Below are 55,407 nucleotides of genomic sequence, written 5' to 3' on the forward strand. Positions count from 1 at the left end.
CGGCTCTGGAAGGGGACCGGGTTGCCACCCTGGCCACGCCTTTGAACGACACCCTGGCCGGGTCCGGTTACCTGCTGACTGGCGATGCCGGTGTGGTACAGCTGGACGTGCGGGTGTTCTACAAGGTCAGCGATCCCTACGCCTATGTGCTCCAGGCTGACCACGTGCTGCCGGCCCTGGATCGGCTGGTGACCCGCAGTGCCGTGGCCCTGACCGCCGCCCGTGACCTGGACACCATCCTGGTGGCGCGCCCGGAACTGATCGGCAGCGACAACCAGGCCGCCGAGCGTCGTGAGCGGCTGCGGGGCGATCTGCTGCAAAGCATCAACCAGCGCCTGGCGCAGTTGACCACCAGCGGCCAGGGCATTGGCGTCGAGGCAACGCGGGTGGATGTGCAATCGAGCCTGCCCGGCCCGGCGGTCAGCGCCTTCAACGCGGTGCTCACTGCCAGTCAGCAAGCCGACAAGGCGGTCGCCAACGCCCGCACCGAAGCGGAAAAACTGACCCAGGGCGCCAACCAGCAGGCGGACCGCAGCTTGCAAGTGGCCCATGCCCAGGCCAGCGAACGGCTGGCCCTGGCCCGGGCCCAGACTGCCACGGTGCAGAGCCTGGCCCAGGCGCAGCGCAACGGCACCGACCCGGAAATGCTGCTGCGTATCTACCGTGAACGCCTGCCGAAGATTCTCGGGCAGGCCGGTTCGGTGACCACGGTCAATCCCCAAGACGATTCACGCCTGATCATTCAGGGAGCCGAACAATGACTGCCACCACCCATGCCGCGCCCCCCGCCAGCATGCTGACCTCGGCCGAGCAACGCAGCGCCGCCCGCCAGCTGACCCTGGCTATGCTCGCCCTGGGGCTTCTGGCCCTTGGCCTGGTCTGGCGCTGGCTGGCCCCAGGCCAGGTGGGCGTCAGCCAGTTGCTGTTGGGTGTCGCCTCGCTGCTGGTGGCGGTGCCGGTGATGCGCTCGGCCTGGTTCAGCCTGCGTTACCCGAGCCTGCACGGCATTACCGACCAACTGATCGCCCTGGCGATGCTCGGCGCCTGGGCCACTGGCGACCTGCTGACCGCGGCCCTGTTGCCGATCATCATGATCTTCGGCCACGTACTGGAAGAGCGCAGCGTGATCGGCTCCCAGGAAGCCATCGACGCCCTGGGCCGCTTGACCCGCAGCCTGGCGCGACAGGTACGGGCCGATGGCAGCGTCGTGGAAGTGGACAACGCCAGCCTCAAGGCCGGCGACCTGGTGGAAGTACGCGCTGGCGATCGGGTGCCCGCCGATGGTCTGGTGGTGTCCGGCCAGGCGAGCCTGGATACCGCGCCGATCACTGGCGAATCGGTCCCCCTGGAAGCGGTTCAGGGCATGCAGATATTTGGCGGCGCAATCAATCTCGATGGGCTGTTGCGTGTGCAGGTCACCCGTACCGGCGAGGAGTCGACCTTGGGCAAGGTGATTGCCCTGATGCAAAGCGCCGAGCGCGCCAAGCCGCCCATCACCCGTTTGCTGGAGCGCTATGCCGGCAGTTACATGGTGCTGGTGTTGCTGTTGGCGGCGGTGACCTGGTTCATCACCAACGATGCCCAAGCCATGCTCGCGGTGCTGGTGGCGGCCTGTCCCTGTGCGTTGGTGCTGTCGGCGCCGGCCACCGCCATCGCCGGGATCGCTGTGGCCGCGCGCCACGGCATCCTGATTCGCAGTTCGGCCTTTCTCGAGGAGCTGGCGGACCTGACCTCCCTGGTCGTGGACAAGACCGGCACCCTGACGTACGGCACCTTGCGTTTGCAGGCCATCGACAGCCCCCGGGAAGACCAGCGAAGCCTGCTCACTCTGGCCGCCAGCCTCGGCTCGGCCAGCAGCCACCCGGTCAGCCGGGCCCTGGCAGGGCTGGTGCCCCAGGAAGAGCAATGGCCACTGGGGGACATTCATGAACGCCAGGGCCTGGGGGTGGTGGCCCGTACCGAGGAGGGCGAAGCGGCCCTTGGCCGCCCGGAGCTGTTCCGCCAGTTGGGTATCGACACCAGCCCGGTGCCGGGGCACGACGGGCCGATTGCCGGCCTGGCGCTTGATGGCGAATTTCTCGGTTGGCTGTTGCTGGCCGACAGCGTCAAACCCGAGGCCCGGCATGCCCTGGGCGAGTTGCGCGAACTGGGGTTGGGCCGGCAGTTGCTGCTCACCGGTGACCGCCAGAGTGTGGCCGACAGCCTAGCGCTGGAAGTGGGAATCGCCGACGTCGAGGCCCAGGCCCTGCCGCAAGACAAGCTTGAGCGGGTACTGGAGGAGATCGACAAGGGCTTCCGGCCGATGGTGGTCGGCGACGGCATCAACGACTCCCTGGCTCTCAAGGCCGGGGTGGTGGGGGTGGCCATGGGCGCCGGTGGTGCGGACATCGCCCTGGCTTCGGCGGATGTGGTGCTGATCGGCAGCGACCTGCGACGCCTGGGCACCTGCGTGCGCCTGAGCCGTGAATGCCGGCGGACCTTGCAGGTCAACGTGATCATCGGCCTGGGCTGGACCCTGGCCATCGTCGCCTTTGCCGCGTTCGGCTGGCTGGGGGCGGCGGGGGCGATGATCGCTGCGGTGCTGCACAACCTGAGCACCTTGCTGGTGCTGGGCAATGCCGGTCGCCTGCTGCGTTTCCAGGAGCCGCTGTTGAAGCTGTAGACGCCGCCGCGCAGTTTTTTTCATCCCGGCTGTAACGCCGGGATGCTTCCTCTCTCTAGTGCTATGACGGGATTGCACAAGCACCCGCCGATCCCCTGCGACTATTGAGGAAACAAAAATGAACATGAAGAAAACCGCCGCCGGCGCTGCCCTGGCCTTTGCTGCCGCCACTCTGTTTGCCGGTGTCGTGACTCAAGCGTCTGCTGCCGATGCCCAGGTGCACTGCTACGGCGTCAACGCCTGCAAAGGGCAGAACGACTGCAAGACCAAGGACTACGCCTGCAAGGGCATGGGCGCCTGCAAAGGCCAGGGCTTCAAGGCCATGACCCAGGCCGCGTGTGACAAAGCAGGCGGCAAAGTCGGCGAGTAAGCGGCGTTCGAGTGCTGCCGCAGTGGGGTTGGCAACCACTGCGGCCACTTGGCAAGGAGTTGGCGATGTCTGAATTTTCTTCCAGCCTGGGCTATGGCCTGGGTTTGCGCAGTGCCTACTACCAGCAGATTCTCGACGAGGCGCCCAACGTCGACTGGTTTGAAGTGGTGTCCGAGAACTTCATGGTGCAGGGCGGCAAGGCGCTGTATTACCTGGATGCGATTGCCGAGCGCTACCCCATCGTGATGCACGGGGTGTCGCTGTCCATCGGCGGCCCCCATGCCCTGGACCGGGATTACCTGCTGCGGCTCAGGCAACTGGCCAGCCGGGCAAAACCGGCGTGGATCTCCGATCACCTGTGCTGGAGCCGGGGCAACGCCCATCAACTGCACGACCTGCTGCCGCTGCCCTACACCGAGGAGAGCCTGCACTACGTGGCAGGGCGAGTGCGTCAGGTGCAGGACATTCTGGAGCGCCCCCTGGTGCTGGAGAACGTCTCCAGTTATGTGCGGGCGGCGGCCGACGAGTTCAGCGAGTGGGAGTTTCTCGCCGCCTTGAGCCAGCTCAGCGGCTGCGAACTGCTGCTGGATGTGAACAACGTCTACGTCAGTTCGCGCAACCATGGTTTCGATCCCTGGCACTTCATCCAGGCGCTGCCGGCGCAGCGCGTGCGGCAACTGCATCTGGCCGGGCATCAGGATTATGGCGACTACGTGATCGACACCCACGACCACCCGGTCTGCGATCCCGTGTGGGCGCTGTATCAACGCACCCTTGAACACCTGGGGCCGGTGGCCACCTTGCTGGAGCGCGACGATCATTTTCCGCCCCTGGAAGAGCTGCTCAGCGAACTGCACAAGGCCCGAGATCTCGGGCAACAGACCCTGGCCGGGAGGCAGCAATGCGCCTGAACGACTGGCAACTGGCTTTTGAAGCCTATCTGTTGGGTGAACAGGCCCAGGCCCGCGCCGTCCTGCAAGACAGCCTGATCGGTGGCCCGACCCTGGATGTCGAGACCGGCCTGGCGATCTATCACAACGCCTACATGGCCCGGTTGCAGGAGGTCATGGGCAGCGACTTCCCGGCCATCCGGCACTGGTTGGGGGATGCAGAATTCCAGGCCCTGACGCAGGCCTATATTCGCCAGTGCCCGTCCCGGCATTTCAGCCTGCGCTGGCTGGGGCAGGGCTTTGCCGAATTCATCCTGGGCCATCTGGTGCCGGAGCAGGGCGCCCCCCTGGCGGAACTGGCGCGTCTGGAGTGGGCCTTCACCCTGGCCTTCGACGCAGCCGAAGCCCAAGTGCTGACGGTGGCCGCCATGGCCGGGCTGGATGTCGAGCAATGGCCGCAGCTGCAACTGCGCCTGGCGCCCTATGTGCAATGGCTCGACTGCCGCTACAACAGCGTGGCCCAGTGGCGTGCGGTCAAGGAGCAGGCGGATTTCCCCCGCAGTGCTTTACTCGATCAGCAGCAGCTGTGCCTGGTCTGGCGAGCGGACCGGGTCTGCCGTTATCGCAGCCTGCCAGCCGAAGAGGCCACAGCGCTGCGGGGCATGATCGAGCAACGGTGGAATTTTGCGGAACTCTGCGCCGGGCTGGCCGTCACTTATGCCGAGGGGGCCCCGCTGCAGGCGGTTACCTGGTTGAAACAGTGGGTCGAAGATGGCCTGGTGATGCGCAGCGAATCATAGAAAACCACTATCAAATCGATAGCCTGCTATTTTCTAGGATGGTCTACCCTCATTTCAGACGTCTGAAACAAGGGGGGATTTTCCATGCTCGCGCAACTTCCACCGGCCTTACAGAATCTGCATTTGCCTTTACGCCTGCGGCTCTGGGACGGCCATGAATTCAATCTGGGGCCGGAGCCCAACGTCACGATCGTGGTCAAGGACCCGCAATTGGTGGCGCAGCTGACTCACCCTAGCCTGGACGCCTTGGGGGGCGCCTTTGTCGAGGGCAAACTGGAACTGGAAGGTTCCATCAGCGAAGTCATCCGGGTCTGCGACGAACTGAGCCAGGCCTTGCTCGACGATGACGACGGCAACCAGCCGGTGCGCTCGCTGCACGACAAGGCGACCGACGCTGCCGCGATTTCCTATCACTACGACCTTTCCAACGCCTTCTACCAACTGTGGCTCGACAGCGACATGGCCTATTCCTGCGCCTATTTCGAGACCGGAAGCGAGTCTCTGGAACAGGCCCAGCAAGCCAAATTCCGCCACCTGTGCCGCAAGCTGCGCCTGCAACCGGGGGACTACCTGCTGGATGTCGGGTGCGGCTGGGGCGGGCTGGCCCGCTACGCCGCCCGTGAGTTCGGCGCCAAGGTGTTCGGCATCACCTTGAGCAAGGAACAGCTGGCCCTGGCCCGCGAGCGAGTGACCGCCGAAGGCCTGGACGACCTGGTGGACCTGCAACTGCTGGATTACCGCGACCTGCCCCAGGATGGCCGCTTCGACAAGGTGGTCAGTGTCGGCATGTTCGAGCACGTCGGCCACGCCAACTTGCCGGAGTACTGCCAGACCCTGTTCAGGGCCGTGCGCGAGGGCGGGTTGGTGATGAACCACGGCATCACCGCCAAGCACACCGACGGCCGCCCGGTGGGCCGCGGGGCCGGGGACTTCATCGAGCGCTATGTGTTTCCCAATGGCGAGCTGCCGCACCTGGCAATGATCTCGGCGTTCATCAGCGAGGCGGGGCTGGAAATTGTCGATGTCGAGAGCCTGCGCATGCATTACGCGCGGACACTGGATCACTGGAGCGAACGCCTGGAAGACAATCTGGAAGCCGCCGCCAGGCAGGTTCCGGAGCAGGCGCTACGGATCTGGCGGCTGTACCTGGCGGGCTGCGCCTATGCCTTTGCCAAGGGCTGGATCAACCTGCACCAGATCCTTGCGGTCAAGCCCCATGCCGATGGCAGCCATGAACTGCCCTGGACCCGGGATGACCTCTACCATCCATAAGCCTGGCCCTTAAAGGATCGGAGAAATCAGCCGCGCGACCCGCATGCCCAGTTGTTGCAGGCGGTGGGTCTGGCGGCTTTCTTCCTTGGCGATTTCCCGGGCCTTGGCGAAGTCGGCTTCCAGCATGTGTTCCACTTCGGTGGCGAAGTCGTCGTCCACCGTCAGCAGCATCACTTCGAAATTCAGGCGGAACGAACGGTTGTCCAGGTTGGCGCTGCCAATGGCGCTGATTTCGTTGTCGATCAGCACCACCTTCTGGTGCAGGAAGCCCGGCTGATAGCGGAATACCCGCACCCCGGCGCGCACCGCTTCGAAGGCGTACAGGCTGGAGGCGGCATAGACGATGCGGTGGTCCGGGCGGGCGGGCAGCAGGATGCGCACATCCACGTCCCGCAGCACCGCCAGGCGCAGGGCAGCGAACACCGCCTCATCGGGAATGAAGTACGGGCTGGTGATCCACACCCGCTCGGTGGCCGCGTGGATGGCCTCGACAAAGAACAGCGAGCAGGTTTCGTAGGCATCGGCCGGGCCGCTGGCCAGCAGTTGGCAGAGCACGCCGTCGTCCGGGTAGGTGTCCGGGAGGATCAGCGGCGGCAGTTCCCGGGCGGCCCAGAACCAGTCTTCGGCAAAGGACTCCTGCAGGCAGGCCACCACCGGGCCGCTGACCTGCACGTGGGTATCACGCCAGGGCGCCAGGGGCGGCTTCTTGCCCAGGTATTCGTCGCCGACGTTATGCCCGCCGACGAATCCCAGCATGCCGTCCACCACCACGATCTTGCGGTGATTGCGGAAGTTCACCTGGAAGCGGTTGAGCCAGCCACTGCGGGTGGCGAAGGCGTGCACCTGGACCCCGGCGTCGCGCAGGGTCTGTACGTAGCTGGCGGGCAGGGAGTGGCTGCCGATGCGGTCGTAGAGCAGGTGGATCGACACGCCCTCGGCGGCCTTTTCCAGCAGCAGGCGTTGCAGGCGCCGGCCCAGGTCATCGTCGTGGATGATGAAGAACTGGATCAGCACCGCCTTGTGGGAGCGGCGGATGGCGTTGAAGATCGCTTCGAAGGTGGCGTCGCCGTTGACCAGCAGGCGCACCTGATTGTTGGCCAGGCACGGCATGCGCCCCAGCTTGGGCATGGCCCGCAGCGAGGCGTAGGCCTTGGAGGCGCGGGCGGTGAGGGCTTCTTCCACCCAGGGACGCCAGTTCAGCTCATTGATGGCCTTGTGCATTTCCACGTTGGCCTGACGCCGGGCCTGGATGTAGGCGTCGAAGGTACTGCGACCAAACACCAGGTAGGGAATCAGGGTCAGGTAGGGCATGAACAGCAGCGACAGGGCCCAGGCGATGGCGCCCTGGGCGGTCCTGACGGTGAGTACCGCGTGGATCGCGGCGATCAACCCGAGAAAATGCAGCAGTGCGATGAGATAGCCGAAGATGTGCGGGCCAAAATAATCCATGGGGCAGCCTTGCTCCTGAAGATTCAATGCCTAACAGACCATGTTCCACGGTGAATGTCGCTATTTTATTCTGCATGCAACACCGTGCCCCGGCTGAAGTCTAACGGCCACTATTGTCTAGGAGTCATTCGATGAAACTTCGTTTACTGGGTTGGGCCTTGGCGGCGGGGTTGGCGCTTCCGGTGGTGGCGCAGGCGCAGATGCTGCAGCCGGGGTTGTGGGAGCTGACCAGCAGCAACATGAAGATCGACGACCAGAACATGCCGGACCTGTCGCTGATTCTCGGCCAGTTGCAGCAGCAGATGACCCCGCAACAGCGGGCGATGCTGGAGAAACAGGGTGTGACCATGGGCGGCAAGGGGATTCGGGTGTGCCTGACACCGGCCCAGGTGCAGTCGGACACCATCCCGCTGCAGGACCCGCAGTCGGGTTGCCAGCAGCAGGTGACCGAACGCAGTGGCAATCAATGGAAGTTCCGCTTCAGTTGCCCCAAGACCCAGGGCAATGGAGTGGCCACGTTCATCAGCGATCGTGAGTTCACCACCAACGTGGCCGGCACCTTCAACGCCACCGGCCTGCAGCAGAAGGGCAGCATGGACACCCGCGCCGTGTGGCTGGGCCAGGACTGCGGCACGGTCAAACCCCGCGCCTCCTGACTTTTGGCTGACGCTGACGCTGCCCGTGCCCCGGGCAGCGCCTAGCGTATCCGGGCCAGGGCCTGCTCCAGGCTCAGGCGGCCCAGGTCTTCGCCATTTCGGCTGCGCAGGCTGACGTAGCCCCCGTCCTTTTCCTTTTCCCCGACCACCAGCAGGTAAGGCACTTTCTGCAGGCTGTGTTCGCGAATCTTGTAGCCGATCTTTTCGTTGCGCAGGTCGGCGCTGGCCCGCAGCCCGTGACGGCGCAAGCTGTCGCTGATGGCCCGGGCGTAGTCGGCCTGGGCTTCGCTGATGTTCAGCACCACCGCTTGTTGCGGTGCCAGCCACAGGGGCAGGGCGCCGCCATGGTGTTCCAGGAGAATGCCGATAAAGCGTTCCAGGGAACCAAACAGCGCCCGGTGCAGCATCACCGGCTGGCAGCGTTCGCCGCGCTCGTCGATGTAGCTGATGGCGAAGCGCTCGGGCAGGTTGAGGTCCACCTGCAGGGTGCCGCACTGCCAGTCGCGACCGATGGCGTCGCGCAGCACGAACTCCAGCTTGGGGCCGTAGAAGGCACCTTCCCCGGGGTTGATCCGGTAGTCGATGTGCATGCTCTGCAAGGCACCGACCAGGGCCTCTTCCAGCTGGTCCCAGACCTCATCGCTGCCGATGCGGTGGTCGGGGCGGGTCGAGAGCTTCACCGCCACCTGGTCGAAACCGAACTCCTTGTAGATGTCGAATACCAGGGCAATGGTGGCGGCGCATTCGCTTTGCATCTGTTGCGGGGTGCAGAAGATGTGGGCGTCGTCCTGGGTGAAATGGCGCACTCGCAACAGGCCGTGCAGGGCCCCTGAAGGTTCGTAGCGGTGGACTTTGCCGAACTCGGCGATGCGCAGTGGCAGGTCGCGGTAACTCTTGCGGCCATGACCGAAGATCGCCACCGCGCCGGGGCAGTTCATCGGCTTGAGGGCGAAGGTGCGCTGGTCTTGCGTGGTGGTGGTGAACATGTGGTCGCGGTAGTTCTGCCAGTGCCCGGAGGTCTCCCAGAGGCTGCGGTCCATCACGTCGGGGGTGTTCACTTCCTGGTAGCCGGCCTGTTCCTGGCGCCTGCGCATGTAGCCGATCAGTTCCTGGAACAGGGTCCAGCCCTTGGCGTGCCAGAACACCGAGCCCGGCGCGCAGTCGTCGAAATGGAACAGATCCAGCTGCTGGCCGAGCTTGCGGTGGTCGCGCTGTTGCGCCTGTTCCAGGCGCAACAGGTAGGCCTCCAGTTCCGGGCGGGTGCCCCAGCAGGTGCCGTAGATCCGCTGCAGCGGTGCGTTGCGGGCGTCGCCACGCCAGTAGGCACCGGCCACCTTGGTCAGCTTGAAGGCGCGCAGTTGGCCAGTGGAACGCAGGTGTGGCCCACGGCACAAATCTTCGAAATCCCCCTGACGGTACAGCGAAAGCACGGCATCTGGCGGCAAGTCGCGGATCAGCTCGACCTTGTAGTGCTCGCCCTGGTCGGCGAAATGCTGCAGGGCCTGCTCCCGGGACAATTCCCGGCGGCGCACCGAATGATTGGTGGCGGCCAGGCTATGCATGCGCGCCTCGATCAGTTCCAGGTCCTCTGTGGTGAAGGGTCGCTCGTGGGCGAAGTCGTAGAAGAAGCCATCCTCGATCACCGGGCCGATGGCCGCCTGCGCCGAGGGGAACAGCTGTTTCACCGCCATCGCCAGCAGGTGCGCGCAGGAGTGGCGCAGTACTTCCAGGCCCTCGGGGTCGCGGGCGGTGACGATGCTCAAGCGGGCGTCGCTGTGCAACAGGTAGTCACAGTCCACCAGTTGGCCGTTCACTCGCCCGGCCACGGCGGCCTTGGCCAGGCCGCTGCCGATGCTGGCGGCCACCTCGAAAACGGACAACGGCTGGTCGTACTCACGGCACGCGCCATCAGGCAGGGTGATGCGGATCATCTTCGGTGGTCCTTGGTGTCGGGCTATTAACGGGTGAAGCGCAGGGGCAGGCCCTGACAGTCGTGGTACAGGCGGCCCTGGTGCCAGGCGAGCTGGCCCGACACCAGGGTGCTGCTGACGCTGTGGCGAAAGCGCTGGCCGGCAAAGGGCGTCCAGCCGCAGTGGGCGAGGATCGGCTGGCTGTCCACGGCCAGGCCTGTGGGCTCGGCGCGGACCAGCACCAGGTCGGCCCAGTAGCCTTCGCGCAGATAGCCGCGATCGGGAATGGCGAACAGGTCGGCGACTCGGTGGCTGGTTTTTTCCACCAGGGTGGCCAGGGGCAGCACCCGGTCGGCCACCAGTTCCAGCAGCGCTGGCAATGCATGCTGCACCAGCGGCAGGCCGGAGGGCGCGCGGCTGTAAGGCAGCTGTTTCTGCTCCCAGGTATGGGGCGCGTGGTCGGTGCCGATGACATCCAGGCGCTGGCTGTTCAGGGCCTGGCGCAGGGCATCGCGATCGGCCTGGGTCTTGATCGCCGGGTTGCATTTGATCAGGTGGCCGAGGCGCGGGTAGTCGCGGTCATCGAACAGCAGGTGATGCACGCAGACCTCGGCGGTGATGCGCTTTTGCGCCAGGGGCCGGTCCTCGAACAGCGCCAGCTCCCGGGCGCTGGTCAGGTGCAGTACGTGCAGGCGAGTGCCGTGTTTCTTCGCCAGTTCCACCGCCAGGGATGAGGAGCGAAAGCAGGCCTCGGCATCGCGGATGTGCGGGTGGGCGGCGGCGGGAATCTGCTCGCCATAGAGTTGCAGCCAGCGCTGTTGCCGGGCCTGGATGCTGGGGGTGTGTTCGCAGTGGGCCAGGAGCAGGGTCGGCACCTGGCGGAACAGCCGGTCCAGCACCTCGGGATCGTCCACCAGCATGTTGCCGGTGGAGGCCCCCATGAACACCTTGACCCCGGCCACCTCCGTGGGGTCCAGGGCGGCGACGAGGTCGAGGTTGTCGTTGCTGACCCCGAAGTGAAAGCCATAGTTGGCGACCGAAACGCTCGCTGCGCGGCGCTTCTTGTCGTTCAGGGCGGCAAGATCCAGGGTCGCCGGCGAGGTGTTGGGCATGTCCATGAAGCTGGTGATGCCACCGGCCACCGCGGCCCGCGACTCGCTGTACAGGCTGCCCTTGTCCGGCGCGCCGGGGTCGCGAAAGTGCACCTGGTCGTCGATCATGCCCGGCAGCAGCCACTGGCCGCGGGCGTCGATTTCGATCTCGGCGCTGAGGTGGTCCAGGCTGCCGATGGTGTCGATGCGCCCGTGCGCCACCAGCACGTCGGCGTCGAATTCGCGCCCTTCGTTCACCAGGCGGGCGTTGCGGATGAGGATTCGGCTCATGCTCAAAACTCGTTCTGCAGGGCCTTGTAGCCACGCACCAGGTCGACGTTGGTGCGCGCCACGTCTTCGGAAAACTCCGAAGCGCTGACACTCACGGGAGGGAACTGCGCCAGGTCGGTCTTGGGCCCGATGCGGGTGGTGGAGGGCACGTAGAAACCCGGCGGCAGGTCGCGGCCATCCACCACGGAGTTGTGTCGAACCACGCTGCCGTCGCCCACTTCGCAGTTGAACAGCACGCTGTTGAAACCGATGAACACTCGGTCGCCGACCACGCAGGGGCCATGGACGATGGAGCGGTGGGCGATGGAAGTGTGCTGGCCGATGGTCACCGCCGCGCCGGATTTGGAGTGGATCACCACGCCATCCTGGATGTTCGAGTTGGCGCCGATAGTGATGGCTTGCATCTGGCCGCTGGCGTCCACTTCGTCGGCGCGGATCACCGCGTAGGGGCCGACGAAGACGTTGTCGCCGATCACCACCTTGCCGCAGATGATGGCCGTCTTGTCGACGTAGGCGGATTCGGCGATCACGGGCAGATCGCCGGAGGGGTTTTTACGAATCATGGCGCGAGTCCTTCAAGGGGGAACTGATGACTTCCACCGCGCCATCGCGAATGGCGTTGTAGAAACAGTTGGGGCGCCCGGTGTGGCAGGCCGGTCCTTGCTGATCCACTAGCAGCAGCACGGCATCGCCGTCGCAGTCCAGGCGCGCTTCGATCAGGCGCTGGCGATGCCCGGAGCTTTCGCCCTTGCGCCACAGGCACCGACGCGAGCGCGACCAGTAGCAGGCCTGGCCGCTGGCCAGGGTTTCGCCCAGGGCCTGGCGGTTCATCCAGGCCAGCATCAGCACCTCGCCGCTGTCGTGCTGCTGGGCAATGGCGGCGATCAGGCCGTCGCTGTTCCAGGGCAGGGCGTCGAGTACCGCGGTCAAGGCCCAGCGGCTGCCCTGGGGCGCGGCTTCCAGATCCAGCAGCGACAGCGGTGGGCGGCGGATCATGGTCGGCTCAGGGCCTGGTACAGGGTGTCGAGGTTGTATTCGAACAGGCCGGTGAAGGTACTGGCCGGACCGCTGGCCGAGAGCGCATCGGAGTACAGGGTGCCGCCGATATGGGCGCCGCTTTCGTCGGCGATCTGCTTGAGCAGGCGGGCGTCCTTGATGTTCTCCATGAACACTGCCTTGACCTTGGCGTTGCGGATCTGGGTAATCAGTGCAGCCACTTCGGCGGCTGAAGGTTCACGCTCGGTGGACAGGCCCTGGGGCGCCATGAAGTCGATACCGTAGGCCTGGCCCAGGTAGCCGAAGGCGTCGTGGGAGGTGACGATCTTGCGGTTGCCCGGGGGCAGGGAACCGAGCTTGGCCTTGGCCTCGGCCAGCAGGCGATAGATCTGTTTCAGGTAGGCCTGGCTGTTGCGCTGGTAGTCGGCCTGGTGGGCCGGGTCGGCAGCGATCAGCGCCTTGGTGATGTTGCTCACATAGAGCTCGCTGTTGGCCAGGTTGTGCCAGGCATGAGGGTCGGGAACGCTTTCGCCGTCTTCCTCCAGGGTGCGTGGAATAACCCCGCGGCTGGCAGTGACGACCTGCGCCTGGGTGGCGGTGCTGGCCACCAGGCGGTCCAGCCAGGGTTCGAAACCCAGGCCATTCTTGATGATCAGCCGGGCCTTGAGCAGGGCCTTGGCGTCATCCGGGCTCGGCTCGTAGGTGTGGGCATCCTCGTCGGCACCCACCAGGTTGGTGATGTGCACATGCTCACCGCCGACCTGGCGGGTCATGTCGGCGAGGATGCTGAAGCTGGTGACCACCGCCAGCTTGTCCGCCGCCTGGGCAGTAGGCAGCGACAAGGGCAACAGCAGGCTGAACAGCACGAGTAGAGCGCGCATCGGGAAACACCTCATGGGGATGTGAGCAAAGGTGGGCGGTGCAGCAAGCCGTGCACCGGGCCGAACACCACGGACAGCAGGTACAGGCCGCCGGCCACCAGCACGATGGCCGGGCCGCTGGGCAGCGAGTAGTGGAACGACAGCAGCAGGCCGAGCCACACCGAGAGGCAGCCAAACAGCGCGGCGATGCCGATCAGGGCGGGCAGGCGTCGGCTCCAGAAACGCGAGGCGGCGGCGGGCAGCATCATCAGGCCCACCACCATCAGCGCGCCGATGGCCTGGAAACCTATCACCAGGTTGAGCACCACCAGGGTCAGGAACAGGCCGTGGGCCAGGGGGCCGAGGCGGCTGACGCTGTGCAGGAACAGCGGGTCGAGGGTGTCCAGCAGCAGGGCTTTGTAGATCAGCGCCATGGCCAGCAGGCTGAAGAGCGAGACCAGCAGCATGCCGTTCAGGGTCGGGCCATCCACCGCCAGGGCCGAGCCGAACAGCAGGTGCAAGAGGTCCAGGCGCTTGCCCGCCAGCCCGAGGATCAGCACGCCGCTGGCCAGGGAAATGGGGTAGATGGCGGCGATGCTGGCGTCTTCCCGCAGGCCGGTGCGCCGGGTGATCCAGGCGGCCAGCCCGGCCATGCCCAACCCGGCACCGAGGCCGCCCAGGGTCAGCGCCGGCAGGCTGAGCCCGGCGAACCAGAAGCCCAGGGCGGCGCCCGGGAGAATGCCGTGGGCCACGGCGTCACCGATCAGGCTCATGCGCCGCAAGATCAGGAACACCCCCAGGGGCGCGGTGCTGCAGGCCAGCAGCAGGCCGCCGAGCAGGGCCCGGCGCATGAACAGGAATTCGCTGAACGGCTGCCAGAAATGTGCGGCGAAGTGCATCAAGCCACCTGCGCGCAGGATTGTGGGGCGATCAGCTCCAGGCTGGGGCCGAATACGCAGCCACTGCTTTTTACCAGCAGGGTCTGGGGGATGTGCTGGCGCACGGCGGCCAGGTCATGGCAGACCACCACCAGGGTCCGGCCCTGAGCGTGCCAGTTGTACAAGTGACGCCAGAGCAAGGCCTGGCCGGTTTCGTCGAGGGCGGCGTGGGGCTCGTCCAACAGCAGCAAGGGGGCTTCGGTCAGGCTCAATCGGGCGAGCAGGGCGCGTTGCAATTCACCACCGGAAAGGGCCATCAACGGGCGCTTTTCCAGGCCGCTCAGGCACCAGTCTTCGAGGACCGTGCGCAGCTTTTCTGCCCTGACCCTGGCCGGTTCACGCTTGCCCCAGAAGCCGCCGGCCACCAGTTCTTCCAGGCTGATGGGGAACTGTCGATCCAGGTGTTGCTGCTGCGGCAAGAAGGACAAGCCGCCTCGGGCAGTGCCGAGGTGGATCTTGCCCGCGAGTGGTTTCTGCAGCCCGGCGATGACTTTCAACAAGCTGCTCTTGCCCGACCCGTTGGCGCCAATGATCGCGCTCAGGCTGGCCCTGGGCAGGTGCAGATCCAGGGCTGGAGTCAGGGGTTGCCCCGGAGCGCCCCAACGCAGGTGTTCGCAGCGGATCATCAGGCCTCCCAGTTCCAGCGGCTTTCGGCCACGGCGTCATGGGCATGCAGGCTTTCGGCGTGCACGACCCGCAATTGAAAGGCGTTGATTCCGGGGGAACGGCGCAGGGCTAGGTTCAGGCGGCGGGCGGCGTCTTCGCAGAACATCAGGTTCTGCCCGTTGGCCAGGGCGAAGGCCTGCTCGTCGGCACGCTTGACCGCGGTTTGCACGGCGGTGCCCAGGGCGTTTTCCGCATCGTTGATCAGGGCAATCAACGGCAGTTCGTCGATGAAGTCATCCAGGCGCAGATGCAATGCCGCGTTGCTGCGCTGGCTATGGGGCGTCGCGACGATGCCTTGGGGCGAGCCCAGCCAGGCCAGGACGTCGGCGTGTTGCAACGGCCGGTTGGCAAAATCTTCGATGAACTGCTGCTGGATCAACTGCCGCGCCAGCGCCGCCGAACAGGGGCAAGTGGAGGAATAAGGCACGTCGATTTTTAGTTCCACGTGGAACATCGCGTTTTTCAGCCGCGCTTCGATACTCAGCGGGTAGCTTTTCCAGCCGGCCAACGGGCTGACCAAGGCCGGGCGTTTCAACAGCAGATCCAACTGAATGCGCAGGTAGGCGCTGTGGGCCAGGCCTTCATGGCTATCGAGAAAACGCTGCAAGATCCGCCGGAGCAGAGCGGGGGTGAGGTTCTCCTGTTCCAGCATTTCCAGGGCCAGATACAGGCGTGACATGTGAATGCCCCGGGCCTCGCCATCGTCGAGGCTGACACCGGCATCGGCCTTGGCTGCGCTTGGCTGGTTGTTGATCACTACAGGTAAGGCAATGCCGCACATGCCCACCCATTCCAGGGGCAAGGCTTGGCGTGAGGCCTGCGCGGCGATATCCGGCAGAGTCAGCGCGTTCATGAACAGGTCCGTCGTGGGAAGTGATTTCACATGTTATATTATAACAATACGTTCGATGGGAAATTTTTCCTCGACGGTTGTTCATCTTGTCTTGTGAGTAGGGACGCTCCTTTTTTCGCGGTATTTGCCATGCACAGACGTCAATTGCTCAACCTGCTGTTGGCCGGTACGGCCCTGATGTTTCCCTGGAGTGTCCGCGCCGCGCAGATCCGCAACGCACGATTGTGGAAGGACGCAGAAAAGTTGCGGCTGGTGCTCGATCTGAGCGGCCCGGTGCAATACAAGACCTTCAGCTTGAGTGCCCCGGAGCGCTTGATCATCGACTTGAACGGCGCGCGCCTGAGCGGTGATTTCAGCCAGCTGGCCCTGGCCAACACGGTGATCCGCGCCATTCGTTCCGGGCACTTCGGCCAAGGCGATACGCGGATCGTCCTCGACCTGCGCGAGCCGGTGCAGCTCCACAGTTTTCTCCTGCCGCCCCAGGATGGCCAGGGCCATCGGCTGGTGCTGGATCTGTCCAAGGCAACCAGGCCGCCCCTGCCGATCGCTGCGGCCGCCGCGCCGCTGGCCAAGCCCGAGGCCACGACAGGCAAGCCCCATCCCAAGCGCGACATCATCGTGGTAGTAGACCCCGGCCATGGCGGCAAGGACCCGGGTGCCGTGGGGGCCAGGGGGGAACGGGAGAAGGATGTGGTGCTGGCCATCGCCCGCCTGCTGGCCAAGCGGCTCAAGCGCGAGAAGGGTTTCGACGTGAAGCTGGTGCGCAACGATGATTTCTTCGTGCCGCTGCGCAAACGCGTGGAGATTGCCCGCAAGCACCAGGCCGACATGTTCATCTCGGTACATGCCGATGCCGCGCCGCGGCTGACCGCATCCGGCGCATCGGTGTACGCCCTGTCCGAAGGTGGCGCCACCTCGGCCACCGCGCGCTTGATGGCCCAGCGGGAAAACGGCGCCGACCTGCTGGGGGCGACGACGCTGCTCAACCTCAAGGACAAGGATCCGATGCTGGCGGGGGTGATTGTCGACATGTCGATGAACGCCACCATCGCCGCCAGCCTGCAATTGGGCGGGACTGTGCTGCAGAGCCTGTCGGGCATTACCACCCTGCATCAGAAGCGTGTGGAACAGGCCGGTTTTGCGGTGCTCAAGTCACCGGACGTGCCGTCGATCCTGGTGGAAACCGGCTTCATCTCCAACAGCCGTGACAGCCAGCGCCTGGTCACCGCGCGCCACCAGCAGGCGATTGCCGATGGCCTGTTCAACGGCCTGCAGCGCTACTTCGAGAAAAACCCACCGGTTAACAGCTACATGGCCTGGCTCCAGGAAACCAAGAACAACCGCCCCGCCTGAACGCCGACCTGCAGGAGCCGGCTTGCCGGCGAAGAGGCCGGTGAGTGTTGTGGCTGAGGATGTCTTCGCTGGCAAGCCAGCTCCTACGCAGGCGGTACGGGAAAGGGAGCTAGCAGCCGCTGATGCGGCTGCAGGTGAACTGCCCGCGGCTGCCGCCGGAGCTGGAAAAGCGGTTGCGTGTGGTCCAGCCCACGCGCTGGCTGTAGCCCACCCAGGCCTCGCCGTCGGAGGCCAGGCCGGTGAAGAACGTCAGCTGCCCGTAGCGGCTGTTGGTCTGCGCCCAATAGCGCTTGCCGATCACCTCGAAGCCGCGCAGGTAGGTGGTGCTGCCGGCCGTGGCGACGCTGTAGGCGTTGCCCAGCGGGTCGACGCAGGCCAGCAGGGTGGCGCTGCGGGTGCAGGTGGCCAGGGTACTGGGCACCGCCGCGCTGGCGTGACCAGCCAGCAGCAACAGGCCTGAAAGCAGGGTGGGCAGGACAGGGCGCATGGCGATTCTCATGACGACAGGGGCGCAGCATCGCGCCCTTCGTCGTGGGCGGCAAGGGAAGGTTGGCTAATTTGTGTTGTTATAATATAACATTAAAACACAGCCTGACCCGTGACTCGCCATGACTGAACAAGACCTTCTCGCCCAACCCGAGACGCACTACATGAACGAAGCCCAGCAGGGCTTCTTTCGCCAGCTGCTACTGGCCCAGCGCAGTGATCTGCAGGAGCGCATTGCCGGCGAGTTCGACCAGCTGCGCGAGCAGGAACCCCACAGCGACCCCGCCGACATCGGCAGTGCCGAAGAGCAGCGCCAGTGGCAACTGCGCCTGCTGGAGCGGGAAAAGAAGCTCCTGGACAAGATCGACGAAGCCCTGGAGCGCCTGGCCCGTGGCGAATACGGCTGGTGCCGCGACACCGGCGAGCCCATCGGCCTCAAGCGCCTGCTGCTGCGGCCCACCGCCACCCTGTGTATCGAAGCCAAAGAACGCCAAGAGCTGCGCGAACGCCATCAACGGGCGCTTTGACCCAGCCGCGATCCTGATGAGGAACAACCCATGACCGACCGTCTCCCCGTTACCGTGCTGTCCGGCTTTCTCGGCGCCGGCAAAAGCACCTTGCTCAATCACATCCTGCGCAACCGCGACCACCTGCGGGTGGCGGTGATCGTCAACGACATGAGCGAAATCAACATCGATGGCAGCGAAGTGCAGCGCGATGTCAGCCTCAATCGCGCCGAAGAAAAACTGGTGGAAATGAGCAACGGCTGCATCTGCTGCACCCTGCGCGAAGACCTGCTGGAGGAAGTGGGCAAGCTGGCCCGCGACGGGCGCTTCGACTACCTGCTGATCGAATCCACCGGGATTTCCGAGCCGCTGCCGGTGGCGGAAACCTTCACCTTTCGCGATGAATCCGGCCAGAGCCTGGCGGATATCGCCCGGCTCGACACCATGGTCACGGTGGTCGACGGCATGAATTTCCTGCTGGACTACCAGGCCGCGCACAGCCTGGCTTCCCGGGGCGAAACCCTGGGCGAAGACGATGAACGTTCCATCAGCGACCTGCTGATCGAACAGGTGGAGTTCGCCGACGTGATCCTGGTCAGCAAGATCGACCTGATCAGCAGCGACCAGCGCCAGGAACTGCTGGCCATCCTCAAGAGCCTCAATGCCCAGGCCGAGATCGTGCCCATGGTCATGGGCCAGGTACCGCTGGCGAAGATCCTCAACACCGGGCGCTTCGATTTCGAGCGCGCGGCCCAGGCTCCGGGCTGGCTGCGGGAGTTGCGCGGCGAGCATGTGCCGGAAACCGAGGAGTACGGCATCGCTTCCACCGCCTACCGGGCGCGGCGGCCGTTTCATCCCCAGCGCTTCTTCGACTTCATCAACCGGCCCTGGGTCAACGGCAAGCTGCTGCGCTCCAAGGGCTTCTTCTGGCTGGCCAGCAAGTATCAGGAAGCCGGCAGCTGGTCCCAGGCCGGTGGCCTGATGCGCCATGGCTTTGCCGGGCGCTGGTGGCGCTTCGTGCCCAAGCAGCACTGGCCCCAGGACGAAGAAGGCACCGCGGCGATCATGCACAGCTGGACCGCGGCCACCGGCGATTGCCGCCAGGAACTGGTGTTCATCGGCCAGAACATCGACTTCACCCGGCTTTGCGCGGAGCTCGACCTGTGCCTGCTGGATGACGATGAAATGGCCCTCGGCGTCGAGGGCTGGAGCCTGCTGAACGATCCCTTTGGCCCCTGGCATGACGAGGAAGCGGCCTGATGCTGACCCTGAACTTGCCGGTGACTCCACTGGCCAATCCGCCCAGATGGCTGCTGCTGCCGAGCGTGACCGCGCTGGTCTCTCGCCGCCAGGCCATCGGCAGCACCCCGGCGGTGCTCGCCCAGGTGCTGGAGGATGAGGTCAACCTCGGCCTCTGGCAGCGCCAGTTGCCGGCCCACATCGCCGATTTCGCCGAGTTGCTGCTGTCCCTGGACCAGCCGCTGGCCGAATCCCTGTCCCTGGAGCTGCCCGACGAAGACGCGCAACCCAATCTGCGCGGCCTGGCTTCGGGGTTCAGTGATCTGCAGGGTTATGAAGGCTTTATCGCCGATGTTGCCTGGCTGGTCAGCGCTTTTGCCTGCCTGCTCGGGGCCAGGCGCGTCGGGCTGCGCCTGCGGGTCCTGGACAAGGCCATGTGCCCGCGGTTTCACGTGGACCATGTACCGGTGCGGCTGATTACCACCTACGCCGGAGCCGGCAGCCAATGGCTGCGCGAAGGCGCCATGGACCGCAGGAAACTGGGGCAGGCCGAGGGCGAACCACGGGATCCGGCACAGATCCAGCAGATCGCCAGCGGCGACGTGGCGCTGTTCAAGGGCGAGAAATGGCACGGCAACGAAGGCTTTGGCCTGATCCACCGCTCGCCGCAGCCAGCGCCAGGGGCACGCCGGCTGATCCTCACCCTCGATTGGCTGGGCTGACCTAGGCCCGTGCAGCCGCTTGCCGAGCCTGGGCGAAGCTCCGCAGGACCTTCAGCGCTCCCAAGAGCGGCGTCGAATCAAGCGGATTTTCGCCCAGGGCGGGAAGGGCGTAGCATCACCTCACAGGTTTCCCGGACCCCTTTCCATGCTGCAGAACATCCCCACCCACGTGATCGCCGGCCCCCTGGGCGCCGGCAAGACCAGCCTGATTCGCCATCTGCTGAGCCAGCGCCCGGCCGCTGAGCGCTGGGCAGTGCTGATCAACGAGTTTGGCCAGATCGGCCTGGACGCGGCCTTGCTGACCCGCGACGAAGATGGCATCGCCCTGGGCGAAGTGGCCGGCGGCTGCCTGTGCTGCGTCAACGGTGCACCGTTCCAGGTGGGCCTGGGCCGCCTGTTGCGCAAGGCCCGGCCGGACCGCCTGCTTATCGAGCCCTCGGGCCTCGGCCACCCGGCGCAATTGCTCAAGCAGTTGAATGAGGCGCCCTGGAAGGGCGTGCTGGCGGTGCAACCCTGCGTGCTGGTGCTGGATGCCCAGGCGCTGGCCGCTGGCAAGCCGTTGCCTCGGGCACAGCAGGATGCGCTGTCCAGCGCCGGCCTGCTGGTACTGAACAAGGACGAACTGCTCAGCGACAGCGACAGGTTGCGGGTGTTGGAGCAATTGCCGGACCTTCCCTTGTTCTGGACCCGCCATGCCGCCTTGCCCCTGGCCGAGCTGCCGGGCCTGGGAGCCAGCGCCGAAGCGGCCCTGGAGCAGTCGGACATTCCCCAGGGCCTGGCCCAGTTGCCGGCCGTGTGGAGCGATCCGGCGCTGCCGATCTGCCTCAGCCAGTCCCAGGAGGATGGCTGGAGCATCGGCTGGCGCTGGCACCCCAGCCAACAGTTCGATCTGGTCCGGGTCGAGCACTGGCTGCAGAACCTCGACTGGCGCCGGGCCAAGCTGGTGCTCCACAGTGATCAAGGCTGGCGGTCGGGCAACGGGCTGGATAATTCACCGCTGAACTGGCTGCCCAGCGAATGGCGCCGGGATTCGCGCCTGGAACTGATCTTCAGTAGCCCTCAGGACATTGCCGTCCTGCAGGCCAGTCTCGATGCCTGTCGCCTGTAGGAAACGGCGTGCACGCCACTCTTACGGCTTGAACTTGCGATGTTCCTCGCGCCACTGGCTCAGCTCGATCACCTCGGCACTGGGCAGGGGCTCCTTGGCTTCGAACGGGTAGGGCGCCAGCTCGATATGGGCGCTGTGGGCGCCGAACTGGGTGATGGTCCCGGCATGACGGGTTTCCCCGGTCACGGTGAACTCGAAGTTGTAGACCCGCGCCAGGCGCCGCCGGCCATTGCCATCCTTGACGAAACCGATGCGCTTGAGCGCCACGTTACCGTCCAGCAACTCGATGTCGAGCCGCGCGCAGTGCTGCTTGACCCGCTCCAGGGCCCGTTCGCGCAGGCCGTGGTTGTGCCACAGCCAGGCAGCAGCGGTTGCCAGCAGCATCAGCACAAAGATGTTTCCAAGGGTCAGCATGAAGGTTTGCTCCAACGAGGTGGCGTCAGCTTAACTGCGACTCCGGTCTGTCGTACAGGCTGCGTTTAGTCGCATACTGCGCGGCTTGAATTCCACCGGTTTTATGGAAAATCCTGCATGAAACGTACGCCCCACCTGCTTGCGATCCAGTCCCATGTGGTTTTCGGCCACGCCGGCAACAGTGCCGCGGTATTCCCCATGCAGCGGGTCGGGGTGAATGTCTGGCCGCTGAATACGGTGCAGTTCTCCAACCACACTCAGTATGGTCAGTGGGCCGGGGAAGTGCTGGCGCCACAGCAGATTCCCGAGCTGGTGGAAGGCATTGCCGCCATCGGCGAGCTGGGCAACTGCGACGCGGTGCTGTCCGGCTACCTGGGCAGCGCGGCCCAGGGCCGGGCGATCCTTAGCGGTGTGGCGCGGATCAAGGCAGTCAATCCCAAGGCCCTGTACCTGTGTGACCCGGTGATGGGCCACCCGGAGAAGGGCTGCAGCGTGCCGGCTGAAGTCAGCGACTTCCTGCTGGACGAGGCCGTGGCCATGGCGGATTTTCTCTGCCCCAACCAGCTGGAACTGGACAGCTTCTGCGGGCGCAAGCCGCAATCGCTGTTCGACTGCCTGGGCATGGCCCGGTCGCTGCTGGACAAGGGCCCCAGGGCGGTGCTGGTCAAGCACCTGGACTACCCGGGCAAGCTGGCGGACGGTTTCGAGATGCTGCTGGTGACCGCTGATGGCAGCTGGCACCTGCGCCGTCCATTACTGGCGTTCCCGCGCCAGCCGGTGGGGGTGGGCGACTTGACCTCAGGCCTGTTCCTGGCCCGGGTATTGTTGGGGGACAGCCTGGTGGCGGCCTTCGAATTCACCGCCGCGGCGGTGCATGAAGTACTGCTGGAAACCCAGGCCTGCGCCAGTTACGAGCTGGAGCTGGTGCGCGCCCAGGACCGCATCGCCCACCCACGGGTGCGCTTCGAGGCCACGCCGATCGGCTTCTGAGGCGGGCTCAGGCCTGCTCGGAAAACTGCACGGTCGGCGCGGGCTGGCGAAAGCCCCGGGTGTGTATGCCCAGGTACAGCAGGCCCAGGGCGAACCAGGCCAGGCCGATGCCCAGGGTCAGGGCCGAAAGGCTGGTCCACAGCCAGGCGATCAGGGCAAAGCCGATCAACGGCAGTAGGCCGTACTGCAACAGCCGTGCGGTGCTGCGCGGCTGGCCCTGGCCCAGGTGACTCTTGATCACCGCCAGGTTGACCACCGAGAACGCCACCAGTGCACCGAAGCTGATCATCGACGCCAGGGTGGTGAGGTCGATGACCACCGCCAGCAATGACACCAGCGACACCAGGACAATGGCCACCACCGGGGTCTTGTAGCGCTCGGACAGGGTGCCGAACACCCGACGTGGCAGGATGCCGTCACGGCCCATGCTGAACAGAATGCGCGATACCGAGGCCTGGGATGCCAGGGCCGAACCGGCGGCGCCGGCGACATAGGTGGCGGTGAAGAACATCTCCAGGAAGCGTCCGCCGGCGTGCAGCATGACCTCGCTGGCCGCCGAGTCGGCGTCCTTGAAACTGCTGCCGGGGAACGCCAGCTGGCTGGTCATGGCCAGCAGGATGAACAGCAGGCCGGCGCCCAGGGTGGTGATGACGATTGCCCGGGGGATGTCCCGGCGCGGGTCGCGGGTTTCCTCGGCCAGGGTCGACACCGCGTCAAAGCCCAGGAACGACAGGCACAGCACCGCGGCCCCGGCCATCAGCGGCAACAGCCCATCCTGGCTGCCATCGCCGGCCCAGGGTGCGCTCAGGTCCAGGCTCTCGGCCCCTGCCAACTGGCGGACCACCAGGGCCACGAACACCACCACGAAGACCATCTGCGCGCAGACGATCAGGTTGCTCATGCTCGATACCGAGCCGATGCCGCGGATGTTCAGCAGCGTCACCAGGCTGATGGTCGCCACCACGAAGACCCAGGCCGGCACGGCGGGGAAGGCCAGGTTGAGGAACAGGCCGATCACCAGGTAATTGATCATCGGCAGGAACAGGTAATCCAGCAGCAGCGACCAGCCGGCAAGGAAGCCGATGCCCGGGCCGAAACTGAGGCTGGCGTAGGAATAGGCTGAGCCGGCAATGGGGTATTTCTTGACCATTACGCTGTAGGAAAGGGCGGTGAAGATCATCGCCAGCAGGGTGATCACATAGGCTGCGGCGGTGCGCCCGCCGGTGAGTTGGGTGACCACGCCGTAGGTGGTGAAGACGGTCAGCGGGACCATGTACACCAGGCCGAAGAACACCAGGGCCGGCAGGCCGAGAATGCGCCGCAGCGAGGTGCCCTGGGCACTGTGGGTGAAGCCGCCATCGAGGCTGGCGTTATGGGCGGACGCAGGGGGGCTGCTGGAGAGAGCATTGGCGCTGGGCATTTTTATTGTTCTCACGCGTTCGTTGGCTCGAAGGCTCCCCGGGCGGGGAGTGCGTTTGTGCCTTGCCCTTCGATTCTGGCAGCGGTGCCCTGGGGGCATAACTCTCGATGTGGTCAAAAAGGGATGGATCTGGCCATTCGGGATGACCGCAGAAGCCTGCTGGCGGGTGTTGGAGTGTGGCGGCGGAGCGCTGGAAGCTCTGGAGGGGGGAGGACCGTCCGTGGCCCTGCTGAATCAGCGGTGCAGCTTGAGCATCAAGGGCCGTCGGCCTTGATTTCCCGGTAGCGCTGTTCCAGTTCCTGGCGGATCTGCCGGCGCTGCCGGGCCTGGATAAAGCGTCGCTTGCCGTCGGCGGTTTCCGGCTGCAGCGGCGGCACCTGGGCCGGCTTGCGCTGGTCGTCCACCGCCACCATGGTGAAGAAGCAGCTGTTGGTGTGGCGCACCGAACGCTCGCGGATATTCTCGGTGACCACCTTGATGCCCACCTCCATGGAGGTGTTGCCGGTGTAGTTGACCGAGGCCAGGAAGGTCACCAGCTCGCCGACATGGATCGGCTCGCGGAAGATCACCTGGTCCACCGACAGGGTCACCACGTAGCGGCCGGCGTAACGGCTGGCGCAGGCATAGGCGACTTCATCGAGGTACTTGAGCAAGGTGCCGCCGTGGACATTGCCAGAGAAATTGGCCATGTCAGGGGTCATCAATACCGTCATCGACAGTTGGGCGTTTCCGGGTTCCATAGCACGCTCACGGTTCTGGGCAGGGGTTGCTGGAGCACCTCTGCGGGTGCTGGCTCCAAAGGGTTTTCAAACCATCGATAACGGGACGCCGGGCCGGGCCACGTCGTCACGCCCTGGTGGATCTGTTTCCTAATATTGCACCGCCTTCCTGCCGGAAGTCGCGGTGTTAACCTGCAAAACACCCGTTCCAGGGCATTTTCCGCTTCTTTTTTGGATATTTCCTTCTACTGATCAGAACATTCTTTTTAGGCGATCACCCCCGCCCAGCATTCCAAGGAGAGCCCCGGCCATGCATGCCATCAGCTTCATTCAGGACCTGGCCGTGATCATGCTGGTCGCAGGCGTGGTGACCATCCTCTTCCATCGCCTCAAGCAGCCTGTCGTGCTGGGCTACATAGTCGCCGGCTTCATCATCGGCCCTCACACTCCGCCTTTCGGGCTGATCCACGACGAACAGACCATCAAGACCCTGGCCGAGCTGGGGGTGATTTTCCTGATGTTCTGCCTGGGGCTGGAATTCAGCCTGCGCAAGCTGTTCAAGGTCGGGGCCACGGCCTTTATCGCGGCGTTCCTGGAAATCGTCCTGATGATCTGGATCGGCTACGAGATCGGCCGCTGGTTCGGCTGGAGCACCATGGATTCGCTGTTCCTCGGGGCGATCCTGGCCATTTCCTCCACCACCATCATCGTCAAGGCGCTCAATGACCTGAAGATGAAGAACGAGCGCTTCGCCCAGCTGATCTTCGGCGTACTGATCGTCGAGGACATCCTCGGCATCGGCATCATCGCCTTGCTGTCGAGCATCGCGGTCAGCGGTACGGTGAGTTCCGGCGAGGTGTTCTCCACCGTCGGCAAGCTTTCGCTGTTCATGATCGTGGCGCTGGTGATCGGGATCCTGCTGGTGCCGCGCCTGCTGGCCTACGTGGCCAGGTTCGACAGCAACGAGATGCTGCTGATCACCGTGCTGGGGCTGTGTTTCGGCTTCTGCCTGCTGGTGGTCAAACTGGAGTACAGCATGGTCCTGGGGGCCTTCCTGATCGGTGCGATCATGGCCGAGTCCCGCCAGTTGTTGAAGATCGAGCGGTTGATCGAACCGGTTCGCGACCTGTTCAGCGCAATCTTCTTCGTCGCCATCGGCCTGATGATCGACCCGCAGATCCTCCTGCAATACGCCTGGCCGATTGCCGTGATCACGGTGGCGGTGGTGCTGGGCAAGATGCTGTCCTGCGGCATGGGGGCCTTTATCGCCGGCAATGATGGACGCACCTCACTGCGGGTAGGCATGGGCCTGTCACAGATTGGCGAATTTTCCTTCATCATCGCCGCACTGGGCATGACCCTGCAGGTCACCAGCGACTTCCTCTACCCGGTAGCGGTGGCGGTGTCCGCCATCACCACCTTGCTCACGCCCTACCTGATCCGTGCCGCGGACCCGCTATCGCTGAAGCTGGCAGGGGTCCTGCCCAAGCGCCTGAGCCGGGTACTGGGCATGTATGGCGAGTGGTTGCGCAGCATCCAGCCCCAGGGCGAGGGTGCGCTGCTGGCGACGATGATCCGCAAGATCCTGCTGCAAGTGGGGGTGAACCTGGCGCTGGTGGTGGCGATCTTCTTTTCCGGTGGCTATTTCGCCAAGCGCATTGGCACCTACCTGGAAGATTGGGTCAGTGAGCCGAGCTGGCAGAAAGCCTTGATCTGGGGCGGGGCGCTGCTGCTTTCGCTGCCGTTCCTGATTGCTGCCTATCGCAAGCTCAAGGCACTGTCGATGTTGCTGGCGGAGATGGGGGTCAAGCCGGAAATGGCCGGGCGCCATACCCAACGAGTGCGTCGGGTGATCGCCGAGGTGATCCCGATCCTGTCGCTGCTGGTGATTTTCCTGCTGCTGGCGGCGCTCTCGTCGAGCATCCTGCCGACCCTGGAACTGCTGGTGTTGATCGCCGTAGTGGCGGCGGCGGTGGCCGCGGTCCTGTGGCGCTGGTTCATCCGTGTGCATACGCGGATGCAGGTGGCGCTGATCGAAACCTTCGACCACAGCAAGGACAACAGTGGGCATTGACCTTGCCGCTCGCCGGCAGGGCGCCGGCGAGCTGTTTCAGTCGCCGCGATGCACGCAGCCGCGGCGGCGTCTCAGCTTTCCAGCCAGACGTCCCGCGCCCAGTGCCACACCGATTCCCAGGATTCTTCGGTGATCAGCTCTTCCTCGCCGGACCACAGCACCACGGTGCCGTCTTCCTCGACGCAGTAGTAATCGTCGCCGTCCTGGCAGATCGGGATCAGCTCGCGCGGCACGCCCATGTCCCAGGCGGTCGCAGCCACTTCCGGCAGGTAGGTGTGGGATTGCGGATCGGTGACGGTCACAGGTTCCAGGCTGCCGTAAACCACGTCGCTGACCGTCAACAGGAACTCCTTGAAGACGAACGGGATATTGATGAACAGCTGTTCTTCAATTTCCACCAGTTGGTCTTCGTCCGGCAGTTCCAGGGGGACGGGTACCGGTTCGTTGGCTTCCCGGAGTTGTTCGATGACTTCTTCCACGGCCTGGGTCCTCTTAGCTCTATGGCGCGGTTGTTTGACGGCGGTTTATACAGTAGCTCGCTATAAGTGCAATCGTGAAATGCAAAACCCCGACCTGAGTCGGGGTTTTGCCTTACAGCTGTGACAGCAGAATGAATCAGCCGTTCTGGCGGATACCTGCTACCAGCCATGGCTGGTTGTCGCCCTGGGCGCGTTCCATGTTCCAGCTTTCGCTGAACACTTCGCCCTGGTCGAAGCGCGAGGTCTTCGACACACCGCTGAAGGTCAGGGTGGCGATGGTCTTGTCGGCACGGTCATCCACACCTTCGAGCTGCACTTGCAGGTTGTCGATGTAGGTCGACTGGAAGCCGTCGCCCAGATCGGCACGTTCCTGTTTCAGGAACTGCAGCATCTGTGGGGTCACGAACTCGGCGATCTTGTCCATTTCGTTGGCGTCCCAGTGTTGCTGCAGGGACTGGAAGTGGCTGCGCGCCGCTTCAATGAAGCGCTCTTCATTGAACCAGGCCGGTGCGTTGATTACCGGACGCGCGGCAGGCGCTGGCGAACCACCGAAGATCGAACCGCCGGCAGGCTGCTGGGGCTCGAAGGCTTCGCGCTGCATCGGCGCGTGGCCGGCTGGAGCGTATTGCTCCTGCTGCTTGCGGCGACGAGCGGCGATGAAGCGGAAGATCACGAAGGCGATGACCGCCATGATCAGGATGTCGAAGATCTGCATGCCCTGGAAGCCGCCGCCCATGAACATGGAGGCCAGCAGGCCACCGGCAGCGATGCCGGCCAGAGGGCCGAGCCAGCGCGAAGCACCGCCGGCCTTGGCAGCAGCGCCCGCGGCACCGGCTGCGCCCGCAGTGGCTGCAGCGGCGGGAGCGCCCGGAGCGGTTGGCGCCGCCTGGCGGGTTTGGTGGGTCGGGGCAGCGCCGACGCTTTTGCCGCCACCAAAGCGCTTGGCGTTGGCGTCGAGGCTCATCGTCAGGCCGATGCACAGCGCCATGGCGATGCTAAGAAAACGTTTCATAAAGGGGGTTCCCATTTGTGGATGGCACGCGCGCCATATTGCACAGGTGAAGTGTCAGTGGCGAGCGGCATAATGTTTCGGGCTTTTGCCTGACAGCCTCGGTTCAGCTTCGCCAGGCGTCATGCTCGCCGATAGGTTTTTGGTCCCCGCAGACCTGGCTCTGGTTCAACCCGAAAGCCGTTAGCGGCGCAGTGCCAGTAGCACCACACCTGCGGTGATCAAGCCGATTCCGCTCCACTGCCGCAGGTCGAGCTTCTCTCCCAGCAGGCACACGCCGATGATCGCGACGAACACCACGCTGAGCTTGTCCACCGGTGCCACCAATGAAGCGGGGCCGAGTTTCAAGGCGCGGAAATAGCACAGCCAGGATGCGCCCGTGGCCAGCCCGGACAGCAGCAGGAACAGGTAGCTCTTGGGGGAAATTGATCCCAGGGACTGATATTGGCCCGTTGCGTACAAAATCAAGGCCAGGCTGACAAGAACCACCACGGTGCGCAGCAGGGTGGCGAAGTCTGAATTGACGTTTTCTATCCCCACTTTGGCGAAGATCGCCGTCAAGGCAGCGAAAATTGCCGACAACAGGGCCCAGAATGTCCACGAGGAAAAAAAGCCTGTGCCCATGTTCGCGCTGCCTTTTCTGCACCGACCTGTAGGAGCCGGCTTGCCGGCGAAGCGGTGCTTTGCCAGTGAGATTCGCCGGCACGCCGGCTCCTACGGTCGGGTGGGGTTAGATGGCTTCCAGCTTGGCATAGCCGAGCATCAGCCACTTGCTGCCTTCGCTGAAGTTGACCTGGACCCGGGCCTGGGCGCCGGCGCCCTCGAAATTGAGGATCACCCCGTCGCCGAACACCGAGTGCCGTACCGCCTGGCCGAGGCTCAGGCCGGTGTCCGGGATTTCGCTGCCGCCGAACAGGCTGCTGGTACTTTGTGACTGGCCGCCGCCGAAAGGCCGGCTGACGCTGTTGGACAGCCGCACTTCCTGAATCAGCCCCTTGGGCACCTCGCGCACGAAACGCGACACCTTGTTGTAGGTTTCGCTGCCGTACAGGCGTCGGGTTTCCGCGTAGGTCATTACCAGGTTCTGCATGGCCCGGGTAATGCCCACATACGCCAGCCGGCGTTCTTCCTCAAGGCGGCCGGGTTCTTCCAGGCTCATCTTGTGGGGGAACAGGCCTTCTTCCATGCCCACCAGGAACACGTAGGGGAACTCCAGACCCTTGGCGCTGTGCAGGGTCATCAGTTGCACGCTGTCTTCATGCTCGTCGGCCTGGGTATCGCCGGCTTCCAGGGAAGCGTGGCCGAGGAATGCCGCCAGGGGCGTCAGGTCTTCGTCCTCTTCGGTGTTCTCGAAGTTGCGCGCGGCGCTCACCAGTTCCTCGAGGTTTTCCACCCGGGCCTGGCCTTTTTCGCCTTTTTCCGCTTCGTGGTAGGCAATCAGCCCCGACTGCTCGATGACGGTCTGGGTCATCAGGTGCAGGGGCATTTCCAGGGTCTTGGCGGCGAGGTTTTCGATCAGTTCGATAAAGGCCCCCAGCGCACCTGCAGCGCGCCCGGTCAGGCCTTTATTGGCCACCAGCTGGCGCATGGCTTCCCACATCGATACATCGCTGTGGCGCGCATGCTCGCGGATGGCTTCGACGGTCTTCTCGCCGATGCCCCGGGCTGGCACGTTGATCACCCGCTCCAGGGCTGCGTCGTTGCCACGGCCTTCCAGGAGGCGCAGGTAAGCCATGGCGTTCTTGATTTCCGCCCGCTCGAAGAAGCGCTGGCCGCCATAGATGCGGTACGGAATGCGTTCGCGCAGCAAGGCTTCTTCCAGCACCCGGGACTGGGCGTTGGAGCGGTAGAGAATGGCGATGTCGCTGCGGGCCAGGCCGGTCTTCAGCGCGCTCTCGATGGTTTCCACTACATAGCGGGCTTCATCGTGCTCGTTGAAGGCGGCATACAGGTTGATGGCTTCACCGTCGCCGCCGTCGGTCCACAGCTCCTTGCCCAGGCGCCCGGTGTTGTTGGCGATCAGGGCGTTGGCAGCCTTGAGGATGCCGGCAGTAGAGCGGTAGTTCTGCTCCAGGCGGATGACTTCGGTGTCCGGGAAGTCGGCGGAGTACTGGTGGATGTTCTCGATTTTCGCCCCGCGCCAGCCATAGATCGACTGGTCGTCGTCGCCCACCACCATCAGGCTGTCGCCACCCTGGGCCAGCAACCGCAGCCAGGCGTATTGCACGGCGTTGGTGTCCTGGAACTCGTCCACCAGCACGTGGCGGAAACGCTTCTGGTAGTGCGCCAGCAAACCCGGGTGGTCGCGCCACAGGTCCAGGGCGCGCAGCAGCAGTTCGGAGAAGTCGATGACCCCGGCACGCTGGCAAGCGGCCTCGTAGGCCTCATAGATGCCGCGCATGGTGGCCAGGAACAGGTCGCCGCTGGCCTGGATATGTTGCGGGCGCAGGCCTTCGTCCTTCTGCCCGTTGATGAACCACTGGGCCTGGCGGGCCGGCCAGCGCTGTTCGTCCAGGCCCAGCTCGCGGATCACCCGCTTGACCAGGCGTTGCTGGTCGTCGCTGTCGAGGATCTGGAAGGTCTGGCTCAGCCCCGCTTCCTGCCAGTGGGCCCGCAGCAGGCGGTGGGCCAGGCCGTGGAAGGTGCCGACCCACATGCCTGCCGGGTTGATGCCCAGCAGTTGTTCGATGCGGTGGCGCATCTCGGCTGCGGCCTTGTTGGTGAAGGTCACCGACAGGATCGAGTGGGGTGAGGCGTTCTCGACCTGGATCAACCAGGCGATACGGTGCACCAGCACACGGGTTTTGCCGGAGCCAGCACCGGCCAGGACCAACTGACGACCCACGGAGGCGGCTACGGCCTGGCGTTGGGCGTCGTTGAGGGAGTTCAACAGGAGGGAGAGATCATCGCGCATCGGGGCATTCTAGGGGGCGGCGCCACCCCGGGCAAACCCGGCTTTGCATTAGCCGATAAAACAGCCGCCGATGACGACCGGTTGGTCACAGGCCCCAGCCATTGGCGCTTCTCGCCCGGACGCTTTCAGGGTGCAAGCCGGGCCATCCGGTTTTATCGATTTTATGACCTGGAGCAGTTTGGCTCGGGGCTTTGCTTGTGTATGCTCCGGCGACGTTTCGGGCTCAACCATTATAAGAACACTGCCTATGACACTTAACCCCGACCTGTCCGGGCCCTTTGTGGAGCCCCGGGTCATCCGCCAGCACTACGCCGTGGAGATGGCAGTGGAGCGTACGCGCCTGCTGTACCAGGGCTCGTTGCTGCCTACCTTGTTCATGTTGCTCAACGGCCTGGTGTGCACCTGGCTGCTATGGAGCCCGGCGCGCTATCTGTTGCTCAGTGTGTGGATGGTCTGGCTGCTGGCCCTGGTGGCCTTGCGGGTGATCCAGGTGGCGGCCTTCGATTCGGCGATTCCCAGCCGCCAGGCACAGCCGGTGTGGCAACGCATGTTTCTCCTGGGCTCGGCGGTCAGTGGCCTGACCCTGGCCTGCGCCGGCATCGCCCTGGTGCCCACCGACAATTTCCTGCAGCAGGCCTGGGTCTTCGGCCTCATCGGTGCGGCCATCCTGTCGGCCAGCGTGGCCTACGCGGTGAGCCTGCAGGCCTTCCTTTCATTCACCTTGCCGTGTCTGTTACCGGCCATCGCCTACCTGTTCTGGGGCGGCGACGACCAGCAGCGTGGCTGGGGCTGGCTCGGGCTGATCCTGCTGGTGTCGCTGAGTGTGGTGGCCTGGCAGGTCAACCGCCTGATGCAGCGCGGCCTGCTGCGGCGCTTTCAGAACCAGGCCCTGATCGAGCACCTGCAGAATGCCCAGGGCCGCAGCGATCAGCTCAACCGCGAGCTGGCCCGGGAAGTGGAGCAGCGCCGCCGTGCCGAGGAGCAACTGCGCGAAGCCCAGACCGGGCTGGAACAGCGAGTGGCCCAGCGCAGCCTGGAGCTGGACGCCGCCAACCAGGCCCTGAGCAAGAGCGAGGCGCGCCTGGCCCTGGCCCTGAACGCCAGCGAGCTGGGGCTGTGGGACTGGAACCTGCAGACCGACGAGGTCCATCACACCCAGATCAAGGAGCTGTTCGGCCTGGAGCCGGAAGATGTCACGGCCATGCTCAGCCATCTCAAGCCACGCCTGCATCCGGAGGACCTGCCCCTGCTCAAGCGCGCCCTGGTGGAGCACCTCAAGGGCCGCAGCGACGATTACCAGGTGGAGTACCGGGTACGCCACGGCGCCGGCCACTGGGTGTGGATCGAGGACCGTGGCCGGGCCGTGGAGCGCAGCCCCAGTGGCCGGGTGCTGCGCATGGCCGGCACCCGTCGCGACATCAGTGCCGACAAGGAGCTGGAGGTCCAGCGCAACCTGGCGGCCACGGTGTTCGAGGCGGCCAGCGAAGGCATCGTCATCCTCGACCCCGATTACGCCTTGATCGCCGCCAATCAGGCCTTCAGCCAGGTCACCGGCTACCAGATCGAAGACATGCTCGGGCGCAATGTAGTGGAGCTGTCGTGCAGCCGCGATGCGCGCCGGCACTACCCGTTGATCCACCAGGCCCTGGAACAGTACGGCAGCTGGCAGGGCGAGTTGGTGGAGACACGCAAGAACGGCGAGCTCTACCCACAATGGCTGCAATTGAATGTAGTGCGTGATAAACGAGGAAAAGTCCGGCATATCGTGGGCTTCTTCGCCGATCTTTCGGCACGGCGCGAATCCGAGGAGCGCATGCGCTACCTCACCCATTACGACGAACTCACGGGGCTGGCCAACCGTTCGCTGTTCCGCGAGCGCCTGCGCGAGGCCCATCAGCGGGTGCGCCAGGGCGGCCGCAGCCTAGCCTTGCTGCACATCAACCTGGACCGTTTCAAGCTGCTCAACGACAGCCTTGGCCATGAAGTGGCCGACCAGTTGCTGCAAAAGATGGCCCGGCGGCTGGTCAATGCCTTGCCGGAAGCCGACACCATCGCCCGGCTTTCCGGGGACGAATTCGCCGTGCTGTTCGACGCTTACGGCAGCCTGTCGAGCCTGACCCGGGTCGCTACCCGGCTGCTGAGCAAGCTGCGCCTGCCGATCACCGTCGAGGGCCATGAACTGGTAGTCAGCGCTTCCATGGGCATCAGTATGCTGCCCGACAGCGCCCGGGAGATCGCAGCCCTGATCAGCCAGGCGAACATGGCCATGGCCCATGCCAAGCACCTGGGCGGCAACAATTTCCAGTTCTATACCGAGAGCCTGCAAGCCAGCACCCTGGAGCGCCTGCAGCTGGAAAACCAGCTGCGCAAGGCCATTGAGGAGGGCCAGTTGACGGTCTTCTACCAACCCAAGCTGTGCCTGGCCAGCGGCCGTCTGAATGCCGCCGAGGCCCTGGTGCGCTGGGATCACCCCGTCATGGGCCGGGTGCCCCCGGGAGATTTCATCGGCCTGGCGGAAGAGACCGGATTGATCGGCCCCATTGGCGAGTTCGTGTTGCGCCAGGCGTGCCGCCAAGCCTGCGAATGGCAACGCCAGGGCCTGGAGCCGATTCGCGTGTCGGTCAACCTGTCGGTGTATCAGTTGCGCCAGGGCAAGCTGGTGAGCCTGGTGCGCCAGGTGCTGGAAGAAACAGGCCTGGAGCCGCATTTTCTCGAACTGGAACTGACCGAAAGCCAACTGCTGGACAGCGTCGAGCACATCATCGCGACCTTCCAGCAACTGCGGGGCCTGGGGGTCAAGCTGGCCATCGACGACTTCGGCACTGGCTATTCGTCCCTGAGTTACCTGAAACGGATCCCGGTGGATTACGTGAAGATCGACCAGGCCTTCATTCGCGGCCTGGCCGAGGGCGGTGAGGACGCGGCGATCACCCGGGCGATCATCGCCATGGCTCATGGGCTGTCGTTGAAAGTGGTGGCCGAAGGGGTGGAAGACCCGGCGCAACTGGCCTTCCTCAAGGCGGAACACTGCGACGAGGTGCAGGGCTACCTGATCAGCCGCCCGGTGGACGCCGAAGGCCTCGCGCTGCTGTTGCAGGCCCAGAGCCGGTAGCCGCCAGGGCTGCCTGCCACAACGGCTACATAAGTCGTACCCGGCTGAAAATGGGGGGCAGGCAGGCAACTTCGTGATGCATTGGGCGGGCAAAAAGCCGATTCCTGTAGTATAACTACAAGCTTGCTACATCCCCGGCGTCAGCCAATAACAATGAGTCAGCCCTTTGAACCTGTTGCAGCACATCGCCCAGTCACGTCATTTGTTACGCAAATCGGAACTCAAGGTCGCCGATCACGTGCTCCTTGATCCTGCGGCCGTGATGCACAGTTCCATGGCGGACCTGGCCCACAGCGTGGGCATCAGTGAACCGACCATCGTGCGCTTCTGCCGGGCCATCGGCTGCTCCGGCTTCCAGGACCTCAAGCTCAAGCTGGCGCAGAGCCTTGCCGCCGGGGCCAGCTTCGGCCAGTTCGCGATCCATGAAGACGATTCGGTCGCCGACTACAGCCTGAAGATCTTCGACACCACCCTGCATACCCTGATGGAGGTCCGCGAGAAGCTCGACCCGGTGGCCCTGCAGCAGGCGGTGACCGCCATGTCCCAGGCCCAGCGCGTGGAGTTCTACGGCTTTGGTGCCTCGGGCGCGGTAGCGGCGGATGCCCAGCACAAGTTCTTCCGCTTGCTGCTGACCGCGGCGGCCTATTCCGACCCGCACATGCAGGCGATGTCGGCGGTGACCTTGAAGCCTACCGATGTCGCCATCTGCATTTCCCAGTCCGGTCGTTCCAAGGACCTGCTGATCACCGCCAACCTGGTACGTGAAAGCGGCGCCTCGCTGATCACCCTGTGCCCGAGCCAGACGCCGTTGGCCGAGCTGTCCACGGTCAACCTGGCGATCGACGTGCACGAAGACACCGAGATCTACACCCCGCTGACCTCGCGTATCGCCCACCTGGTGGTGATCGACGTGCTGGCGATGGGCGTGGCCATGGCTCGCGGGCCGAGCCTGGTGAACCACCTCAAGAGCGTCAAGCGCAGCCTTCGCAGCCTGCGCCTGTCGCCCAAGTCGGTGAAAGCCCTGGACGATTGAGTCTCTCTGGCCGGTGATGAGGCCTCGGGGTGGTGCATCGCGCTGACCGATGCCTTCGCTGGCAAGCCGGCTCCTACAGATAGGTAGGCGCTGTGAATGTTCATCGTCCTGTAACCGACCCGCCGCCAAACCGTAACCGCCGACGTCCATCGTGAAGCTTCCGTACTCGCATTGGGAGACTCGAAATGGCCCGGCCTTACGAAGAGAGCAACAGCGCAGTCAAGACCCGTCGTCAGCAGGAAGACCAGCGCCGCATGGAATTTCGTCGTGCGATCGAACACCGCTTCGAGCTGCGTCAGTTACAGCAGCAAATCAACGATTACCCCGAGCTGGACGCCGTCAATTACTGGCAGGCGGCGCCCGCAGCTTCCCGTCGAAGCGTTCAACCAAGCCGCTGATCTGCACCCGTTCGCTGCGGATGAATCCCAGGAACGCATGCGCTACCGGTGACAGGCGCTTGGCTTTGGCCTGCACCAGGCACCAGCTGCGCAGCAATGGCAGCTCTTCGACCGGCAACTCGACCAACCCGCCGGTCGCCAACTCAAGGTTCAGGGCGTGGCGCGTCAACAAGGCCACGCCCAGACCTGCCCGCACGCACTCGCGCTGAGCCTCGGCCGACGATACTTCGAGGATCTGGGTGAAGTGCACGCGCTTCTCCTTGAAATACTCCTCGCACGCCAGGCGTGTGCCTGAACCCTGTTCGCGCAGTACCAGCGTGTAGGGCTCCAGGTCCTGCAGGCGCAGCGGGCCCATGTGGCTCAGGGGGTGCTCCGGCGGGGCCACCGCGACGATCGGGTTGTTGAGGAAGGGCAGGAACTCCAGCTCCATGTCCTGGGGCACCATGGACATGATCACCAGGTCGTCGCGATTGTCCGAGAGCCGGCGGATCACCTGGGAGCGGTTGACCACCGTCAGTTGCAGGTGCACTTCCGGGTGCTGGCGCTTGAAGGCGGCGAACAGGTGCGGCACGAAGTACTTGGCGCTGGATTCGATGGCCAGCTTGAGCTGGCCCTGCAGCGAGCCCTGCATGTCGGAGAGCTGCATGTCGAGGTTCTCCAGGCGCCCGAAGATGTCCCGGCTGGCCCGTTGCAGCGCTTCGGCGGCTTCGGTCATGTAGAGCTTCTTGCCCACATAGTCGAACAGCGGCTGGCCGATCAGCTCCTCCAACTGGCGAATCTGCAGGCTGACCGCGGGCTGGGTGAGGGACATTTCATCGGCGGCGCGGCTGTAGGAGCGTAGATCGCAGACTTCATTGAAAATCTGCAACTGACGCAATGTCAGTCTCATCAAGGACTTGCGCATTTCTTGAGGGCTCGCGCCAAGGGCTGGTGGCATGACTATAAGTCTTTACTTATGGCCAACCCAATAATTATTGATTTTTGTTAATCCCTCTGCAGAGCTAGTGTGTCGCTGCGACTGACTTGAAACATTTGGTCACGCGCCGACTCGGTCTAGCGGGTCGTCTGTTTCAACGGCTCAAGGGAACCTCCAAGTGATAAAAAAGATCCTGATCGCCAACCGTGGTGAGATTGCCGTACGAATCGTGCGTGCCTGCGCGGAAATGGGCATCCGTTCGGTAGCGATCTTCTCCGACGCCGATCGCCATGCCTTGCATGTAAAGCGCGCGGATGAGGCCCACAGCATTGGCGCCGAGCCGCTGGCCGGCTACCTGAACCCACGCAAACTGGTGAACCTGGCGGTGGAAACCGGCTGTGATGCGCTGCATCCCGGCTATGGGTTTCTTTCGGAAAACGCCGAACTGGCGGACATCTGCGCCGAACGTGGAATCAAGTTCATTGGCCCGTCGGCGGAAGTGATCCGCCGCATGGGCGACAAGACCGAAGCCCGCCGCAGCATGATCAAGGCGGGCGTGCCGGTGACTCCGGGCACCGAAGGCAACGTGGCCGATATCCACGAAGCCCTGTCCGAAGGCGACCGCATCGGCTACCCGGTGATGCTCAAGGCCACCTCCGGTGGTGGCGGGCGCGGCATCCGTCGTTGCAACAGCCGTGAAGAGCTGGAGCAGGCTTTCCCCCGGGTCATTTCCGAAGCCACCAAGGCCTTCGGTTCGGCGGAAGTGTTCCTGGAAAAGTGCATCGTCAATCCCAAGCACATCGAAGCGCAGATCCTCGGTGACAGCTTTGGCAACGTGGTGCACCTGTTCGAGCGCGACTGCTCGATCCAGCGCCGCAACCAGAAGCTCATCGAGATCGCCCCGAGCCCGCAGCTGACCCCGGAACAGCGTGCCTACATCGGCGACCTGTCGGTGCGCGCGGCCAAGGCCGTGGGCTACGAGAACGCCGGCACCGTGGAGTTCCTGCTCGCCGAGGGCGAGGTGTACTTCATGGAGATGAACACCCGGGTGCAGGTGGAACACACCATCACCGAAGAAATCACCGGCATCGATATCGTCCGTGAGCAGATCCGCATTGCTTCCGGCCTGCCGCTCTCGGTGAAACAGGAAGACATCCAGCACCGCGGCTTTGCCCTGCAGTTCCGGATCAATGCCGAGGACCCGAAGAACAACTTCCTGCCCAGCTTCGGCAAGATCACCCGCTACTACGCCCCCGGCGGCCCGGGCGTGCGCACCGACACGGCGATCTACACCGGCTACACCATTCCGCCGTTCTACGACTCCATGTGCCTGAAACTCGTGGTCTGGGCCCTGACCTGGGAAGAAGCGATGGACCGTGGCCTGCGCGCCCTGGACGACATGCGCCTGCAAGGGGTCAAGACCACCGCCGCCTATTACCAGGAAATCCTGCGTAACCCGGAATTCCGCAGCGGTCAGTTCAACACCAGCTTCGTTGAGAGCCACCCGGAACTGACCAACTACTCGATCAAGCGCAAACCCGAAGAGCTGGCCCTGGCCATCGCCGCCGCCATTGCCGCCCACGCAGGCCTGTGAGGAATAAAACAATGTCCAAGAAGATTCATGTAACCGACACCATCCTGCGCGACGCCCACCAATCGCTGCTGGCGACCCGCATGCGCACCGACGACATGCTGCCGATCTGCGACAAGCTCGACAAAGTCGGCTACTGGTCCCTGGAAGTCTGGGGCGGCGCCACCTTCGATGCCTGCGTGCGCTTCCTCAAGGAAGACCCCTGGGAGCGCCTGCGCAAACTGCGCGCCGCGCTGCCCAACACCCGCCTGCAGATGCTCCTGCGCGGCCAGAACCTGCTGGGCTACCGCCATTACAGCGATGACGTGGTCAAGGCCTTCGTGGCCAAGGCGGCGGTCAATGGCATCGACGTGTTCCGCATCTTCGACGCCATGAACGACGTGCGTAACCTGCGGGTCGCCATCGAAGCGGTGAAAGCCGCCGGCAAGCACGCCCAGGGCACCATCGCCTACACCACCAGCCCGGTGCACACCATCGAGGCCTTCGTGGCCCAGGGCAAGCAGATGGAAGCCATGGGCTGCGACTCCATCGCGATCAAGGACATGGCCGGCCTGTTGACCCCTTACGCCACCGGCGAGCTGGTCAAGGCGCTGAAGGCCGAGCTGTCGCTGCCGGTGTTCATCCACTCCCACGACACCGCCGGCCTGGCTGCGATGTGCCAACTCAAGGCCATCGAGAACGGCGCCGACCATATCGACACCGCCATCTCCAGCTTCGCCTGGGGCACCAGCCACCCGGGTACCGAGTCCATGGTCGCAGCCCTTAAAGGCAGCGAGTTCGACACCGGCCTGGACCTGGAACTGCTGCAGGAAATCGGCCTGTACTTCTACGCCGTGCGCAAGAAGTACCACCAGTTCGAAAGCGAATTCACTGCGGTCGATACCCGGGTGCAGGTCAACCAGGTGCCGGGCGGGATGATTTCCAACCTGGCCAACCAGCTCAAAGAGCAGGGCGCCCTGAACCGCATGAACGAAGTGCTGGCCGAGATTCCACGGGTCCGTCACGACCTGGGCTACCCGCCGCTGGTGACCCCGACTTCGCAGATCGTCGGTACCCAGGCGTTCTTCAACGTCCTGGCTGGCGAGCGCTACAAGACCATCACCAACGAAGTGAAGCTCTACCTGCAAGGCGGCTACGGCAAGGCTCCGGGGGAAGTCGACGAGAAACTGCGGCGCCAGGCCATCGGCAGCGAGGAGGTGATCGATGTACGTCCCGCCGACCTGCTGAAGCCGGAAATGACCAAGCTGCGTGGCGAAATCGGCGCCCTGGCGCATTCCGAAGAAGACGTGCTGACCTACGCCATGTTCCCGGACATCGGGCGCAAGTTCCTCGAAGAGCGTGAGGCCGGCACCCTGGTTCCGGAAGTGCTGCTGCCTATTCCTGAAGCGGGCGGCGTGAGCAAGCCGGGCGGTGAAGGCGTGCCCACCGAGTTCGTCATCGACGTCCACGGCGAGACCTACCGCGTCGACATCACCGGCGTCGGGGTCAAGGCCGAAGGCAAGCGCCACTTCTACCTGTCCATCGACGGCATGCCGGAAGAGGTGGTGTTCGAACCTCTCAACGAATTCGTCGGCGGTGGTGGCAGCAAGCGCAAGCAGGCGAGCGCCCCGGGCCATGTCAGCACCACCATGCCGGGCAACATCGTCGATGTGCTGGTCAAGGAAGGCGACACGGTCAAGGCCGGCCAGGCGGTATTGATCACCGAAGCCATGAAGATGGAGACCGAAGTCCAGGCAGCGGTTGCCGGCAAGGTCGTGGCGATCCATGTGGCCAAGGGCGACCGGGTCAACCCGGGCGAGATCCTGATCGAGATCGAAGGCTGAGTTCAGGCCTTCATCTGCAACGCTTTACCTCGGGGAGGCTACTGCCTCCCTTTTTTTTTCCACGATTTGCCTGAGTGTATTTTAGTGCACTTATTGTCTGCAGAAATCGGCTGAATCTGCATTACAATGCATTTTGCAGAGGTAATGACGCACAAAAAGTGCATTAAATTGCAGGTAATGAATGCTACAGCTGACTTTACAGGTCCATCGCGCCGGGACGTGGAGCGATGCGATGACCCTGATTTTCGAGCATCCCGAGCAGGGCTTCACCAGCCCTTGCCGTCTGGGTTATGAGCAGTCGTACCTGGCAGGCAATCTGGAAGCCTTTGCCACGCCGCTGGCGGGATCGGTGAGTGTGCGTCTGCCGCTGACCTGGGAACTGCTGCGCAGTCCGGGCGCCCCGGCGTTCCTGTATGACATTGCGCCGACGCTCACCATGCAGCGTTTTTTGGCCGAGCGCTCGGCGCGCGCGCGCCCCGCCGGCATTGCCCCCGACTTGTTCCAGCTGGCCCGATCCAGCGCGGCCCCCATGGGCAATCTGCGGATCAAGGAGTCCCTTGCCGCCATGAATGAACGGCCGCTGCTGGGGTTCTCCCGGGCCGAGGTCAGCGCCCGCGACAACCGCTTTCTTGAATACGCCCATGAACAGGGAGCGGCAATGAGCGGTGCCACCGGTGCCGTTGGCGAGGCGATGAAGCTGCTGCTGACCCAGGGGCGTGACGGGTTGCTGTACCCCGATGCGCTGTTGGAAGACAGGCTGGCGGCGTGCCACTGGCTGGTGAAATGCCCGCCAGAGCAGGCGGCGCCAAATGACTGCGACATGCTCAGAAGCGAGTTCCACTACTACCGGGCGCTGCAGCAGCTGGGCATCGATACGGTACCCGCCCAAGGCCTGGCCCTGGAAGAGGAGCGGCAGCCGAGCCTGTGGATGCGACGCTTTGATCGTCGCCTGCAGGGGCAGGGTGTGGAACGGCTGGCGCTGGAGTCCATCTATTCCCTGGCGGGGTTGCCCGGCCAGAGCCTGGGCATGCGGCACACCAAGGTCCTGGGGCTGCTGGCCGAACTCTGGCGAACCGCTGGGCAGGCCTCGGCGATCCCGGAGCTGGTGGCCGACTACCTGCGTCGGGACCTGCTCAACAAGATCCTTGGCAACTCGGCCAACCATGGGCGCAATACCTGGATCATCCGTCACGAGGGCCAGGTGCAGTTGGCGCCGATCCACGATCTGGCGCCGCGAGTGATGGATGACAAGGGCATTACCCGCAGCACCAAATGGCCCGGCCGGATGGAAGTGGCGGGTGATATCGACTGGCGCCAGGTGTGTGCCAGCCTCAAGCCGCTGATCGATCCCGATGCTGCGCTGACGCGCCTGCGCGAAGATGCCGAACGGCTACGGGCCCTGCCGGACCTGCTGAGTGCCGGGGGCTTGCCCGAGGCCACCCTGAATCACCCGCGCATTTACCTGCGTGACCTGGATCGACGCCTGCAGGAGTGGGGTTTGCGATGACTACGACCCTGGAACAGCGCGGCCTGCTGATCGATAACATCCGCCAGGAACTGGCCGCTGGGCGTTTGTCGGTTGGTGATGCGGTCAAGCGCCTGCGCACTGAAGTCACCGGGTTGCATCAGAGCCAGTTCGCCAGGATGTGCCGGATTTCCCTGCGTACCCTGATCCATATCGAACACGGCGACGGCAACCCGACCCTCAAGTCGCTGAACGCGGTGTTCAAGCCTTTCGGCCTGCAGATGGGGGTGGTTTCCCTGCGCCCTTGAGCGTCACCCGCGCTGAACGTAACCCTTGCCGTAATGCCTTTCCATCCGCGCCTGGATCAGTTCCAGGCCGATGGACAGCAGCCAGTAGATCAGCGCCGCGGTGCTGAGCATTTCGATGTAGCGGTAGCTGGAACGGCCGTAGGACTGGGCCAGGAACATCACTTCCCAGACTCCCATTACCGAGATCAGCGACGAGTCCTTGAGCATCGAGATGAACTGGTTGGTGGCCGGCGGAATGATGGTGCGCATGGCCTGGGGCCGGGTCACCTGCCAGAAGATCACGCTGTCGCTCATGCCCAGGGCCAGGGCGGCCTGGCGCTGGCCATGTGGCACGCCGAGGATGCCGGCGCGGAAGATCTCGCTGAGGTAGGCGCCGTAGTTCAGCGACAGGGCGATGATCCCGGCGGTAATGGCGCCCGGCACCACCCCCAGTTGCGGCAGGCCGAGGTAGATCAGCAGGATCTGGATCAGCAGCGGTGTGCCGCGAAAGAATGAGGTGTAGAAGCTGGCGATGCCGAACGCCACGGCGCTCGAGGACAGCCGCGCCAGGGCGGTGACAAAGCCCAGCAGCGACGAGGCGACGATGGCGCAGGCGCAAAGGAACAGGGTCAGCGCCGCGCCCTGGAGGAAACCACTGGGGGACAGGTGCAGGCCCAGCAGGTTCGGCAGCTTGTCGAGGATGATCGAGAACTTCAGCTCGAAGCTCAGGAAGAAGCTGGCGAACAGCACCAGCAACGCGGCCCAGGTCAGGTACAGGCGGGTGCGAAAGCCCAGCAGGCGCTTGAGCAGCGGTGCAGCCACCGATTGTGGTGGCTGCGGCGGTGGCGTGTAGGCGGTCATTGGCTGATGTCGGCGCCGATCCATTTCTGCGACAGCTTGCTCAGGGTGCCGTCCTGCTTCAGCTGGGCGAAGACTTCACGCACCTTGGCATTCCACTGGGCATCGCCTTTCTCGATGGCCACCGAGTTGGGCTCGGCGTACAGCGGCTCGCCGGCCAGCTTGAAGCGCGAGTCCTGGGTTAGGCGCGGCTGGGCGGTGACCAGGTTGGTGAGGATCGCATCCAGGCGTACACCCGGGCCCAGGCCGAGGTCCTGGAAGGCCACGTTATCGGTGTCGTAGGGGGCGATCTGCACATTCTCGAAGGGGTATTGCAGGTGGGTGTCCTCGGCGCCTTCGATCACCAGGTTCTTGTTCAGGTAGCCCTCGTAGCTGGAGGCGGCGGTGAGGCCGACCTTCTTGTCGCTCAGGTCCTGGGCGCCGTGGATCCGTTCATCCTTGGCGTTGACCACGATTACCGCCGGCGAGGCGTAGTACTGCACCGGGAAGTCGAAGACCTCGGCGCGGGCCTTGCTCGGGGTCATGGAGCAGATGCAGATGTCGTAGCGCCCGCTCCAGCGTCCGGCGGCGATCACATCCCAGGACGGGGTTTCCAGGCGCAGCCTGACCCCGAGCTTGTCGGCCACGGCCTTGGCCACGTCGACGTCGAAGCCGTCCAGCTGGTTCTGCTCGTTGAGGAAGGAGAAGGGCGGGTAGCTTTCCATCAGCACCCCGACCAGCTCCTTTTTCTGCTCGATACGTTCCAAGGTGGCGCCGGCGAAGGCTTGGGAGGAGGCGGCGAGAACGGTCAGGCCGAGGGCCAGCAGCGGTTTGAAATTCATCGAAAACCTGACTGAAAAAGAGTTGTTATTAACTGAATGGTGCGTATTAAATAGTTATAAGAACGACTCTGATAGTGAGTTATTTTCATAAGCATATGAGTGAAAAGCATATGGGCGCAGGTAGCACGGTAATTCTGGATGGCGGTATGGGTCGCGAGTTGCAGCGCCGTGGTGCGCCGTTCCGGCAACCCGAGTGGTCGGCACTGGCATTGAGCGAAGACCCCCGGGCGGTGGAGGCGGTGCACGCGGCCTACATCGACAGCGGCGCTGATGTGATCACCAGCAACAGCTACGCGGTGGTGCCTTTCCATATCGGCGAAGAGCGCTTCGCTGCTGAAGGCCAGGCCCTGGCTGCCCTGGCGGGCGAGCTGGCGCGCCGCGCGGTCGAGGCCTCCGGCAAGCCGGTGCGGGTGGCGGGGTCGTTGCCGCCGCTGTTCGGCTCCTATCGCCCGGACCTGTTCGACGCTGCGCGGGTCGAGGAAATCCTCAGCCCGCTGGTCAAGGGCCTGGCGCCCCATGTCGACCTGTGGCTGGCGGAAACCCAGAGCTCGATCGTCGAAGCGCGGGCTATCCACGCCGGCCTGCCCAAGGACGGCAAGCCGTTCTGGCTGTCCTTCACCCTGAAGGACGAAGAGGTCGACGAAGTGCCGCGCCTGCGTTCCGGCGAGACGGTGGCCGAAGCGGCAGCCGTGGCGGCGCAGTTGGGGGTGCAGACCCTGCTGTTCAACTGCAGCCAGCCGGAAGTGATTGGGGCTGCGGTGGATGCGGCTCGCGAGACCTTCGAGCGCCTGGGCGTGCAGATTCACATTGGCGTGTATGCCAATGCCTTTCCGCCGCAGCCCGAGGATGCCACCGCCAACGACGGCCTGTGCCCGCTGCGCGAGGACCTGGACCCGCCGGGTTATCTGCAATGGGTGGCGGACTGGCACCAGCGCGGGGCCAGCCATGTGGGCGGGTGCTGCGGCATCGGGCCGGAGCATATTGCGGTGTTGGCGCAGAAGCTCGGTTGAATCCTTCGCTGGCAAGCCAGCTCCTACAAGGTTCGGGTTCACCGCAATTCCTGTAGGAGCCGGCTTGCCGGCGAAAATCCCGCTTACCCGCGACACTCCGCCAGCGACTTGAGCTGCCCCGAGCCGCTCTGGTTTTCATCGCTGAGCCATTGCTCGAAGCCCCTGGCGATTGACGGCCATTCCCCGTCCAGGATCGAGAACCACGCGGTATCGCGGTTCTGTCCCTTGGCCACCATGTGCTGACGAAACACCCCTTCGAAGCTGAAACCCAAGCGCTGTGCGGCATAGCGCGAGCGCTCATTGGCGTTGTTGCACTTCCACTCCAGCCGCCGGTAACCCAGGGCGAAAGCTTCCTTGGCCAGCAGGTACACCGCTTCCGTGCTCTTTGGCGAACGCTGCATGGGGGAACCGAAGGTCACGTGGCCGATCTCGATGCGGCCCTGGGCCGGGACGATGGACATCAGGCTGATGATGCCCTGGGCCTGGCCGCTGGCGCGGTCGATCACGGTAAAGAAATACGGGTCGCTGGCGGCGGCATGGCCACTGAGCCAGGCATCGAACGCCGCGCGCTCGGGGAAGGGGCCGTAAGGCAGGTAGTTCCACAGCACCGGATCGGCGCCCGGGCCTTGCAGCACCTGGAACAGATCGTCGCCATGGCGCGCCGGGTCGAGCCTTTCCAAACGGATGAAGCGCCCATCAAGCAGGGTGGCCGAGGGGGCGGGAACGCCTTTCCAATCGGCGAGTGAAATCGACATGCAGTGGCTCCTTGGCAACTCAGAGGGGTTTGCGGAACTGGATGAAACCCGGGCGCTCGGCGATGCGCTCATACAACTGGATGGCCGTGGCATTGGTTTCGTGGGTCAGCCAATGCACCTTGGCACAGCCGTCCTGCTTGGCCTGGGCGTAGACGAACTCGATCAGCTGGCGGCCCACGCCGGTCCCGCGCTGGTCCGGGGTCACCAGCAGGTCCTGCAGGTAGCAGGAATTCTCGATGCTCCAGTTGGAGCGGTGGTAGATGAAATGCACCAGGCCCACGGCGCGCTCGCCGTCCCAGGCCAGGGCCGCGTTGGTGGGTTCGCTGGGGTCGAGAAAGCGCTGCCAGGTGCTCTGGGTCACGGCATCCGCCAGCTCGGTCTCGTAGAAGCGCAGGTAGGCCTGCCACAGGGGCAGCCAGGCGCTGTGGTCGGCGGCGGTAACGGGGCGGATCTGGATCTGGCGCATGAAAGCTCCTTTATTGTTCTGGACGAAAACCTAGCTCATCAGTCGGGACAGTTGCTGGTCGCGCAGGTCGGCGCTGGCCGCGAGGCCTTCGCGCACCCCGGCGATATCCTCGGCGCTGCGGTTCTGGCTGAGCTTGCGCTTGCCTTCCAGCCGCTGGATCGGCAAGGCAAAGCCGACGATTGCCCGGAGCATGCCCTCCAGGTAGTCGGCGGGGGCATCTGTCACTTGCCAGGGTTGGGGGCGGCCGGCTTCGTGACGCTCGGTCAGGCCCCCCACCACCTTGAGCAGTCGCTCCGGATCGCTGAATACCTCAGGCTGGCCATAGGCGTGCACTGCCACGTAGTTCCAGGTCGGCACCACTTTGCCGTGCTCGGCCTTGCTTGGATAGAACGAGGGGCTGACGTAGGCATCCTCGCCCGTGAAGATCACCAGCGCCTCGGCGCCAGCGGCCAGTTCGGCGCATTGCGGGTTGGCCTTGGCCAGGTGCCCGTAGAGGGTGCCATTGGCCCCCTGTCCGGGGTCCAGCAGCAGGGGCAGGTGGCTGGCCTGCAGGCCTAGGGCGCCCCAGGTCACCAGGGTCGCCAGGCGGCTGCCCAGGATCAGTTGCTGCAGGCGGGCGAGGTCTTCATCGACGAAAGCGCGAGGTAGGTACATAGAAAAAATCCTTGGCGAGTGGCTGCATCCTAGGCAGGCTAATGGTTCGTTGTAAGAGCCATCTCTGGTCTATTTTTTAGGTCCAATTGCCCGGGTGAACCTCGATGAACAGTGCCGTACCCCCGTTGTCCTTCAACCCTGCCGGCATCGAGCTGGACCGCCGCCAGGGCCTCAGTCGCCAGCTGTACCAGGCCTTGCGACAGCGGGTGCTGGACGGGCGCCTGGCCAGTGGTACGCGCCTGCCTGCCAGCCGCGACCTGGCCGCCGCCCTGGGGATTTCCCGCAACAGCGTGGTGCGGGCCTATGACCAGCTGTACGCCGAGGGTTTTATTGAAGGGCGGGTCGGTGACGGCACCTATGTGGCGCAATTGCCGGAAACCCGATTGCCGATCAAAAAACTATCCACAAAACTATCCACAGGGTTTTCAACAGGCTTACCCACAGGGTTATCCACAAAACAGGCAGAAATGGCTGGTGATTTATCCAGTAAAGTTATCCACAGCAGCGGCTGGCAGCGCCTGCAAACCCATCATTTGAGTACCCCGCCCAAGGGGCCGCCACGGGCTTTTCGGGTTGGCGTGCCAGCCTTCGATCTGTTCCCGTTCGAGGTCTGGGCCAAGCTGAATGCGGCTTTCTGGCGCAGGCCCGACCTCGGGCAATTGTGCTACGGCGACTCGGCGGGCGATCCGCGGCTGCGCAGCCTGATCGCCGCCTACCTGCGCAGCGCTCGGGGCCTGAACTGCACGGCTGAACAAATTGTGATCACCAGTGGCGCGCAGCAGGGCATCAGCCTTTGTGCACAGCTGCTGGTGGAGCCAGGCGACAAGGTGGCTGTGGAAAACCCCGGCTACCGCGCCGCGGGGCATGCCTTCGCCCTGGCGGGTGCGCAGTTGCAGGGCGTGGCGGTGGACCAGGAGGGCATCGACTGCCGCCAGCTGGAGCAGCTGGACAGCTGCCGCCTGGCCTATGTCACGCCGTCCCACCAGTACCCCACCGGGGTGATCATGAGCCTGGCCCGGCGCCTGGAGCTGCTGGCCTGGGCCGAACGCAGCCAGGGCTGGATCATCGAGGACGACTACGACGGCGAGTACCGCTACAGCGGTGCGCCCCTGGCCCCCCTGGCGGCGTTGGACCGCCAGGGCCGGGTGATCTACGTCGGGACCTTCGGCAAGGTCGCCTTTCCGGCCCTGCGCCTGGGCTACCTGGTGCTGCCGCCGACCCTGGTCCAGGCCTTCGCCCAGCGCCGGGCGGTGGACGTGCGCCATTCCGAGGTCAGTACCCAGGCGGTGATGGCCGAGTTCATGGCCGCCGGGCACTTCCAGCGGCATATCCGGCGCATGCGCCGGGCGGCCCTGAGCCGGCGCAACACCTTGCTGGCGGCCTGGCCGCAGGCGATCGGCGGCGTCGGGCCGCTGCCCGGCGTCGCGGCGGGGCTGCACCTGACGGTGCGGGTCGACAGCCTGGCGCGGGAACAGGAACTGCTGGCCCAGGCCGCCAGTGTGGAGGTCGAGGTCGCCGGCCTGAGCAGCTACTGGCTGCCGCAAACCACCTTGCCCGAGGACCAGCGGGCCGGGCTGGTGCTGGGCTTCGCGGCTGTGCCGGAAGCCGATATACAGGCTGCGGTAAGCCGTTTGCGCCAGGCCTGGCGGGCCTGACGCGGTATACTCGCGAGCATTTCCCGCGCGAGAACCCCCATGAGCCAGACCCTCTCCCTGGCGCCTGAACGCAAGTTCGGCGCCCCGCTGTTCGCCTTGCTGATGCTGGTGGCCGGTGCTCTGTTCCTGCAAGCCCAGGTGGGTGCCCGCCAGGTGCTGCTGTTGCTGCTGGGCGCTGCCCTGGGGCTGACCCTGTACCACGCGGCCTTCGGCTTCACCTCGGCCTGGCGGGTGTTCATCCGCGACCGGCGTGGCGCCGGCCTGCGAGCGCAGATGGTCATGCTGGCCCTGGCGGTGCTGCTGTTCTTCCCCGCGCTGGGGGCGGGCAGCCTGTTCGGCCAGCCGGTGGTGGGGCTGGTGGCGCCGGCCGGCGTCTCGGTGATCTTCGGTGCCTTCATCTTCGGCATCGGCATGCAGTTGGGCGGCGGTTGCGCCTCGGGCACCCTGTTCACCGTTGGCGGCGGCAATGCGCGGATGCTGGTGACCCTGGCGTTCTTCATTTGCGGTTCGCTGATCGCCACCCATCACGTCGACTGGTGGTTTGCGCTGCCGTCGCTGCCGCCAATCTCTATCGTCCAGAGTTTTGGTGTAGGCCCGGCGCTGGGCCTGAGCCTGTGCCTGTTCGCGCTGATCGCGGTGCTCACCCTGACCCTGGAAAAGCGCCGTCATGGCAGCCTTGAAGCTCCGGTCACCAGCGAGCATCAGGGCTGGCGCCGGCTGCTGCGCGGCCCCTGGCCGCTGGTCTGGGGCGCGGTAGCCCTGGCTCTGCTGAACTTCGCCACCCTGGCCCTGGCGGGGCGCCCATGGGGCATTACCTCGGCGTTCGCCCTGTGGGGCGCCAAGGTCGCCAGCGGGCTGGGGGTGGACGTAGGCAGCTGGGTGTTCTGGCAGGGCGCGGCGAATGCCAAGGCGCTGGCGGCACCGGTGTGGCAGGACATCACCAGTGTCATGGACATCGGCATCGTCCTGGGTGCGTTGCTGGCGGCTGGGCTGGCGGGACGTTTTGCCCCCAACCTGAGAATCCCCACCCGTTCCCTGGTAGCGGCGGTAATCGGCGGCCTGCTGCTGGGCTACGGTTCGCGCCTGGCCTATGGCTGCAACATCGGCGCCTACTTCAGCGGCATCGCCTCCGGCAGCCTGCATGGCTGGCTGTGGCTGGTGGCGGCCTTCATCGGCAACGGCGTGGGCGTGCGCCTGCGGCCCTGGTTCTTCGCCGAAGAACGCAGCCCCCAAGGCCTCACCGGCTGCTAAACGCCACTGTGTAGGAGCCGGCTTGCCGGCGAACAGCGGCGACGCGGTCTATCACCCGCCGCGTCCTCGTCGTTCGCCGCCCACCAGAACACCGCCCGTGTGCTTGCGCCGGATCAGGTCCCGGACTTGATCTTGGTCCAGGCCCGGGTCCGCGCCCGCTCTGCATCACGGGGCAACGGCTGTAGCGTGTACAGGGTGCTCATGGCCGCTTCTGTCGGATACAGGTTGGGGTTGTTGCGGATCGAAGGGTCTACCAGTCCGGTCGCGTCCTTGTTCGGGTTGGGATAACCGACAAAGTCGCTGACCGGGGCAATCACCTGGGGCTGCAGCAGGTAGTTGATGAAGGTGTAGGCATCTTCCGGGTTCTTCGCGCCCTTGGGGACCGCCAGCATGTCGAACCAGATCGGCGCGCCTTCCTTGGGCAGGCGCATGTCCACGGTCACGCCGTTCTTGGCTTCCTTGGCCCGGTTGGCAGCCTGGGAGAAGCTCCCCGAGTAGCCCACCGCCACGCAGATATCGCCATTGGCGATGTCGGCCATGTACTTGGAGGAGTGGAAGTAGGTGATGTACGGCCGGATCTTCATCAGCAGCGCTTCAGCCTTCTCGTAGTCCGCCGGCTTCTTGCTGTTGGGGTCCAGGCCCAGGTGCTGCAAGGCCAGGGGCAGGATTTCCGACGGCGAATCCAGCAGGGCCACGCCGCACTGCTTGAGCTTGCTGATGTTCTCTTCCTTGAAGATCAGGTCCCAGCTGTCCACCGGCGCCTTGTCCCCCAGGGCGGCCTTGATCTTGGCCGGGTTGAAGCCGATCAGGATGGTGCCGTACATGTAGGGCACGGCGAACTTGTTGTCCGGGTCGTTGGCCTCGATCAGCTTCATCAGCTTGGGGTCCAGGTGGTTCCAGTTGGGCAGCTTGCTGCGGTCCAGGGGCTGGAACACCCCGGCCTCGATCTGCTTGGCCAGGAACACGTTGGACGGCACCACCACGTCATAGCCGGAGTTGCCGGTGAGCAGCTTGGCCTCCAGGGCTTCGTTGGTGTCGAAGATGTCGTAGACCAGCTTCACCTGGCTATTCTGGGCCTTGAAGTCTTCCAGGGCCTTGGGGGTGATGTAGTCGAACCAGTTGTACACCCGCAGGGTGCGTTCTTCGGCGTGGGCGGCGGTCCCCAGCAGACTGGCGCACAGGGCGGGGATCATTAAGCGTTTGAGTCTTTGCATGATGCGAATCCCTCACTGGGCGCTTTGAAAGCCTTCGAGAACGTTGACGGCGTTGATGCCGATTTCCTCTACCGCATAACCGCCTTCCATGACGAACAGCGTCGGCTTGCCGAGGGCGGCGATGCGCTTGCCCATGGCCAGGTAGTCCGGGCTGTCGAGTTTGAATTGCGAGATCGGGTCGTCCTTGAAGGTGTCCACGCCCAGGGACACCACGATGATGTCGGCGTCATAGCGCTGGATTTCGTTGCAGGCCTGTTCCAGGGCCGCGCTCCACGCATCCCAGCCGCTACCGGCGGCCAGTGGGTAGTTGAAGTTGAAGCCTTCCCCGGCGCCTTCGCCGCATTCGTCGGCATAGCCCAGGAAGAACGGGAACTCGGCTTCCGGGTGGCCGTGGATCGAGGTGAAGAGCACGTCGCTGCGCTCATAGAAGATCGACTGGGTACCGTTGCCGTGGTGGTAGTCGACGTCGAGGATCGCGACCTTCCTGTGGCCCTGATCGAGGAACGCCTGGGCAGCAATGGCGGCGTTGTTCAGGTAGCAGTAGCCGCCCATCAGGTCGCCGGCGGCGTGGTGTCCCGGTGGCCGGCACAGGGCGAAGGCACTGTGGGCGCCATTCTGGATATGGGCCTGGGCGGTCAGCGCCACCTGCGCCGCGCTATAGGCCGCCTGCCAGGTGCCGGCGGTGATCGGCGCGCCGCCGTCGAAGCTGTAGTAGCCGAGCTGGCCGTGGAGGCTGGTGGGAATCACGCTGCGCAAGGTACGCGCCGGCCAGGTGTAGGGCAGCAGGTCGCCGTCGATGCCCTGTGCCGCCCAGCGCGCCCAGGCGCCCTTGAAGAAGTCCAGGTAGGCCCGGCTGTGGATGCGCTCGATGGGCTCCAGGCCGAAGTCCTTGGGTGCCTCTACCGGCCCCAGGTTTTGATGTTTCACCCGATCCAGCACGTGGTCGGCCCGGGAAGGCATTTCGAAGCAGGGCATCAGTTGCCCGTCGATGAGTTCGCAACGGCCGTGGTGCAGGTGGTGATCGTCCGAGTAGATCGTCAGCATTTTCTTGTTCTCCGCAGGCTGATTCGGTGGATCACAGTCTTGCGGGGCGCGGGGTTTGGGAGAACGGCAGGAGCGGCCAAAAGGGGATTGATGTGGCCAAAGTGTTTGACCGAAATTCGCCCCTTAAAGAGGCATGGCGCCCCGTTGCGGGGCGCCATCCGGTTTCAGCTGGCAGGCGGGGTAGGGGCGTAGCGCTGCAGGACCTTGAGCATGTCCTCGCGTTTTTTCCGGGCAATGGCTTCCAGCAATATTGCGTAGCCCTTTTTCTCGCAGTGCTGGCCGACATTCGGGTCGGCGCCTTTCTCCAGCAGCAGAGTGAACATCTCCAGGGTGTCCCGCTGGCTGACGGAGGGCGACTGGGCGTCGGCGGAGGTCTTGTCGGCGACCAGGGTCAGCAGGCTTTCGCCGACGGGCTGGTTGTTGCAGACGGCACGGCCGTAGCTCAGGTTGAGGTTGGCGCCGGCCGCTATCAACTGCTTCATGGCCACGTAGTTGTTGCCCGAGAAGGCCCGGTACAGTGCGGTTTCGCCGTCATTCTTGTTGCGCAGGTCGAGGTTCTGCGGGTACTGCAGCAGCCAGCTGAAGCCTTGCAGGCTGCGCTTGTTCTCGGCCATCTGCATCAGTGGCGTCACGCCCTGGCTGTCGGGTTCGTCGATGGCCACGCCAGCCTCGATGAGGAACTTCAGGCGCCCGCCCTGGCTCAGGTCGGGGCTGTCGCCCAGGTCGCGGCGCATGGCCAGGGTCGCCAGGGTGGTCCAGTTGTACAGGCCGCTGGTGTGGGCACCGTGCTCCAGCAGCAGCCGGGCGATATCCAGGTGCGGTGCGTCCAGGGCGTGCAACAAGGCGCTGCGGCCATCGTCGGCCATGACCTCGCCGCTGATGCCACTGGCCAGCAGGCGCTGCACTTCGCTCAGGTCGCCGGCATCCACCGCGTCCACCAGCGGCCAGAAGGCCTGGCAGTCCCGGGGGTTGGCGGCGTTCAGGCCCAAGCGCTGCAGCACCCGGGGTGGGATGCTCATCTGGCGCTTCAGGCGCAGGCTGCAATACACCCGATAACCTTCTATGGCCCGGCCCTGGTGGATGTTGTCCTGCGTGCGTTGTTGGTAGATCGCCCAGTCCAGGTCCGCCAGGTTGAGGTAGGTCGGCATGCGCCCCGGGTCTCGGCGCAGCACTTCCTTGAGCCAGGGGCGGGCGGTTTGCAGCTGCCCGGCTTCGCTGGTCCAGTAGGCGATGTCGTTGAGCAGGCCGGCGTATTCACGGCGCTCGGTGGCGATGCTGCGAAAGTCATGGGTGACGAAGAAGTCTTCCACTTCGCGGATGCCCGGCAGTTTGTCCTTGGCCGTGCGCAGTTGTTCGTGCAGCGCGCGGAACTCTTTCCACAGGCTGTCCGGGGTCGAGGCTGGCGCAGGCACAAAGGCATTGACGGTGATCGGCCCGCTGCCTTGGGTGAAGGGGCGGAACCACGGCGGGAATGTCTCCAGGGCCTGCAACCACTGCCTCCCGGTTTCCTCGCTAATGGGTTGCAACGGGGTGAATTCCATCTGGCCAAGGTCCTGGCGGTGACTGATGGCCAGCAGCGGATGTTGCGGATCGCGCTGGTCGATCAGCAGGTAGCGCCCGCTAAGTTGCCACTCGGATGGCTCCTTGCACTGGAAACTCAGGGGCGTCAGGGTGATGCCGGGGACCAGGCTGTTGCTTGTGGGCCAGATATCGTTGACCTGGATGTCATCGCCCGGGGTCACACAGGCCCGCAGCTCTTCAGGGCTGAACAGGGCCATCGGCGGCGACTTGTAGACCCGCTGCCGGTACTGCAGGTCCTGATAGGCATTGAAGTAGAACAGCCCGCGGTACTGGCTCAGGACAATCCGCAGCGGCATCCGCGCCAGGCCCGGCAGGGGGAACGGCTTGAGCTCCAGGGTGGCGGTTTCCGGGTAGTCGAGGACGAAGTTGCGGCGCATTCCCGACCATTTGAACCAGGCCAGGTCCAGGTCGAAGGCCTGGGCCACGGGGGTGGCAACCAGCAGTGCCAGCGCCAGGCCAAGCCCGCGAATGCCGTTGCACCGGGCGATGGCGCCTGAGAATAGCTTCAACGTTGCAGTCCCTTGCCGATAGAAAGCCCGGCAATGTAATGCAATCGGCGCTGTTGTGCCGGGCTTTGTTTCAGGGGCGCAGCGGGTTCGGCGCCACGCCTCACAGACGAAACGCCGTCGCCGGCGGTGGCGGTGCAAAGCCTTGCAGCACCTTGAGCATGTCGTCGCGTTTTTTCCGGGCGATGATCTCCAGTAGCAGGGTCCGGCCCTTTTTCTCGCAGCGCTGGCCGACGTTGGGGTCTGCGCCCTTTTCCAGCAGTAGGGTGAACATGTCCAGGGTGTCCTGCATGCTCACGATGGGGGAGTGCTGGTCCGGGGAAATCTTGTCGGCAACGAGCATCAGCAGGCTCTGGCCCATGGGCTCGTTGCCGCAGGTGCCGCGGCCATAGCTCAGGTTCAGATCGGCGCCGGCCTCTATCAGGAGTTTCATGGCCGGGTAGTTGTTGCTCCAGAAGGCGCGGTACAGCGCGGTTTCACCGTCGTCGACGGTACGCAGGTCGAGGTTCTGCGGGTGCTGCAGCAACCAGGTGAAGCCCTGGAGGTTGCGTTCCTGCTCGGCCAGCTTCATCAGCGGTGTCTGCCCGCGACTGTTCGGCTCGTCGATGGCGACGCCGGCTTGCAGGAGAAATTTCAGGCGCCCGCCCTGGTTCAGGTCGGGGCTGTCCTTGAGGTCACGTTGCATGGCCAGCATGGCCAGGGTGCTCCACTGGTACTGGCCGCTGGTGTGGGCGCCGTGGGCCAGCAGCAGTCGGGCGATCTCCAGGTGCGGCGCATCCAGAGCGTGCAGCAGGGCACTGCGGCCGTCCTCGGCCATGACCTCGCCGCTGACGCCACTGGCCAGCAAACGCCTTATCTCTGCCTCGTCGCCGGCATCCGCGGCGGCCACCAGCGGCCAGAAGCCCTGGCACGCCTGCGGGTTGGCGGACTCCAGGCCCAGGCGCTTGAGCACCCGCGGCGGCACGCTCATCTGGCGTTGCAGGCGCATGCCGCAGTACAGCCGATAACCCTCGATGGCCCGGCCCTGGTGGATGTTGTCCAACGGCCGTTGCTCGAACAGGGCCCAGTCCAGGTCGGCCAGGTTGAGGTAGGTCGGCATGCGGCCCAGATCCCGGCGCAGCACTTCCAACAGCCAGTTCCGGGCGGTGTTCAACTGACCGGCCTCGCTGGTCCAGTAGGCGATGTCATTGAGCAGGCCCGGGTATTCGCTGTGGTCGATGGCGATGCTGCGATAGTCATGGAGGGCGAAGAAGTCTTCCACCTGGCGGATGCCCGGCCCCTTGTCCTTGGCTGTGCGCAGTTGTTCATGCAGTGCACGAAACTGCTTCCACACGCTGTCCGCCGTGGCCGGTGGCGTGTAGGCATTGAGGGTGATCGGCCCGCTACCGCTGTCGAAGGCGCGGAACCACGGCGGAAACTTCTGCAAGGCCTGCAACCATTGTTGCCCGGTCTCGACGCTGATGGGTTGCAACGGGGTGAAGTCCATCTGGGTCATGTCCTGGCGGTGACTGATGGCCAGCAGCGGGTGTTGGGGATCGCGCTGGTCGATCAGCAGGTAGCGCAGGCTGAGTTGCCACTGCGGGGGCACCGAACAGTCGAAACCTAGCGGCGTCAGGGTGATGCCGGTGTCCAGGGTGTTGCTCGGTGGCCAGTTGTCCGAGACCTGGATCGGGTTGTCCGGCGACACGCAGTTGCGCAGGTCCTCGGGGCTGAGCAGCGGCAGGGGCGCGGACTTGTAGATCCGCTGCTGGTAATCCAGGTCCTGGTAGGCATTGAGATAGAACAGCCCACGGTACTGGCTGAGGACGATCCGCGCCGGCACTTGCGCAA

Annotated in this window: 51 protein-coding genes (2 of these 51 only partly in view); 24 read left to right on the forward strand and 27 right to left on the reverse strand. The window is 64.6% G+C overall.

The annotated features are described in order from the left end of the window. From hflK to cfaB, 6 genes are all read left to right on the forward strand, one after another. On the forward strand, positions 1-761 hold the 3' portion of the coding sequence (gene hflK / locus ACUXVH_RS00825; protein WP_065364990.1) for a protease modulator HflK. It extends 298 nt beyond the left edge of the window; 761 of the gene's 1,059 nt are visible here — the last part of the coding sequence; its start codon lies off the left edge, out of view; it ends in the stop codon at positions 759-761. Further along, positions 758-2,662: a cation-translocating P-type ATPase gene (locus ACUXVH_RS00830; protein WP_015637557.1), complete on the forward strand. Its 1,905-nt coding sequence runs from the start codon at positions 758-760 to the stop codon at positions 2,660-2,662. Before hflK ends, ACUXVH_RS00830 begins: the two co-directional genes overlap by 4 nt. Before the next feature lie 118 nt (positions 2,663-2,780). Further along, positions 2,781-3,032, forward strand: coding sequence for a BufA2 family periplasmic bufferin-type metallophore (gene bufA2, locus ACUXVH_RS00835; RefSeq protein WP_065364991.1), 252 nt, complete (start codon positions 2,781-2,783; stop codon positions 3,030-3,032). Positions 3,033-3,097: 65 nt separating this feature from the next. Further along, positions 3,098-3,943: an MNIO family bufferin maturase gene (gene bufB, locus ACUXVH_RS00840; protein WP_065364992.1), complete on the forward strand. Its 846-nt coding sequence runs from the start codon at positions 3,098-3,100 to the stop codon at positions 3,941-3,943. Next, positions 3,934-4,722 (forward strand): HvfC/BufC N-terminal domain-containing protein, encoded by a 789-nt coding sequence (locus tag ACUXVH_RS00845; protein WP_065364993.1) that lies wholly within the window; start codon positions 3,934-3,936, stop codon positions 4,720-4,722. The genes bufB and ACUXVH_RS00845 overlap by 10 nt, the downstream gene beginning before the upstream one ends. An 84-nt stretch (positions 4,723-4,806) precedes the next feature. Then, entirely contained in the window at positions 4,807-5,994 is a 1,188-nt protein-coding gene (gene cfaB / locus ACUXVH_RS00850) for a C17 cyclopropane fatty acid synthase CfaB (protein WP_011064352.1), read from the forward strand. A 9-nt stretch (positions 5,995-6,003) separates the two neighbouring features. Here the strand turns inward: cfaB and cls are convergent, their stop codons facing one another. Continuing rightward, on the reverse strand, positions 6,004-7,443 hold the full coding sequence (gene cls / locus ACUXVH_RS00855; RefSeq protein ID WP_011064351.1) for a cardiolipin synthase: 1,440 nt from the start codon (positions 7,441-7,443) through the stop codon (positions 6,004-6,006). 131 nt (positions 7,444-7,574) lie between these two features. On the opposite strand from cls, the gene ACUXVH_RS00860 reads away from it, so the two are divergent. Next, entirely contained in the window at positions 7,575-8,099 is a 525-nt protein-coding gene (locus ACUXVH_RS00860) for a DUF3617 domain-containing protein (RefSeq protein WP_065364994.1), read from the forward strand. Positions 8,100-8,140: 41 nt separating this feature from the next. Here ACUXVH_RS00860 and thrS read toward each other — a convergent pair whose 3' ends face one another. From thrS to folE2, 8 genes are read right to left on the reverse strand one after another with little or no spacing between them, the layout of a single operon-like run. Beyond that, on the reverse strand, positions 8,141-10,030 hold the full coding sequence (gene thrS, locus ACUXVH_RS00865) for a threonine--tRNA ligase (RefSeq protein WP_065364995.1): 1,890 nt from the start codon (positions 10,028-10,030) through the stop codon (positions 8,141-8,143). Between the two features lie 26 nt (positions 10,031-10,056). Further along, positions 10,057-11,391, reverse strand: a complete 1,335-nt coding sequence (locus ACUXVH_RS00870) for a dihydroorotase (RefSeq protein ID WP_019093404.1) — start codon at positions 11,389-11,391, stop codon at positions 10,057-10,059. 2 nt (positions 11,392-11,393) lie between these two features. Then, entirely contained in the window at positions 11,394-11,954 is a 561-nt protein-coding gene (locus ACUXVH_RS00875) for a gamma carbonic anhydrase family protein (RefSeq protein WP_011064347.1), read from the reverse strand. Continuing rightward, positions 11,944-12,387, reverse strand: coding sequence for a phosphoribosyl-AMP cyclohydrolase (gene hisI, locus ACUXVH_RS00880; RefSeq protein ID WP_019093405.1), 444 nt, complete (start codon positions 12,385-12,387; stop codon positions 11,944-11,946). The genes ACUXVH_RS00875 and hisI overlap by 11 nt, the downstream gene beginning before the upstream one ends. Beyond that, a complete protein-coding gene (locus tag ACUXVH_RS00885; protein WP_019093406.1) occupies positions 12,384-13,268 on the reverse strand; it encodes a metal ABC transporter substrate-binding protein in 885 nt (294 codons plus the stop codon). The genes hisI and ACUXVH_RS00885 overlap by 4 nt, the downstream gene beginning before the upstream one ends. 11 nt (positions 13,269-13,279) lie before the next feature. Continuing rightward, the gene (locus tag ACUXVH_RS00890; RefSeq protein WP_011064344.1) at positions 13,280-14,146 is read right to left on the reverse strand and encodes a metal ABC transporter permease; all 867 of its coding nucleotides are present in this window, start codon (positions 14,144-14,146) and stop codon (positions 13,280-13,282) included. Beyond that, a complete protein-coding gene (locus ACUXVH_RS00895) occupies positions 14,146-14,811 on the reverse strand; it encodes a metal ABC transporter ATP-binding protein (protein WP_015637547.1) in 666 nt (221 codons plus the stop codon). Before ACUXVH_RS00895 ends, ACUXVH_RS00890 begins: the two co-directional genes overlap by 1 nt. Then, positions 14,811-15,704 (reverse strand): GTP cyclohydrolase FolE2, encoded by an 894-nt coding sequence (gene folE2, locus ACUXVH_RS00900; protein ID WP_015637546.1) that lies wholly within the window; start codon positions 15,702-15,704, stop codon positions 14,811-14,813. Before folE2 ends, ACUXVH_RS00895 begins: the two co-directional genes overlap by 1 nt. 129 nt (positions 15,705-15,833) lie before the next feature. Between folE2 and ACUXVH_RS00905 the strand changes: the two genes are divergently transcribed. Then, positions 15,834-17,057, forward strand: a complete 1,224-nt coding sequence (locus ACUXVH_RS00905; protein ID WP_011064341.1) for an N-acetylmuramoyl-L-alanine amidase — start codon at positions 15,834-15,836, stop codon at positions 17,055-17,057. A gap of 109 nt (positions 17,058-17,166) precedes the next feature. Here ACUXVH_RS00905 and ACUXVH_RS00910 read toward each other — a convergent pair whose 3' ends face one another. Next, positions 17,167-17,544 (reverse strand): hypothetical protein, encoded by a 378-nt coding sequence (locus tag ACUXVH_RS00910; RefSeq protein ID WP_015637544.1) that lies wholly within the window; start codon positions 17,542-17,544, stop codon positions 17,167-17,169. A 121-nt stretch (positions 17,545-17,665) separates the two neighbouring features. Here ACUXVH_RS00910 and dksA point away from each other — a divergent pair, with 121 nt between their 5' ends. The 4 genes from dksA to ACUXVH_RS00930 all read left to right on the forward strand — a co-directional run bounded on the left by dksA (position 17,666) and on the right by ACUXVH_RS00930 (position 21,118). Next, the gene (gene dksA / locus ACUXVH_RS00915) at positions 17,666-18,070 is read left to right on the forward strand and encodes an RNA polymerase-binding protein DksA (protein WP_011064339.1); all 405 of its coding nucleotides are present in this window, start codon (positions 17,666-17,668) and stop codon (positions 18,068-18,070) included. A gap of 30 nt (positions 18,071-18,100) precedes the next feature. Next, positions 18,101-19,309 carry a zinc metallochaperone GTPase ZigA gene (gene zigA, locus ACUXVH_RS00920; protein WP_065364996.1) on the forward strand — a complete coding sequence of 403 codons (1,209 nt, stop codon included), beginning with the start codon at positions 18,101-18,103 and terminating at the stop codon, positions 19,307-19,309. Further along, on the forward strand, positions 19,309-20,010 hold the full coding sequence (locus ACUXVH_RS00925) for a DUF1826 domain-containing protein (protein ID WP_065364997.1): 702 nt from the start codon (positions 19,309-19,311) through the stop codon (positions 20,008-20,010). The genes zigA and ACUXVH_RS00925 overlap by 1 nt, the downstream gene beginning before the upstream one ends. Positions 20,011-20,155: 145 nt before the next feature. After that, on the forward strand, positions 20,156-21,118 hold the full coding sequence (locus tag ACUXVH_RS00930; RefSeq protein WP_015637541.1) for a CobW family GTP-binding protein: 963 nt from the start codon (positions 20,156-20,158) through the stop codon (positions 21,116-21,118). A gap of 21 nt (positions 21,119-21,139) precedes the next feature. On the opposite strand, the gene ACUXVH_RS00935 is transcribed toward ACUXVH_RS00930, so the two are convergent. Beyond that, the gene (locus tag ACUXVH_RS00935; RefSeq protein WP_015637540.1) at positions 21,140-21,532 is read right to left on the reverse strand and encodes a DUF3301 domain-containing protein; all 393 of its coding nucleotides are present in this window, start codon (positions 21,530-21,532) and stop codon (positions 21,140-21,142) included. Positions 21,533-21,649: 117 nt separating this feature from the next. Between ACUXVH_RS00935 and pdxY the strand changes: the two genes are divergently transcribed. Next, positions 21,650-22,522 (forward strand): pyridoxal kinase PdxY, encoded by an 873-nt coding sequence (gene pdxY, locus ACUXVH_RS00940; RefSeq protein WP_015637539.1) that lies wholly within the window; start codon positions 21,650-21,652, stop codon positions 22,520-22,522. A 7-nt stretch (positions 22,523-22,529) separates the two neighbouring features. Here the strand turns inward: pdxY and ACUXVH_RS00945 are convergent, their stop codons facing one another. Both ACUXVH_RS00945 and ACUXVH_RS00950 read right to left on the reverse strand, forming a co-directional pair. Beyond that, positions 22,530-23,942 carry an APC family permease gene (locus ACUXVH_RS00945; RefSeq protein WP_065364998.1) on the reverse strand — a complete coding sequence of 471 codons (1,413 nt, stop codon included), beginning with the start codon at positions 23,940-23,942 and terminating at the stop codon, positions 22,530-22,532. Between the two features lie 254 nt (positions 23,943-24,196). Further along, the gene (locus tag ACUXVH_RS00950; protein ID WP_011064332.1) at positions 24,197-24,682 is read right to left on the reverse strand and encodes an acyl-CoA thioesterase; all 486 of its coding nucleotides are present in this window, start codon (positions 24,680-24,682) and stop codon (positions 24,197-24,199) included. Positions 24,683-24,971: 289 nt separating this feature from the next. Here ACUXVH_RS00950 and ACUXVH_RS00955 point away from each other — a divergent pair, with 289 nt between their 5' ends. Then, on the forward strand, positions 24,972-26,735 hold the full coding sequence (locus ACUXVH_RS00955) for a cation:proton antiporter (protein WP_011064331.1): 1,764 nt from the start codon (positions 24,972-24,974) through the stop codon (positions 26,733-26,735). Positions 26,736-26,806: 71 nt separating this feature from the next. Here the strand turns inward: ACUXVH_RS00955 and ACUXVH_RS00960 are convergent, their stop codons facing one another. The 4 genes from ACUXVH_RS00960 to uvrD all read right to left on the reverse strand — a co-directional run bounded on the left by ACUXVH_RS00960 (position 26,807) and on the right by uvrD (position 31,137). Then, positions 26,807-27,214: an SMI1/KNR4 family protein gene (locus tag ACUXVH_RS00960; protein ID WP_011064330.1), complete on the reverse strand. Its 408-nt coding sequence runs from the start codon at positions 27,212-27,214 to the stop codon at positions 26,807-26,809. Between the two features lie 136 nt (positions 27,215-27,350). Further along, positions 27,351-28,226: a Tim44 domain-containing protein gene (locus ACUXVH_RS00965; protein ID WP_011064329.1), complete on the reverse strand. Its 876-nt coding sequence runs from the start codon at positions 28,224-28,226 to the stop codon at positions 27,351-27,353. Between the two features lie 180 nt (positions 28,227-28,406). After that, positions 28,407-28,847, reverse strand: coding sequence for an EamA family transporter (locus tag ACUXVH_RS00970; protein ID WP_011064328.1), 441 nt, complete (start codon positions 28,845-28,847; stop codon positions 28,407-28,409). 106 nt (positions 28,848-28,953) lie between these two features. After that, a complete protein-coding gene (gene uvrD / locus ACUXVH_RS00975) occupies positions 28,954-31,137 on the reverse strand; it encodes a DNA helicase II (RefSeq protein ID WP_011064327.1) in 2,184 nt (727 codons plus the stop codon). Positions 31,138-31,384: 247 nt separating this feature from the next. On the opposite strand from uvrD, the gene ACUXVH_RS00980 reads away from it, so the two are divergent. The 3 genes from ACUXVH_RS00980 (at position 31,385) to ACUXVH_RS00990 (ending at position 35,680) form a co-directional block, all read left to right on the forward strand. Then, a complete protein-coding gene (locus ACUXVH_RS00980) occupies positions 31,385-34,249 on the forward strand; it encodes a putative bifunctional diguanylate cyclase/phosphodiesterase (RefSeq protein WP_065364999.1) in 2,865 nt (954 codons plus the stop codon). Between the two features lie 166 nt (positions 34,250-34,415). Further along, positions 34,416-35,282, forward strand: a complete 867-nt coding sequence (hexR, locus tag ACUXVH_RS00985; protein ID WP_011064325.1) for a transcriptional regulator HexR — start codon at positions 34,416-34,418, stop codon at positions 35,280-35,282. Positions 35,283-35,467: 185 nt separating this feature from the next. Then, the gene (locus tag ACUXVH_RS00990) at positions 35,468-35,680 is read left to right on the forward strand and encodes a PA3496 family putative envelope integrity protein (protein ID WP_072451902.1); all 213 of its coding nucleotides are present in this window, start codon (positions 35,468-35,470) and stop codon (positions 35,678-35,680) included. On the opposite strand, the gene ACUXVH_RS00995 is transcribed toward ACUXVH_RS00990, so the two are convergent. Then, positions 35,622-36,584 carry a LysR family transcriptional regulator gene (locus ACUXVH_RS00995; RefSeq protein WP_015637535.1) on the reverse strand — a complete coding sequence of 321 codons (963 nt, stop codon included), beginning with the start codon at positions 36,582-36,584 and terminating at the stop codon, positions 35,622-35,624. The two genes, ACUXVH_RS00990 and ACUXVH_RS00995, sit on opposite strands and share 59 nt — an antisense overlap. Positions 36,585-36,774: 190 nt before the next feature. On the opposite strand from ACUXVH_RS00995, the gene ACUXVH_RS01000 reads away from it, so the two are divergent. The 4 genes from ACUXVH_RS01000 (at position 36,775) to ACUXVH_RS01015 (ending at position 41,783) form a co-directional block, all read left to right on the forward strand. Further along, on the forward strand, positions 36,775-38,190 hold the full coding sequence (locus ACUXVH_RS01000) for an acetyl-CoA carboxylase biotin carboxylase subunit (RefSeq protein ID WP_015637534.1): 1,416 nt from the start codon (positions 36,775-36,777) through the stop codon (positions 38,188-38,190). A gap of 11 nt (positions 38,191-38,201) precedes the next feature. Next, on the forward strand, positions 38,202-40,010 hold the full coding sequence (gene oadA / locus ACUXVH_RS01005) for a sodium-extruding oxaloacetate decarboxylase subunit alpha (RefSeq protein ID WP_011064322.1): 1,809 nt from the start codon (positions 38,202-38,204) through the stop codon (positions 40,008-40,010). Positions 40,011-40,242: 232 nt separating this feature from the next. Beyond that, a complete protein-coding gene (locus ACUXVH_RS01010) occupies positions 40,243-41,517 on the forward strand; it encodes a type II toxin-antitoxin system HipA family toxin (RefSeq protein ID WP_019093473.1) in 1,275 nt (424 codons plus the stop codon). Continuing rightward, positions 41,514-41,783: a helix-turn-helix domain-containing protein gene (locus tag ACUXVH_RS01015; protein WP_011064320.1), complete on the forward strand. Its 270-nt coding sequence runs from the start codon at positions 41,514-41,516 to the stop codon at positions 41,781-41,783. The genes ACUXVH_RS01010 and ACUXVH_RS01015 overlap by 4 nt, the downstream gene beginning before the upstream one ends. Positions 41,784-41,786: 3 nt before the next feature. On the opposite strand, the gene ACUXVH_RS01020 is transcribed toward ACUXVH_RS01015, so the two are convergent. Then, complete coding sequence (locus tag ACUXVH_RS01020) at positions 41,787-42,623, reverse strand: amino acid ABC transporter permease (protein ID WP_445493645.1); 837 nt, start codon at positions 42,621-42,623, stop codon at positions 41,787-41,789. Continuing rightward, complete coding sequence (locus ACUXVH_RS01025; protein ID WP_011064318.1) at positions 42,620-43,441, reverse strand: ABC transporter substrate-binding protein; 822 nt, start codon at positions 43,439-43,441, stop codon at positions 42,620-42,622. Before ACUXVH_RS01025 ends, ACUXVH_RS01020 begins: the two co-directional genes overlap by 4 nt. A 110-nt stretch (positions 43,442-43,551) precedes the next feature. On the opposite strand from ACUXVH_RS01025, the gene ACUXVH_RS01030 reads away from it, so the two are divergent. Beyond that, positions 43,552-44,451, forward strand: a complete 900-nt coding sequence (locus ACUXVH_RS01030; protein WP_011064317.1) for a homocysteine S-methyltransferase family protein — start codon at positions 43,552-43,554, stop codon at positions 44,449-44,451. 83 nt (positions 44,452-44,534) lie between these two features. Here the strand turns inward: ACUXVH_RS01030 and ACUXVH_RS01035 are convergent, their stop codons facing one another. From ACUXVH_RS01035 to ACUXVH_RS01045, 3 genes are read right to left on the reverse strand one after another with little or no spacing between them, the layout of a single operon-like run. Next, positions 44,535-45,206 (reverse strand): GNAT family N-acetyltransferase, encoded by a 672-nt coding sequence (locus ACUXVH_RS01035; RefSeq protein ID WP_065365002.1) that lies wholly within the window; start codon positions 45,204-45,206, stop codon positions 44,535-44,537. Positions 45,207-45,225: 19 nt separating this feature from the next. After that, a complete protein-coding gene (locus ACUXVH_RS01040; protein WP_065365003.1) occupies positions 45,226-45,672 on the reverse strand; it encodes a GNAT family N-acetyltransferase in 447 nt (148 codons plus the stop codon). A 30-nt stretch (positions 45,673-45,702) separates the two neighbouring features. Next, a complete protein-coding gene (locus ACUXVH_RS01045; RefSeq protein ID WP_015637526.1) occupies positions 45,703-46,326 on the reverse strand; it encodes an FMN-binding negative transcriptional regulator in 624 nt (207 codons plus the stop codon). 104 nt (positions 46,327-46,430) lie between these two features. Here ACUXVH_RS01045 and pdxR point away from each other — a divergent pair, with 104 nt between their 5' ends. Beyond that, entirely contained in the window at positions 46,431-47,981 is a 1,551-nt protein-coding gene (pdxR, locus tag ACUXVH_RS01050) for a MocR-like pyridoxine biosynthesis transcription factor PdxR (protein WP_065365004.1), read from the forward strand. Between the two features lie 39 nt (positions 47,982-48,020). After that, positions 48,021-49,232: a YeeE/YedE family protein gene (locus ACUXVH_RS01055; RefSeq protein WP_015637524.1), complete on the forward strand. Its 1,212-nt coding sequence runs from the start codon at positions 48,021-48,023 to the stop codon at positions 49,230-49,232. 113 nt (positions 49,233-49,345) lie between these two features. On the opposite strand, the gene ACUXVH_RS01060 is transcribed toward ACUXVH_RS01055, so the two are convergent. The 4 genes from ACUXVH_RS01060 to ACUXVH_RS01075 form a co-directional block, all read right to left on the reverse strand. Further along, positions 49,346-50,446 (reverse strand): polyamine ABC transporter substrate-binding protein, encoded by a 1,101-nt coding sequence (locus ACUXVH_RS01060; RefSeq protein ID WP_065365005.1) that lies wholly within the window; start codon positions 50,444-50,446, stop codon positions 49,346-49,348. Between the two features lie 12 nt (positions 50,447-50,458). Continuing rightward, positions 50,459-51,490: a histone deacetylase family protein gene (locus ACUXVH_RS01065; RefSeq protein ID WP_011064310.1), complete on the reverse strand. Its 1,032-nt coding sequence runs from the start codon at positions 51,488-51,490 to the stop codon at positions 50,459-50,461. Positions 51,491-51,654: 164 nt separating this feature from the next. Then, on the reverse strand, positions 51,655-53,580 hold the full coding sequence (locus ACUXVH_RS01070; protein WP_255313387.1) for an ankyrin repeat domain-containing protein: 1,926 nt from the start codon (positions 53,578-53,580) through the stop codon (positions 51,655-51,657). Positions 53,581-53,680: 100 nt separating this feature from the next. Next, positions 53,681-55,407, reverse strand: the 3' portion of a protein-coding gene (locus ACUXVH_RS01075; RefSeq protein WP_445493652.1) for an ankyrin repeat domain-containing protein. The gene runs 187 nt beyond the window's last position; 1,727 of the gene's 1,914 nt are visible here — the last part of the coding sequence; its start codon lies off the right edge, out of view; its stop codon occupies positions 53,681-53,683.

It is taken from the genome of Pseudomonas sp. 8(2025), assembly GCF_052665325.1.

Excerpts from the sequence above, each read along its gene's own strand:
- ACUXVH_RS00830 (WP_015637557.1), top strand. The coding sequence starts at position 758 with ATGACTGCCACCACCCATGCCGCGCCCCCCGCCAGCATGCTGACCTCG.
- bufA2 (WP_065364991.1), top strand. The coding sequence starts at position 2,781 with ATGAACATGAAGAAAACCGCCGCCGGCGCTGCCCTGGCCTTTGCTGCC.
- bufB (WP_065364992.1), top strand. The coding sequence starts at position 3,098 with ATGTCTGAATTTTCTTCCAGCCTGGGCTATGGCCTGGGTTTGCGCAGT.
- ACUXVH_RS00845 (WP_065364993.1), top strand. The coding sequence starts at position 3,934 with ATGCGCCTGAACGACTGGCAACTGGCTTTTGAAGCCTATCTGTTGGGT.
- cfaB (WP_011064352.1), top strand. The coding sequence starts at position 4,807 with ATGCTCGCGCAACTTCCACCGGCCTTACAGAATCTGCATTTGCCTTTA.
- cls (WP_011064351.1), bottom strand. The coding sequence starts at position 7,443 with ATGGATTATTTTGGCCCGCACATCTTCGGCTATCTCATCGCACTGCTG.
- ACUXVH_RS00860 (WP_065364994.1), top strand. The coding sequence starts at position 7,575 with ATGAAACTTCGTTTACTGGGTTGGGCCTTGGCGGCGGGGTTGGCGCTT.
- thrS (WP_065364995.1), bottom strand. The coding sequence starts at position 10,030 with ATGATCCGCATCACCCTGCCTGATGGCGCGTGCCGTGAGTACGACCAG.
- ACUXVH_RS00870 (WP_019093404.1), bottom strand. The coding sequence starts at position 11,391 with ATGAGCCGAATCCTCATCCGCAACGCCCGCCTGGTGAACGAAGGGCGC.
- ACUXVH_RS00875 (WP_011064347.1), bottom strand. The coding sequence starts at position 11,954 with ATGATTCGTAAAAACCCCTCCGGCGATCTGCCCGTGATCGCCGAATCC.
- hisI (WP_019093405.1), bottom strand. The coding sequence starts at position 12,387 with ATGATCCGCCGCCCACCGCTGTCGCTGCTGGATCTGGAAGCCGCGCCC.
- ACUXVH_RS00885 (WP_019093406.1), bottom strand. The coding sequence starts at position 13,268 with ATGCGCGCTCTACTCGTGCTGTTCAGCCTGCTGTTGCCCTTGTCGCTG.
- ACUXVH_RS00890 (WP_011064344.1), bottom strand. The coding sequence starts at position 14,146 with ATGCACTTCGCCGCACATTTCTGGCAGCCGTTCAGCGAATTCCTGTTC.
- ACUXVH_RS00895 (WP_015637547.1), bottom strand. The coding sequence starts at position 14,811 with ATGATCCGCTGCGAACACCTGCGTTGGGGCGCTCCGGGGCAACCCCTG.
- folE2 (WP_015637546.1), bottom strand. The coding sequence starts at position 15,704 with ATGAACGCGCTGACTCTGCCGGATATCGCCGCGCAGGCCTCACGCCAA.
- ACUXVH_RS00905 (WP_011064341.1), top strand. The coding sequence starts at position 15,834 with ATGCACAGACGTCAATTGCTCAACCTGCTGTTGGCCGGTACGGCCCTG.
- ACUXVH_RS00910 (WP_015637544.1), bottom strand. The coding sequence starts at position 17,544 with ATGCGCCCTGTCCTGCCCACCCTGCTTTCAGGCCTGTTGCTGCTGGCT.
- dksA (WP_011064339.1), top strand. The coding sequence starts at position 17,666 with ATGACTGAACAAGACCTTCTCGCCCAACCCGAGACGCACTACATGAAC.
- zigA (WP_065364996.1), top strand. The coding sequence starts at position 18,101 with ATGACCGACCGTCTCCCCGTTACCGTGCTGTCCGGCTTTCTCGGCGCC.
- ACUXVH_RS00925 (WP_065364997.1), top strand. The coding sequence starts at position 19,309 with ATGCTGACCCTGAACTTGCCGGTGACTCCACTGGCCAATCCGCCCAGA.
- ACUXVH_RS00930 (WP_015637541.1), top strand. The coding sequence starts at position 20,156 with ATGCTGCAGAACATCCCCACCCACGTGATCGCCGGCCCCCTGGGCGCC.
- ACUXVH_RS00935 (WP_015637540.1), bottom strand. The coding sequence starts at position 21,532 with ATGCTGACCCTTGGAAACATCTTTGTGCTGATGCTGCTGGCAACCGCT.
- pdxY (WP_015637539.1), top strand. The coding sequence starts at position 21,650 with ATGAAACGTACGCCCCACCTGCTTGCGATCCAGTCCCATGTGGTTTTC.
- ACUXVH_RS00945 (WP_065364998.1), bottom strand. The coding sequence starts at position 23,942 with ATGCCCAGCGCCAATGCTCTCTCCAGCAGCCCCCCTGCGTCCGCCCAT.
- ACUXVH_RS00950 (WP_011064332.1), bottom strand. The coding sequence starts at position 24,682 with ATGGAACCCGGAAACGCCCAACTGTCGATGACGGTATTGATGACCCCT.
- ACUXVH_RS00955 (WP_011064331.1), top strand. The coding sequence starts at position 24,972 with ATGCATGCCATCAGCTTCATTCAGGACCTGGCCGTGATCATGCTGGTC.
- ACUXVH_RS00965 (WP_011064329.1), bottom strand. The coding sequence starts at position 28,226 with ATGAAACGTTTTCTTAGCATCGCCATGGCGCTGTGCATCGGCCTGACG.
- ACUXVH_RS00970 (WP_011064328.1), bottom strand. The coding sequence starts at position 28,847 with ATGGGCACAGGCTTTTTTTCCTCGTGGACATTCTGGGCCCTGTTGTCG.
- uvrD (WP_011064327.1), bottom strand. The coding sequence starts at position 31,137 with ATGCGCGATGATCTCTCCCTCCTGTTGAACTCCCTCAACGACGCCCAA.
- ACUXVH_RS00980 (WP_065364999.1), top strand. The coding sequence starts at position 31,385 with ATGACACTTAACCCCGACCTGTCCGGGCCCTTTGTGGAGCCCCGGGTC.
- ACUXVH_RS00990 (WP_072451902.1), top strand. The coding sequence starts at position 35,468 with ATGGCCCGGCCTTACGAAGAGAGCAACAGCGCAGTCAAGACCCGTCGT.
- ACUXVH_RS00995 (WP_015637535.1), bottom strand. The coding sequence starts at position 36,584 with ATGCGCAAGTCCTTGATGAGACTGACATTGCGTCAGTTGCAGATTTTC.
- oadA (WP_011064322.1), top strand. The coding sequence starts at position 38,202 with ATGTCCAAGAAGATTCATGTAACCGACACCATCCTGCGCGACGCCCAC.
- ACUXVH_RS01010 (WP_019093473.1), top strand. The coding sequence starts at position 40,243 with ATGACCCTGATTTTCGAGCATCCCGAGCAGGGCTTCACCAGCCCTTGC.
- ACUXVH_RS01015 (WP_011064320.1), top strand. The coding sequence starts at position 41,514 with ATGACTACGACCCTGGAACAGCGCGGCCTGCTGATCGATAACATCCGC.
- ACUXVH_RS01020 (WP_445493645.1), bottom strand. The coding sequence starts at position 42,623 with ATGACCGCCTACACGCCACCGCCGCAGCCACCACAATCGGTGGCTGCA.
- ACUXVH_RS01025 (WP_011064318.1), bottom strand. The coding sequence starts at position 43,441 with ATGAATTTCAAACCGCTGCTGGCCCTCGGCCTGACCGTTCTCGCCGCC.
- ACUXVH_RS01030 (WP_011064317.1), top strand. The coding sequence starts at position 43,552 with ATGGGCGCAGGTAGCACGGTAATTCTGGATGGCGGTATGGGTCGCGAG.
- ACUXVH_RS01035 (WP_065365002.1), bottom strand. The coding sequence starts at position 45,206 with ATGTCGATTTCACTCGCCGATTGGAAAGGCGTTCCCGCCCCCTCGGCC.
- ACUXVH_RS01040 (WP_065365003.1), bottom strand. The coding sequence starts at position 45,672 with ATGCGCCAGATCCAGATCCGCCCCGTTACCGCCGCCGACCACAGCGCC.
- ACUXVH_RS01045 (WP_015637526.1), bottom strand. The coding sequence starts at position 46,326 with ATGTACCTACCTCGCGCTTTCGTCGATGAAGACCTCGCCCGCCTGCAG.
- pdxR (WP_065365004.1), top strand. The coding sequence starts at position 46,431 with ATGAACAGTGCCGTACCCCCGTTGTCCTTCAACCCTGCCGGCATCGAG.
- ACUXVH_RS01055 (WP_015637524.1), top strand. The coding sequence starts at position 48,021 with ATGAGCCAGACCCTCTCCCTGGCGCCTGAACGCAAGTTCGGCGCCCCG.
- ACUXVH_RS01060 (WP_065365005.1), bottom strand. The coding sequence starts at position 50,446 with ATGCAAAGACTCAAACGCTTAATGATCCCCGCCCTGTGCGCCAGTCTG.
- ACUXVH_RS01065 (WP_011064310.1), bottom strand. The coding sequence starts at position 51,490 with ATGCTGACGATCTACTCGGACGATCACCACCTGCACCACGGCCGTTGC.